The organism is Pseudonocardia sp. GCM10023141, assembly GCF_042653605.1.
The window spans coordinates 1-40682 of record NZ_JBHSIR010000005.1 but is presented as its reverse complement, the minus strand read 5'-3'; the positions used below and the strand labels follow the sequence as shown (position 1 = coordinate 40682).

General features: G+C 73.4%; 38 protein-coding genes and 2 tRNA genes. 14 read left to right on the top strand and 26 right to left on the bottom strand.

The window, feature by feature from the left end; translation table 11 throughout:
• Positions 1-179: 179 nt before the first annotated feature.
• The 5 genes from ACFPFQ_RS00875 to ACFPFQ_RS00855 all read right to left on the bottom strand — a co-directional run bounded on the left by ACFPFQ_RS00875 (position 180) and on the right by ACFPFQ_RS00855 (position 5159).
• A complete protein-coding gene (locus ACFPFQ_RS00875) occupies positions 180-1415 on the bottom strand; it encodes an MFS transporter (protein WP_379613663.1) in 1236 nt (411 codons plus the stop codon).
• Between the two features lie 216 nt (positions 1416-1631).
• Positions 1632-2393, bottom strand: coding sequence for an SDR family NAD(P)-dependent oxidoreductase (locus tag ACFPFQ_RS00870; RefSeq protein ID WP_379613661.1), 762 nt, complete (start codon positions 2391-2393; stop codon positions 1632-1634).
• A 37-nt stretch (positions 2394-2430) separates the two neighbouring features.
• Positions 2431-3009, bottom strand: coding sequence for a TetR/AcrR family transcriptional regulator (locus ACFPFQ_RS00865; protein ID WP_379613659.1), 579 nt, complete (start codon positions 3007-3009; stop codon positions 2431-2433).
• 242 nt (positions 3010-3251) lie between these two features.
• A complete protein-coding gene (locus tag ACFPFQ_RS00860; RefSeq protein ID WP_379613657.1) occupies positions 3252-4955 on the bottom strand; it encodes a response regulator in 1704 nt (567 codons plus the stop codon).
• A gap of 39 nt (positions 4956-4994) precedes the next feature.
• Positions 4995-5159 carry a hypothetical protein gene (locus ACFPFQ_RS00855; protein ID WP_379613655.1) on the bottom strand — a complete coding sequence of 55 codons (165 nt, stop codon included), beginning with the start codon at positions 5157-5159 and terminating at the stop codon, positions 4995-4997.
• Positions 5160-5332: 173 nt separating this feature from the next.
• On the opposite strand from ACFPFQ_RS00855, the gene ACFPFQ_RS00850 reads away from it, so the two are divergent.
• Positions 5333-6571: an acyl-CoA dehydrogenase family protein gene (locus ACFPFQ_RS00850; protein WP_379613653.1), complete on the top strand. Its 1239-nt coding sequence runs from the start codon at positions 5333-5335 to the stop codon at positions 6569-6571.
• A gap of 461 nt (positions 6572-7032) precedes the next feature.
• Here ACFPFQ_RS00850 and ACFPFQ_RS00845 read toward each other — a convergent pair.
• The 5 genes from ACFPFQ_RS00845 to ACFPFQ_RS00825 all read right to left on the bottom strand — a co-directional run bounded on the left by ACFPFQ_RS00845 (position 7033) and on the right by ACFPFQ_RS00825 (position 11141).
• Positions 7033-7105 (bottom strand) — tRNA-Ala (locus ACFPFQ_RS00845).
• A 40-nt stretch (positions 7106-7145) separates the two neighbouring features.
• Positions 7146-8147, bottom strand: coding sequence for a gephyrin-like molybdotransferase receptor GlpR (gene glpR, locus ACFPFQ_RS00840; RefSeq protein WP_379613651.1), 1002 nt, complete (start codon positions 8145-8147; stop codon positions 7146-7148).
• Positions 8148-8331: 184 nt separating this feature from the next.
• Positions 8332-8997 carry a GNAT family N-acetyltransferase gene (locus ACFPFQ_RS00835; RefSeq protein ID WP_379613649.1) on the bottom strand — a complete coding sequence of 222 codons (666 nt, stop codon included), beginning with the start codon at positions 8995-8997 and terminating at the stop codon, positions 8332-8334.
• A gap of 8 nt (positions 8998-9005) precedes the next feature.
• Positions 9006-10229, bottom strand: a complete 1224-nt coding sequence (glp, locus tag ACFPFQ_RS00830) for a gephyrin-like molybdotransferase Glp (RefSeq protein WP_379613647.1) — start codon at positions 10227-10229, stop codon at positions 9006-9008.
• 6 nt (positions 10230-10235) lie between these two features.
• Positions 10236-11141, bottom strand: coding sequence for a UTP--glucose-1-phosphate uridylyltransferase (locus tag ACFPFQ_RS00825; RefSeq protein ID WP_379613645.1), 906 nt, complete (start codon positions 11139-11141; stop codon positions 10236-10238).
• Between the two features lie 34 nt (positions 11142-11175).
• On the opposite strand from ACFPFQ_RS00825, the gene ACFPFQ_RS00820 reads away from it, so the two are divergent.
• From ACFPFQ_RS00820 to ACFPFQ_RS00810, 3 genes are all read left to right on the top strand, one after another.
• Positions 11176-11793, top strand: a complete 618-nt coding sequence (locus ACFPFQ_RS00820; RefSeq protein WP_379613643.1) for a 5-formyltetrahydrofolate cyclo-ligase — start codon at positions 11176-11178, stop codon at positions 11791-11793.
• 73 nt (positions 11794-11866) lie between these two features.
• The gene (locus ACFPFQ_RS00815; RefSeq protein ID WP_379613641.1) at positions 11867-12238 is read left to right on the top strand and encodes an FmdB family zinc ribbon protein; all 372 of its coding nucleotides are present in this window, start codon (positions 11867-11869) and stop codon (positions 12236-12238) included.
• Between the two features lie 105 nt (positions 12239-12343).
• Positions 12344-12982, top strand: coding sequence for an SAF domain-containing protein (locus ACFPFQ_RS00810; RefSeq protein WP_379613639.1), 639 nt, complete (start codon positions 12344-12346; stop codon positions 12980-12982).
• Positions 12983-12992: 10 nt separating this feature from the next.
• Here the strand turns inward: ACFPFQ_RS00810 and ACFPFQ_RS00805 are convergent, their stop codons facing one another.
• Positions 12993-13157, bottom strand: a complete 165-nt coding sequence (locus ACFPFQ_RS00805; protein ID WP_379613637.1) for a hypothetical protein — start codon at positions 13155-13157, stop codon at positions 12993-12995.
• Between the two features lie 34 nt (positions 13158-13191).
• Between ACFPFQ_RS00805 and ACFPFQ_RS00800 the strand changes: the two genes are divergently transcribed.
• Entirely contained in the window at positions 13192-13620 is a 429-nt protein-coding gene (locus ACFPFQ_RS00800) for an Rv0909 family putative TA system antitoxin (protein ID WP_379613635.1), read from the top strand.
• Positions 13621-13695: 75 nt separating this feature from the next.
• Here the strand turns inward: ACFPFQ_RS00800 and ACFPFQ_RS00795 are convergent, their stop codons facing one another.
• Positions 13696-14190 (bottom strand): MogA/MoaB family molybdenum cofactor biosynthesis protein, encoded by a 495-nt coding sequence (locus ACFPFQ_RS00795; protein ID WP_379613667.1) that lies wholly within the window; start codon positions 14188-14190, stop codon positions 13696-13698.
• Positions 14191-14315: 125 nt separating this feature from the next.
• On the opposite strand from ACFPFQ_RS00795, the gene ACFPFQ_RS00790 reads away from it, so the two are divergent.
• Positions 14316-15404 (top strand): NAD-dependent epimerase/dehydratase family protein, encoded by a 1089-nt coding sequence (locus tag ACFPFQ_RS00790; RefSeq protein ID WP_379613633.1) that lies wholly within the window; start codon positions 14316-14318, stop codon positions 15402-15404.
• A gap of 24 nt (positions 15405-15428) precedes the next feature.
• Here the strand turns inward: ACFPFQ_RS00790 and ACFPFQ_RS00785 are convergent, their stop codons facing one another.
• Positions 15429-16445 (bottom strand): sensor histidine kinase, encoded by a 1017-nt coding sequence (locus ACFPFQ_RS00785; RefSeq protein WP_379613631.1) that lies wholly within the window; start codon positions 16443-16445, stop codon positions 15429-15431.
• Positions 16442-17149: a response regulator transcription factor gene (locus tag ACFPFQ_RS00780; protein ID WP_379613629.1), complete on the bottom strand. Its 708-nt coding sequence runs from the start codon at positions 17147-17149 to the stop codon at positions 16442-16444. Before ACFPFQ_RS00780 ends, ACFPFQ_RS00785 begins: the two co-directional genes overlap by 4 nt.
• A gap of 145 nt (positions 17150-17294) precedes the next feature.
• Here ACFPFQ_RS00780 and ACFPFQ_RS00775 point away from each other — a divergent pair, with 145 nt between their 5' ends.
• From ACFPFQ_RS00775 to ACFPFQ_RS00765, 3 genes are read left to right on the top strand one after another with little or no spacing between them, the layout of a single operon-like run.
• Positions 17295-17942, top strand: coding sequence for a glycosyltransferase family 2 protein (locus ACFPFQ_RS00775; RefSeq protein WP_379613627.1), 648 nt, complete (start codon positions 17295-17297; stop codon positions 17940-17942).
• Positions 17939-18631, top strand: coding sequence for a TIGR04282 family arsenosugar biosynthesis glycosyltransferase (locus ACFPFQ_RS00770; protein ID WP_379613625.1), 693 nt, complete (start codon positions 17939-17941; stop codon positions 18629-18631). Before ACFPFQ_RS00775 ends, ACFPFQ_RS00770 begins: the two co-directional genes overlap by 4 nt.
• Entirely contained in the window at positions 18628-19263 is a 636-nt protein-coding gene (locus ACFPFQ_RS00765; RefSeq protein WP_379613623.1) for a methyltransferase domain-containing protein, read from the top strand. The genes ACFPFQ_RS00770 and ACFPFQ_RS00765 overlap by 4 nt, the downstream gene beginning before the upstream one ends.
• A 322-nt stretch (positions 19264-19585) precedes the next feature.
• Here ACFPFQ_RS00765 and ACFPFQ_RS00760 read toward each other — a convergent pair whose 3' ends face one another.
• From ACFPFQ_RS00760 to ACFPFQ_RS00745, 4 genes are all read right to left on the bottom strand, one after another.
• Entirely contained in the window at positions 19586-21046 is a 1461-nt protein-coding gene (locus ACFPFQ_RS00760; protein ID WP_379613621.1) for a trypsin-like peptidase domain-containing protein, read from the bottom strand.
• 84 nt (positions 21047-21130) lie between these two features.
• Positions 21131-22582, bottom strand: coding sequence for a sensor histidine kinase (locus ACFPFQ_RS00755; RefSeq protein WP_379613617.1), 1452 nt, complete (start codon positions 22580-22582; stop codon positions 21131-21133).
• Positions 22579-23280, bottom strand: coding sequence for a response regulator transcription factor (locus tag ACFPFQ_RS00750; protein WP_379613615.1), 702 nt, complete (start codon positions 23278-23280; stop codon positions 22579-22581). The genes ACFPFQ_RS00755 and ACFPFQ_RS00750 overlap by 4 nt, the downstream gene beginning before the upstream one ends.
• 56 nt (positions 23281-23336) lie before the next feature.
• Positions 23337-24218 carry an NAD(P)-dependent oxidoreductase gene (locus ACFPFQ_RS00745; RefSeq protein ID WP_379613613.1) on the bottom strand — a complete coding sequence of 294 codons (882 nt, stop codon included), beginning with the start codon at positions 24216-24218 and terminating at the stop codon, positions 23337-23339.
• 12 nt (positions 24219-24230) lie between these two features.
• On the opposite strand from ACFPFQ_RS00745, the gene ACFPFQ_RS00740 reads away from it, so the two are divergent.
• Positions 24231-25340: a class I SAM-dependent methyltransferase gene (locus ACFPFQ_RS00740; protein WP_379613611.1), complete on the top strand. Its 1110-nt coding sequence runs from the start codon at positions 24231-24233 to the stop codon at positions 25338-25340.
• A gap of 40 nt (positions 25341-25380) precedes the next feature.
• On the opposite strand, the gene ACFPFQ_RS00735 is transcribed toward ACFPFQ_RS00740, so the two are convergent.
• A complete protein-coding gene (locus ACFPFQ_RS00735) occupies positions 25381-25968 on the bottom strand; it encodes a helix-turn-helix domain-containing protein (RefSeq protein WP_379613609.1) in 588 nt (195 codons plus the stop codon).
• 64 nt (positions 25969-26032) lie between these two features.
• Here ACFPFQ_RS00735 and ACFPFQ_RS00730 point away from each other — a divergent pair, with 64 nt between their 5' ends.
• The gene (locus ACFPFQ_RS00730; RefSeq protein ID WP_379613607.1) at positions 26033-27028 is read left to right on the top strand and encodes an NAD(P)/FAD-dependent oxidoreductase; all 996 of its coding nucleotides are present in this window, start codon (positions 26033-26035) and stop codon (positions 27026-27028) included.
• A 9-nt stretch (positions 27029-27037) separates the two neighbouring features.
• On the opposite strand, the gene ACFPFQ_RS00725 is transcribed toward ACFPFQ_RS00730, so the two are convergent.
• The 3 genes from ACFPFQ_RS00725 to ACFPFQ_RS00715 all read right to left on the bottom strand — a co-directional run bounded on the left by ACFPFQ_RS00725 (position 27038) and on the right by ACFPFQ_RS00715 (position 28945).
• Entirely contained in the window at positions 27038-27511 is a 474-nt protein-coding gene (locus tag ACFPFQ_RS00725; RefSeq protein WP_379613605.1) for a YdeI/OmpD-associated family protein, read from the bottom strand.
• A 1-nt stretch (position 27512) separates the two neighbouring features.
• On the bottom strand, positions 27513-28028 hold the full coding sequence (locus ACFPFQ_RS00720) for a signal peptidase II (protein WP_379613603.1): 516 nt from the start codon (positions 28026-28028) through the stop codon (positions 27513-27515).
• Positions 28029-28444: 416 nt separating this feature from the next.
• Complete coding sequence (locus tag ACFPFQ_RS00715; protein ID WP_379613601.1) at positions 28445-28945, bottom strand: DinB family protein; 501 nt, start codon at positions 28943-28945, stop codon at positions 28445-28447.
• Positions 28946-29146: 201 nt separating this feature from the next.
• Here ACFPFQ_RS00715 and ACFPFQ_RS00710 point away from each other — a divergent pair.
• Positions 29147-29222, top strand: a tRNA-Arg gene (locus ACFPFQ_RS00710).
• A gap of 223 nt (positions 29223-29445) precedes the next feature.
• On the opposite strand, the gene ACFPFQ_RS00705 is transcribed toward ACFPFQ_RS00710, so the two are convergent.
• The 3 genes from ACFPFQ_RS00705 to ACFPFQ_RS00695 form a co-directional block, all read right to left on the bottom strand.
• Positions 29446-29865, bottom strand: a complete 420-nt coding sequence (locus tag ACFPFQ_RS00705) for an alpha/beta fold hydrolase (RefSeq protein ID WP_379613599.1) — start codon at positions 29863-29865, stop codon at positions 29446-29448.
• A gap of 289 nt (positions 29866-30154) precedes the next feature.
• Positions 30155-30520: a hypothetical protein gene (locus ACFPFQ_RS00700; RefSeq protein ID WP_379613597.1), complete on the bottom strand. Its 366-nt coding sequence runs from the start codon at positions 30518-30520 to the stop codon at positions 30155-30157.
• A 217-nt stretch (positions 30521-30737) separates the two neighbouring features.
• Positions 30738-31364 carry a dihydrofolate reductase family protein gene (locus tag ACFPFQ_RS00695; protein WP_379613595.1) on the bottom strand — a complete coding sequence of 209 codons (627 nt, stop codon included), beginning with the start codon at positions 31362-31364 and terminating at the stop codon, positions 30738-30740.
• A gap of 370 nt (positions 31365-31734) precedes the next feature.
• Between ACFPFQ_RS00695 and ACFPFQ_RS00690 the strand changes: the two genes are divergently transcribed.
• Together ACFPFQ_RS00690 and ACFPFQ_RS00685 are read left to right on the top strand one after the other, a co-directional pair.
• Positions 31735-33372, top strand: a complete 1638-nt coding sequence (locus tag ACFPFQ_RS00690) for an ABC transporter ATP-binding protein (protein ID WP_379613593.1) — start codon at positions 31735-31737, stop codon at positions 33370-33372.
• Positions 33373-33443: 71 nt separating this feature from the next.
• Positions 33444-35141: an ABC transporter ATP-binding protein gene (locus tag ACFPFQ_RS00685; protein WP_379613665.1), complete on the top strand. Its 1698-nt coding sequence runs from the start codon at positions 33444-33446 to the stop codon at positions 35139-35141.
• Between the two features lie 90 nt (positions 35142-35231).
• Here the strand turns inward: ACFPFQ_RS00685 and ACFPFQ_RS00680 are convergent, their stop codons facing one another.
• A complete protein-coding gene (locus ACFPFQ_RS00680; RefSeq protein WP_379613591.1) occupies positions 35232-40646 on the bottom strand; it encodes an amino acid adenylation domain-containing protein in 5415 nt (1804 codons plus the stop codon).
• Between the last annotated feature and the right edge of the window lie 36 nt (positions 40647-40682).

The following is a 40682-nucleotide window of genomic DNA, read 5'->3' as shown; positions in this document are numbered from 1 at the left end:
CGCAGCAACTGACATACCTCATTCTCGCGCACCACCAACCGTAAACAGAGTTACGACACGCGACACTAGGAGTGCCTACGGTCGCCAAGGCTCTCGCGTTGCAGGAAAGCCACTTTCCTGCCATCTCCTTGCGGGAAAGTGGCTTTCCTGCAATCGGGGTGGGGGTGGCCGCGGCCGGCTCAGCGAACCGACTTGATCCGGTAGACGAGCACGGCGCCGACGGCACCGAACGCTGCCGCCACCGCGTACAGCGTCGGGTACCCGCCCAGGTTCGTCACGATGGGCGCGGCGATCACGGGCGCGATGACCTGCGGCAGCGAGCCGGCGATGTTGAGCACGCCCAGGTCCTTCCCGCGGTCGGCCGAGGCCGGGAGCAACTGCGTGAGCAGGGCGAAGTCGACGGCGGTGTAGCCCCCGAAGCCGATGCCGAGCACGATCGCGGCGAGGATCGCGCCCGGCCACGTCGTCCAGACGGCGAGCAGCAGCATGGCGGCCGCCATCGTCAACCCGGCCCCGCAGACGAAGACGCGACGCTTGCCGATGCGGTCCGACCAGATCCCCGAGATCGCCACCGACCCGAACGTCGCGACGATGTTGATGCCCGTGAGGATCAGGACGCCCGCGGCGGGGTCGGCGAGACCCACCGAGTCCTTGAGGAAGAAGAACAGGTACAGCAGCGCCACCGAGTTGGCGAGGTTCATGAGGAACCGGGTGAGCCAGCCCCAGCCGAAGTCGGGGTGGCGGCGGGGGTTGACCCACAGCACCCCGCGCACCGCCGCCCACGTCAACGCGGGACGGTCGTGGCGAGCGAGGATCCGGTCCCCCCGCTGGAACAGGAACGGGACCGCCGTGATCACCAGGCAGCCACCGCAGACGAGGTAGCCGACGACGGTGTCGCCGCTGACCGTCGCGATGACGGTGCCGGTGGCGATGCCGACGATCTGGGCGAGCCCGAAGAACCCCGCCGCCGTGCCGCGCTGCTTCGCGGGCACCTGATCGGGCACCACCGCGCTCAGCGCCGAGTAGGAGCCGTTGACCATCGTCTGGACGGCGCACCAGCCGATCACCACCATCACGATGGTGCTCGCCGACGACAGCAGGACGATCGCGAGGAAGCCGCCGGCCGTGCCGACCAGTATCCATGGCCGTCTGCGCCCGAACCGCGACGTGGTGCGGTCCGACAACGCCCCGAAAAGCGGGTTCGCCACCAGCGCGAACGCCGCACCGCAGCCGAGTACCAGCGCGAGCGAGGCCTCCTTGGTGTCGGGTGCCAGCGCCTCGATCTGTCGCGGCAGCAGGATCTGCAGCGGCCCGAACAGCGCGATGAACACGCCGATCCAGGCAGCCGAGTAGGAGAGGACCCAGCGGGGGCGGACGTTGACCGTCGGTTCCGCGAGCGCGCTGCCGCCCGTCATCCGTCGCCGCCGGGAAGGGGCTCAGCGAGCCCCGGCATCCACGCCACCATGCATGACCCTTCCGGCCTCAACCACTGCGCCCACCACGATGTCGAACTCGCCGGGCCGCGGTCAATCGACGGGGCCGCCGGCGCCCATCGGACTGCAGCATGGTGGCTTTCCCAGCGTTGGGTCGCAGGATGGCCACCATGCTGCGATCGGGGCGGGGCTCCCCGCTCAGGCCGTGACCCCGCCGTCGAGCACCAGGTCGTGTCCCACGGCGAAGGTCGACTCCCCCGAGGCCAGCCAGAGCACCCCGGCCGCCACCTCCGCGGTGGATCCGACGCGCCCGAGCGGCACCAGCCCGGCCAGCCGCGTGTCGCGGTCGGCGGCGGTCTCCCCCGGTCGCATCGACAACGGGGTGTCGGTGGCACCGGGGCTCACCGCGTTGATGCGGATGCCGTCGGCGATGTGGTCGCGCGCCGCTGCCCGCGTCAGCGCGCTGACCGCGGCCTTGGTGGCTGCGTAGGCCGCCATGCCGGGGCGCCTGCCGTGCCAGCCGATGTTGGACGCGACGTTGACGATCGCCCCGCCGCCGTGCGCCCGCATGTGCGCGATCTCGTGCTTCATGGCCAGCCAGGTGCCGGTCAGGTTGGTGGCCACCGCGGCGTCCCAGTCTGGCTCGGGGATGTCGGCCGTGGCCGCGGGCCGGGTGAACACGCCCGCGTTGTTCACCGCCACGTGCAGGCCGCCGTGGGTCTCGACGCAGGCCCGCACCATGGCCGCAGCGTCGGACGACACGGCGACGTCGGCCACGACGTGGCTCCCCTTCCCGCCCGCCGCCTCCACCTGCGCCACCGTCTCGACCAGCCCGGCGGCGCCCCGGCCCGCCACCACGACCGTGGCCCCCTCGGCCGCGAACGCGAGCGCGATGGCCCGGCCGATGCCGGATCCCCCGCCCGTCACCAGCGCGACCGCGCCGTCAAACCGTGCCGCCATGACTCTCCTATTCAAAACCGATCGTTCTTGATATCGCTCAGCCGAGCAGCGTCAGCACCTGCGACGTCGCGTCGCGGAGCCGGTCGGGCGACGACGATCCCTTGCCCAGTACCTGCAGGCCCTGCAACGTGGCGAGCAGGAGCCGGGCCAACGCTCGCGGATCCCGCTCCGGCGCCAGCTCACCCGCAGCCCTGGCTCGCGACAGCGCCAGCGTGAAGGCCACCTCGAGGGTGTCCCAGCTGGCCGCCACCCGCTGCGCCACCTGCGGATCGGACGGCAGTTCGACCGCGGAGTTGACGACGAAGCAGCCCCGCCGCACGTCGCCGACCAGTATCTCCTCGACGTAGCGATGGATCAGGTCACGCAGCGCGGGCAGTGCGGGCCCCGGCCGCGAGAGATCCTCGACGACCCGGGCGTCCGTGACGCGCACATACCGGTCCAGCGCGGCGAGGTAGAGCTCGTGCTTGGAGCCGAACGTGGCGTAGAGGCTCGCCTTGCCGACGCCGAGGCGCTCGACGAGATCGCTGACCGCCGTGGCCTCGTAGCCCCGTTCCCAGAACAGGTCGAGCGCGGCCTGCAGGGCGGCATCGACGTCGAACTCCTTGACCCTGGCCATGGCTGAACCGTAGCTCTAGCTAGAACGATCGGTCAAATATTACGCGGAGCTACGCAGATCTGCGTAGCGGGGTGCCGCCGCGCGTCGGACGACCGGGAGGTAAGGGCGCCGCAGCCTGGAACGGTGCAGACGAGGAGCTCCCGCGACCTCCTGTCCGGACCCCGCGGGGTCACCCTGCTCGGACTCGCCGTCGGCGCCATCGGGATCGGCATCCTGTGGGCGTCGGGTGTCGTGTTCCCCTTCTACCCGCCGCCCGGCATCGTGATCCTGCTGGTCGGCATGCTGTTCGTCGGCCTCGCGCCCTGGCGGTGGGCCCCGGCGATCGGCGTGCTGCTCGGGCTGTTCGTCATCGTTGGCTTCCTGATCTCCCCCGACGGCATGCCCAACCTGACCGGTGCCCACGGGGTGGGCGTGTCGATCGGTTCGGTGATCCAGCTGCTCGGCGGGCTCACCGCGCTCGTCGCGGGCGCGCTCGCGGTCAGGACGGCCACCACGACCAGCTGGGCCCGGGTGTGCGCGTGCACCTTGCCCATCGCCCTGCTGACGTGGGTCCGGACCGTGTCCGGGCTGAGGAACAGCTCCCGCGCGATCTCACCGTCGGAACGCCCGGTGCTCACCCAGGCGACGACCTCCCGCTCCCGGTCGGTGAGGTCGTCGAGGCCGTCCACCGGAGCCGGGTCGGCCGCTGCCTGGCGGGCGAACAGCGACACCACGCGCCGCGTGACCGACGGTGACAACAGCGCCTCGCCCGCCGCCACCACCCGGATCGCCCGCACCAGCTCCTCGGGCGCTGTGTCCTTCAGGATGAGCCCGGCGGCACCGGCCTGGAGCGCCTCGAAGATGTACTGGTCGATCTCGAACGTCGTCACCACGACGACGTGCACATCGGCCGGCGCGGGCTCGGCCGCGATGCCCCGCAGCACCTCCAGTCCGTCCATCCCGGGCATCCGGATGTCGAGGAGCAGGACGTCGGGCCGCTCGCGGTGCACCAGCTCGAGCGCCGCACGTCCGCTGCTCGCCTCGCCGACCACGCACATGTCGGCCTCGCGCTCGACGAGGACGCGCAGGCCCATGCGCACGAGCTCGTGGTCGTCCGCCAGCGCCACCCTGATCATCGGCCGGCCGCCGGCAGGCGAGCGGTCACGGCTGAACCCGCCGCCCGGGCGCGGTCCTGCCGCGAAGCGACCCCCGACGGCCTCGACGCGCGTCCGCATCCCGGTCAGCCCGCGCCCGGCCACCGCACCGTCGGCGCCGACCCCGCGGTCGTCCACCTGCACCAGCAACCGGCCGTCCCCCCGCCCGATCCGCACCTCGGCCCGCGTCGGCCCGGCATGGCGCAGCACGTTGGTCAGCGACTCCTGCACCACCCGGAAGGCAACCACATCGACGTCCGGGGCGACGGGCACCTCCGGGTGCGCCACGGTGAGATCCACGGGCAGCCCGCCCGCCCGAACCCGGTCGACGAGCTCCTCGACGTCGACCAGGCCGGCGGGCCGGCGGGCCGGGGTGGATCGTGTCCAGCATGGCGCGCAACGACGCGAGCGAGGCCGCACTGGTGGTCCGGATCGCCTCGAGCGACGTGCGGGCCTGCTCGGGCCGCTCGTCGAAGAGCAGCAGCGCGCCCCGGCCTGCATCGCGACCACGGCGAACCCGTGCCCGGCGACGTCGTGCACCTCACCGGCGATCGCCATCCGCTCCTCGAGCGCCACCCGTGCCACCAGCTCGCGACGCGCCCGGTCGCGGCCCGCGATCATGACGTGCACGAGCGCGCCGAGCACCCACGGCAGGACGATCCAGCCGGTCCAGGCCAGCGTCAGCACCGCCGGAGCGTCCACCTCGTGCACCAGCCGGACCGCCACCGTCGCCGCAGCCGCGGCGATCCCGCAGGCGATGGCCGAGATCCGCAGGCCACGCCTGCGGGCCACCTCGAAGATCGCGATGACCATGCACAGCTGCACCGGCCCGTACGGGTAGCCGAGCAGCAGCTAGGCGCTGACCACGGCCATCGTGGCGGCCAACGCCCACACCGGCGCGATCCGGCGTGGCACGAGCGTGGCCGCGGCGGCGGCGACCACCAGCGCGACGGCCCACGCGTCGAGCGGGCGGGCGCGGTCGCCCTGCAACGCGGCCGCGGCAACCGTTCCCAGCACGAGGCAGACCGCGAATCCGGCGGCGAGGCCGAGATCCTTCGATGCCGGGCGGGCGAGCTGCAGCCGACAGCATCGCGCGTGGGATCCCGGGCATCGATCAACGGTCCCTCGATGGACATACAGGCAGACCTGTCCGTATGTTGGCGGGGCCCGCACGTCGAAGGGAACGTCTGATGATCGAGTGGTCCGAGACCGACATCATGGTCCGCGACGCGATCCGCAACTTCGTCGACAAGGAGATCCGGCCGCACCTCGACGAGCTGGAGTCGGGCGCGCTGCCGCCCTACGACATCATCCGGAAGCTGTTCGCGGCGTTCGGGATCGACGAGATGCGGCGCGCGTCCACCGCGAAGATGCTGGAGAAGCAGCGCGCGCGGGAGGCAGGCGAGGCGCCGGAGTCGAGCGGCAAGGCCGCGGGCGGCACCGAGAGCTCCATGATGGCGCTGGTTATCAGCGAGCTGTCGGGCGTCAGCCTGGGGCTCGTCACGGCGCTCGGCGTCAGCATCGGCCTGACCGCGGCCACGATCACGTCGAAGGGCACGCTGGCGCAGAAGCAGCGGTGGCTGCCGGAGCTGGTCACGTTCGAGAAGGTCGGGGCGTGGGCGATCACGGAGCCCGACTCGGGGTCCGACGCGTTCGGCGGCATGAAGTCCTACGTCCGGCGCGACGGCGACGACTACGTCCTCAACGGGCAGAAGACGTTCATCACCAACGGCCCGCACGCCGATGTCGTCGTTGTGTTCGCGAAGCTCGACGACGGTGGTGCGGGCGACCGGCGCGACCGCCAGGTGCTGACGTTCGTGCTGGACAAGGGGATGCCCGGCTTCACGCAGGGCAAGGCGTTCAAGAAGATGGGCCTGATGTCGTCGCCGACGGGCGAGCTGTTCTTCGACAACGTCCGGCTGGGTCGGGATCGACTGCTGGGCGAGCAGGAGCCGTCGACGGACACGGGTGACAGCAAGGACGAGGTGCGGTCCGGGTTCGTCACCGAACGCGTCGGGATCGCGTCGATGGCGCTGGGGATCATCAACGAGTGCCGTCGGTTGTGCATCGACTACGCCAACACGCGCACCATGTGGGGCCAGGAGATCGGCCGCTTCCAGCTCGTCCAGCTGAAGCTGGCGAAGATGGAGATCGCGCGGATCAACGTGCAGAACATGGTGTTCTCGGTGATCGAGAAGCAGCGGGCGGGCAAGGCGATCTCGCTCGCCGAGGCGTCGGCGATGAAGCTGTACGCGTCGGAGGCGGCCACCGACGTCGCGATGGAGGCGGTGCAGCTCTTCGGCGGGAACGGCTACATGGCCGAGTACCGGGTGGAGCAGCTGGCCAGGGATGCGAAGTCGCTGATGATCTACGCCGGAAGCAACGAGATCCAGGTGACGCACATCGCGAAGGGCCTACTCGGCCGGTAGCGCGGCCACCCCCGTCCCAACTCGCGGTGCACTTCGTCCCGACTCGCGGGTCGATCCACCCCAACTCGCGGGCCCCTCCGCCGCAACTCGCGGGTCGATCCACCCCAACTCGCGGGCCCCTCCGTCGCAACTCGCGGCGCAGTCCACCCCAACTCGCGGGCCCCTCCGCCGCAACTCGCGCCAAGGCGAGCGAAGCGAAGCCGACGGCCCGTGCTGGATCAGCAAAATCAGCGTGTCAGAACAGCCAAATCACCCGATGCGAGCGCAGCGAGCGAGCCGCGGCCCCGATGCGAGCGCAGCGAGCGAGCCCCCGCGGGACAAGGGGCGAGCGAAGCGATGCCCCGAACGGGGGGTCCCGGGGGGCGGAGCCCCTCCGGGCTGGGGGTCTGGGGGCTCGGCCCCCAGAGAACACGCGGAACGCAAACGGCCCGCGCCCTCTGCGGGCACGGGCCACCGATGCGTGGAGCTGAGGGGAATCGAACCCCTGACCTACTCGATGCGAACGAGTCGCGCTACCAACTGCGCCACAGCCCCGATGCCGCTCCTGCGAGCGACTGGATGACCTTATCAGGGGTCATTCGCCTGCTGCACGGCGGTAGTCGGGTCGGGTGGGGCCGTCGAGTTCGTGCAGGTCGGGGTCTTCGTCGTCGGCCTGGACGAGTGCTGTTCCGGCAGGCAGGGGCGGTGTGGGGGCGGGTTGGAGGCGTGGGAGGGCGCGTTCGGCTTCGGGGTCGACGACGTCGGGTGGGAGCCGGCGGGGGCTCAGTGCACCGATGGGTTCGCCGGTGCCGGGGATGCGGTCGGGGTCGACCTCGTCCTCGTCGTCCCAGTCCTCGACGGCGTCCATCTCGGCCGTTTCGGCGGGGTCGCCGGGGTCTGCGGAGTCGGTGGGGCGGGCGGCGTCGCGGCCGCGGCGGGCCCAGGAGTCGAGTTCGGGGTCTTCGGCTGCGGGCTTGCGGCGGGTGCCTGCCATTCGGGCGGCGCGGCGTTCGCGGATGGCCTCTTCCATGCGGACCTGGCGGCGCAGGTAGATGAGGTAGCCGACGAGTGCGATGTCGATGGCGCCGTGGAGGGCCCACAGCATGGGGCCGACGACGAGGGCGGCCACGGCGGTGGCGACGGCGGCGATGAGCATGACGACGACGACGCGTTGCCGGAAGCCGTAGCGGGCGCGGGCGGCGAGTTCGGCTGCTGCGGGGTCGAAGCCGCCGCGGCCGGGCCGGAAGCGCGGTGCCGGGCGTTCCCAGCGGCGCTCGTCGTCGCTGTCACCGGTCGGGTCGTCGGGGTCGTGGGTCTCGTCCGGTTCGGCCGCGTCCGTGTCGGCCGTTTCCGACCGGGGGTTCGTGTCGTCGTCCGTTCGGTCGTGGTCGGCCCACTCCGCGACCTCGCGCGGCTGGTCCACCTCGTCCATTCCGTCCACCTCCAGTGTCTGGCGCCGGCGCGGTCGTTCGAGCACGCGTCCGGAGAGGGCGGCCGTGGTGGGCCGCGCCACCTCCTGGCGGTGCCGTGCGACCGCGGGGACGAGGATGAGCAGCCAGATGACGACCAGTCCCGCAAAGATCATCGAACTGGGCACAGCTGCTTCCTCCCCCCACGGCGCAGTCCGAGCGCGCCGCGGTCTCCCCAGTCCGAGATCGCGCCCGAGCCTCCACGGTAGTGAGCACGCGTGGATGATCACGGCAGCGACGCGCCGTGTCCGCCAGGTTCACCCCTGTGCCAACAGCGACCAGTGGGACGGATGAGGCTCCGGAGGGTGACGGCTAGGGCCGGCTGGCGCGACCCTCAGCGATCAGCCGGCCGCTGAGGCCGCCAGCTGGGACGTCCTCGATGGTCAGGGCGTAGCAGAGATGGTCTCGCCACGCTCCGTCGACGTCCAGGTAGCGCCGGAACAATCCCTCCTGGCGGAAGCCGAGCTTCTCCAGCACGCGCAGGCTCCGCGCGTTCTCGGGCCGGACCGTGGCCTCGAGCCGGTGCAGGCGCACCGGGCCGAAGCAGTGGTCCGCCACGATCGCGACGGCCGCGGTGATCACGCCACCGCCGCCCACCTGCGCGTCCACCCAGTAGCCGACGTAGGCCGACAGCAGCGGTTCGCGCACGATGTTGCCGACCATGACGTGGCCGACGAAGCGACCGTCGAGCGTGACGGCGAAGGGCAGCGCGACCCCGCGGCGGCCCGCGGCGCGCAGCTGCAGCCACCGGCCCGGCCACTCGGCTGCGGCGTTGCGCTGCGCCCAGCTCCCCGGCATGGTCGGCTCCCACGGGGCGAGGTTGCGCTCGTCCCTGGTCCGGACGGCCGACCAGGCGGCACCGTCGCGCAGCCGCACGGGGCGCACGTCGACGAGCCCGCCGGGCACCACGAGCGACCCCGGCCGGGCCGGCCAGCCGGGGTGTCGCCCGGATCCCCTGTCCGGCAACGCGTGTGCCACGCCGCTGCTCAGGGCGCGGGGAGGAACGCGACAGTGACGGTCTCGTCGACCGTGGCCTCGGTGACGTCCTCGGGCACGATGATCAGCCCGTTGGCGTCGACGATGGACGTGAGCAGGTGGGTGCCGGAGGTGCCGAGCGGCTGCACCAGGTACTCGCGGGTGGACTGCTCGCGCAGCAACCTGCCGCGCAGGTGGCCGCGGCGGCCTGCCACCGACGTGATCGGCGAGGTGAGCCGCGCCGACATCGTGCGACGGTAGGGGTCGCTGCGGCCCTGCGCGACGCGCAGCAGCGGGCGCACCAGCACCTCGAACAGCAGCAGCGCGGTGGCCGGGTGCGACGGGAACAGGAAGGTGGGCACACCGTCCTCGCCAAGCCGCCCGAACCCCTGGGTGGAGCCCGGGTGCATCGCGACGCGGGTGGTGTCGAGATCACCGAGACCCGAGAGCGCCGCTTGGATCTCGGCGCCGGCGCGGCCCCCGACGGACCCGCACACGACGATGACGTCGCTGAACGGCAGCCGGTCCTGCATCGCCGCGCCGATCTCGCGCGCGTCACCGCGCACCAGCCCGGCACGCGACGTCTCGGCGCCCGCCTCGCGGGCCGCGGCGGTGAGGGCGTGCGAGCAGACGTCGGCCACCTGGCCTGCGCCGGGGGTGCGGGCGAGATCCACGAGCTCGTCGCCGACCGAGATCACCGACACGCGCGGCTTCGGGTGCACGAGCACCTTGTCGCGACCGGCCGCGGCGAGCATGCCGACCTGCGCGGCGCCGAGCACCGTGTCACGCCGGACCGCGACGTCACCGGGCTGCACGTCCTCGCCGACCCGGCGCACGTAGGCGGCCGACGGGACGCCGGCATGGATGGATATCCGAGCGGCGCCCGCGTCGGTCTGGCCGACCGGGACGACCGCGTCGGCCAGCGTGGGCAGTGGTGCACCGGCGGCCACCCGGACGGCCTGGCCGGGCTGCAGCCGCAGCGGCTGGCGGGACCCGGCCGGGATCTCGCCGACCACCGGGATGGACACCGGCTCGTCGGCCGTGGCGCCGTGGACGTCGACGCTGCGCACCGCGTAGCCGTCGATCGCGGCCATGTCGAAGCCCGGCAGCGGGCGCGAGGTGACCACTTCCTCGGCGCACCGCAGCCCGCACGCCTCCGCGATCGCCACCCGCACCGGTGCGGGGCGGATCGCCGACCCCAGCACCCGCTGGAGCTGCTCGTCGAACGAGCGCATCGGTCCTCAGCCGTCCAGCCGGGCGATCAGCCACTCGCGCAGGGACGGCCCGTATTCGGGGTCCTGCAGCGCGAAGTCGACGAACGCGCGGACGTAGCTGCCGGGGTTGCCGAGGTCGTGGCGCCCGCCGTGGTGCACGACGACGTGCACCGGGTGGCCCTCCTCGATCAGCAGGGCGACGGCGTCGGTGAGCTGCAGCTCGCCGCCTGCGCCGGGGGTGATCCGGTCGAGCGCGTCGAAGATCGCGACGTCGAGCAGGTAGCGCCCGGCAGCGGCGAAGGTGGACGGCGCCTCGGCGGCCGGCGGCTTCTCCACCATGCCGTGCACGCGCTTGACGTCGGGGTCGTCGGTGTCGGAGACGTCGAAGACGCCGTACGCCGAGATCTCCTCGCGCGGGATGTCGAACGCGCAGAGCACGCTGCCGCCGAACTGCTCGCGCACGGCGGCCATGCGGCTGAGCACGCCGGTGGCCTGCCCGTCCTCCGGCAGCACGATGTCGTCGGGCAGCAGCACGGCGAAGGCGCCCTCGTCCGCCCCGATGGCGTCGCGCGCGCAACCGACGGCGTGCCCGAGCCCCTTGGGCTCGTACTGCGTGACGGTGCTGACGGCGATCAGGTCGTGGGCGCGGCGCACCTTCGCGACGAGCTTGTCCTTGCCGCGCTCGGCGAGCGTCTTCTCCAGCTCGGAGGAGTCGGCGAAGTGCGCGGCGACCGCGTCCTTGCCGGGAGAGGTGACGATCAGCATGCGTTCGGCACCCGCCGCGGCCGCCTCGGCCGCCACGAGCTCGATGCCCGGCGTGTCGACGACGGGCAGCAGCTCCTTCGGCACGGTCTTGGTGGTCGGCAGGAACCGGGTACCCAGTCCGGCCGCCGGCACCACGGCTGTCCGGAAAGGCGACGTCACACCAGTCATGTCACGACCCTATCGGCGGGACTAGCGTGCAGCGGTGACGGCACGCTCCTCTCCGGACGGTGTGACCATTCGGGCACGCAAGGACGAATGGCGCCGACGGCTCGTGGCGGCCCGCCGGGCGCTGCCGCCGCAGGTCCACGCGGCCAGGGCACGGGCGCTGACCGCGGGTGCCGTGGAGCTCGCCGCCACGGTCGACGGGCCGGTGTGCGCCTACCTGCCGATCGGCACCGAACCAGGATCCCCTGCTTTGGTCGAGGTACTGCGCGCCGCCGGGCACGAGGTGGTGCTGCCGGTGGTGCCGCAGCTGCCGGGACCGCTGGACTGGGCGCGGTTCGAAGGGGTCGACGCGCTGGTGGCGGGCCCGTTACGGCTGCGCCAGCCCGCCGGTGCCCGGTTGGGCCCGGCCATGATCGAACGCGCGGGGTTGGTGCTGGTGCCGGCGCTGGCGGCCGACCGCGGCGGTGCCCGGTTGGGCCGCGGCGGCGGCTTCTACGATCGGACGCTGCCCCTCGCTGCACCCGCAACGCCGCTGGTGGTGCTCCTGAACGACGACGAGCTGGTCAGCGAGCTCCCGGCCGAACCGCACGACCACCGGGTGAGCGCCGCGCTGCTCGCCGATGCGGGCTTCACCACGCTCGGGAACAGAACCTGATCGGGTCGGGTTATGCTGGCACTCAGTGCGTCCGAGTGCCAGCTCGTTGACGTGTCAGTTCCCGGAGGGACACGTGCCGACCTACCAGTACGCCTGCACCGCCTGCGACCACCGGTTCGACGCGGTGCAGTCCTTCTCGGACGCATCGCTCACCGTGTGCCCGGTGTGTTCAGGCCCGCTCCGCAAGGTGTTCTCGTCGGTCGGGATCGTCTTCAAGGGCAGCGGCTTCTACCGCACCGACAGCCGCGCGGGCGCCGTCCCCAGCGGTGAGACCAAGTCCGAGGTCAAGGCCGAGGGCAAGTCGGATGGGGGCAAGTCCGAGTCGGGCAAGTCCGAGTCGAGCAAGTCCGAGTCGAAGTCCGACTCCTCCTCGTCGTCATCGGCGAAGAAGGAGAGCTCGTCCACGAGTTCCGCCAAGTCCGCTCCCGCAGCCGCCGCTTCCTGAGGTCGCTCGCCGCGGTCGCGGCGAGTTGTCCACATCGCGGTCCGGTTGTCCACAGGTCAGCGGATCGGCCCCGGAACGGCGGACACACGGCCTAGCGTCGATCCCGTGACCGCCACCGACCCGTCCCCGCGCGCCCGCCTCGCCGGGCTGTTGCGCGGCACGGGCTGGCGACGCACCGTGTTGCTGCGCCGCATCGCCGCGGGTGCGTTGGCCGCGCTCGCGCTGGTACTGGCCCTGTTGCCCCGCTCCGGCACCGCGGGTGCGCCGGTGCTCGTCGCCGCAGTCGAGCTGCCGGCGGGCGTCGCGCTGCGCGATGCCGATCTCGCGGTGCGCACCTGGCCCGCCGAGCTCGTGCCCGCCGGGGCGCTGCGCGCGGTCGACGCGGCCGCCGGCCGGGTGCTGATCGGCGCCGCACACGCCGGCGAGCCGCTCACCGACCTGCGCTTCCTCGACGCGGGCCCGGCCGCCGCGGGCGGGCCCGATGGCGCCGCCGTGCCGATCCGGCTCGCCGACGCCGGGGTGGCGGCGCTGCTGCGACCGGGCAGCCGGGTCGACGTCGTCACGGTCGGTGGCAGGGCAGGCGAAGCAGCGGTGCTCGCCGCCGACGCCACCGTGCTGGCGGTGATGGCCGAGGACAAGGGCACGCGCGGCAGGCTCGTGATGGTCGGGATGCCCAGGGCACTCGCCGGCCGGGTGGCAGCTGCGGCACTGGCCGAGCAGGTCGGCATCACCCTGCGGTCCTGACCTCGGCCGATCAGTCGCGCTCCACGTGGTGGGGCGGCCGGTCGGCCAGCAGCTCCTCGTCGCCCGTGCCCGGCGGGCGCGGGTCGTCGTCCTGCTCGTCACGGGTGGTGCTCGGCAGCACGTCGCCGAACACCTCTTCCAGGCGTCTGCGCACCCGATCCGGCAATTCGTTCACCCCACCATCCTGCACCGGTGCCACGATGTGCCGTATGGCATTCACCGACAAGGCCAAGGACATCACCGACACCGCACTCGAGAAGGCGTCCGAGTTCGCCGAGAAGGCGGGTGAGAAGGCCGCCGAGCTCGCCGACATCGCGCGCGAGCGCGCGCCCGGCTACATCGACAAGGCCACGGAGCTCGCCGGCAAGGCCGTCGAGGCGGCGGCGGCAGGCGTCGACAAGGCGACGGGCGGCAAGTACCACGAACAGATCGACTCGGCGGCCGGCAAGGTCAGCGAGACGATCGACAAGGCCAGGGCGGCGGCGAACCCGGAGGCTGCCAGAACAGAGGCGGCCAAGGCAGAGGCGGCCAAGCCGGAGGCAGCGACGCCTGCCGACCCGACCCCGCCGGCAGCCCCGACACCACCCGCGGCCCCGACACCTCCGGCGGCACCGAAGCCCGACGAGCCCACCGGCTGATCCGCACACAACTCCGCGGCACGGCACACACCGTAGAAGCTGTGTGCGGTGCCCGGGCGGTGTGTGCCAGCGCGTTTACGGGGCGTCGAGGCCCGAGAGCTCCGCGATCACGTGCGCCACGAGCGGGGTGAGGGTGGCCATGCCGTCGCGCACCGCGGCGCGCGACGGCGCCAGGTTCACCACGAGCGTGCTGCCCGACACCCCGACGAGGCCGCGGGACAGTCCCGCGTCCACCGCGCCCGCGGCGAGGCCGGAGGCGCGGATGGCCTCGGCGATGCCGGGGATGGGGCGGTCGAGCACACCGGCCGTGGCGTCGGCGGTGACGTCGCGCGGCGAGACGCCGGTGCCACCGACGGTGACCACGAGGTCGACACCCCCGATCACGGCGGTGTTGAGCGCGTTGCGGATGGCCACCGGGTCGCCCGGCACGACCACGACCGCGTCGACGACGAGCCGGGCCTCCTCGAGGAGCTCCGTGACCAGCGGGCCGATCGAATCGTCCCGCTCACCGTGGCTGACCCGGTCGTCAACGACCACCACGAGTGCCCGACCGATCTGCGGTGGCGCCATTTCCATGCGCTCACCGTAGCGATGTGTCCGTCCTGGCTCGCGGCCGCGTCCCGCTGGCGTGACGATCCCTTACCGCGCTGTGACGTCGGGGCCGATGCGCGGGCTCCGCGCCTAGGGTCGATGCGGTGCGCATCCTGATCACCGGCGGCGCGGGCTTCATCGGCTCGCACATCGCCGACCTGCTCGCGGCCGACGGCCACGAGGTCGTCGTGCTCGACGCCCTGCTCCCCCAGGCGCACGGCCGGGCCGGGGCGCCGTCGTGGACCCGCGACCACGAGTTCGTCGAGGGCGACGTGCGCGACGCGGAGGTACTGGGCCGCCTGCTGCCCGGCGTCGACGCGGTCTGTCACCAGGCGGCGATGGTCGGGCATGGTGTCGACCCGTCGGACGCGCCGCTCTACGCCTCCCACAACGACTACGGCACCGCCGTGCTACTGGCCGCGATGCACGCCGCGGGGATCGGACGGTTGGTGCTCGCCGGTTCGATGGTCGTGTACGGCGAGGGCCACTACGCCTGCCCGGAGCACGGCGACGTGCGGCCGGGCGCGCGGCGCGGCACCGACGTCGATGCGGGCCGGTTCGAGCCGCCGTGTCCACAGTGCGGACGCCCGCTCGAGCCCGGGCTGGTGGGTGAGGATGCCGTGCTGGACCCGCGTTCCACTTACGCGGCCACGAAGCTCGCGCAGGAGCACCTGGCCGCGGCGTGGGCCCGGCAGACGGGTGGCTCGGCCTGGTCGCTGCGCTACCACAACGTCTACGGCCCGCGGATGCCCCGCGACACGCCCTACGCCGGGGTGGCGTCGATCTTCCGGTCGGCGCTGGAGCGCGGCGAGGCCCCGCGGGTGCTGGAGGACGGCCGGCAGCGTCGCGACTTCGTGCACGTCACCGACGTGGCGCTGGCGAACGCGCTGGCGCTCGCACGCCCTGCCGCACCCGGCACGCTGACGCCGGTGAACGTCTGCTCCGGCGAGCCGCACACGATCGGCGACCTGGCCCGCGAGCTGGCGGCGGCGATGGCGGGTCCGGAGCCCGTGGTGGTGGGCGGCGCCCGCCCCGCCGACGTCCGCCACGTCGTGGCGGACCCGGCCCGCGCCCGCGAGCTGCTGGGCTTCCACGCACAGGTCCACTTCGCCGACGGCGTGAAGGCGTTCGCCACCGACCCCCTCCGGGACCCCGTCGAGAACGACGTTGCCATGATCAAAAAGCCCTTTTGATCATGGCAACGTCGTTCTCGACGGTCAGGTGGCCGCGGCGAGCGGGAGCCGGACCTCGAAGCGGCACCCCGGGCCGTGGTTGACCGCACTGATGTCGCCATCGTGCGCCTCCACCAGGCCGCGGGCGATCGCCAGGCCCAGCCCGCCGCCGGACTGCTCGTCGGGGGTGCGGGCCTTCGCCCCCCGGAACGCGACGTCGAAGACCCGGTCCAGATCGTCGACGGGGATGCCGCCGCACGCGTCGTCGACGCGCAGCCAGGCGTGGGTGTCGGTGACGCCGGCCGCCACCACGACCGCGCCGTCGGGCGGGGTGTGGCGGATGGCGTTGGACAGCAGATTGCGCACCACGCGCGCGAGCTCGGGGTCGCTGCCCCGCACCACCGGCCACTCGGCCTGCTCCTCGGCCCGCACCTCGACGCCCTTGCGCGCCGCCGCGACGCCGACCACCGCCACCGCCTCGGACACCACCTCGTGCAGCGGCACCGCCGAGAGCGTCAGCCGCAGCGCGCCGGACGTGATGCGCGAGAGCTGGAACAGGTCGTCGACCATCCCGGACAGGCGCTCGGTCTCCCCACCGATCCGCATCGCGTAGTCGGCCACCTCGGCCGGCTCGCTGACGACGCCGTCGGCCAGCGCCTCGCTCATCGCCCGGATCCCGGCCAGCGGGGTACGCAGGTCGTGGCTGATCCACGCCACCAGCTCGCGGCGGGACTGCTCGGCGGCCCGCTCGGCGTCGCGCGCCTCGTGCAGCCACATGACGTCACGGGAGATGCCCCGGCCCAGCACCATCGCGGCCGGCACCGTCACCGCGGCCACGACCGCGCAGACGACCGCGGCGTCGGCGAGCTGCGGGGTGTACATGAAGCCGTTGACGCCGAGCACGCCGACGAGCGCCGCGGCCACGGGGATCAGCACCAGCGCGGTGACGGCGGCGGTGATCGAGCGGCGGCGCGCCCGGTGCAGCACCAGCGCGCCGATCAGCGCGACCGGCACCGAGAACAGCAGCGCGACCGGGACGACGCGCAGCAGCTGCTCGATCACGGCGACGCCATCCCGTCGTAGCGGTAGCCGACCCCCCAGACGGTGGCGATGCGCGTGGGCTTCGTCGGGTCGCTCTCGATCTTCTCCCGCAACCGTCGCACGTGGACAGTGACGGTGGACTGGTCGCCGAAGTCCCAGCCCCACACCCGTTCGAGCAGCTCGGCGCGCGTGAACACCTGTCCGGGCCGCCGGACGAGGAACGCCAGCAGGTCGAACTCGCGCACGGTGAGCGCCAGCTCCTCCCCGCGCAGCGAGGACCGCCGGCCCGGGATGTCGACGCGCAGGTCGCCGTCGAGGATCGGCTCGATGCCCGACTCCCTGGCAGGCAGCTCCCGCGAGCGCCGCAGCACCGACGCCACCCGCAGCACCAGCTCGCGCGGGCTGAACGGCTTCGTGACGTAGTCGTCGGCGCCGAGCTCGAGCCCGAGCACCCGGTCCTCCTCCTCACCGAGCGCGGTGAGCATCACGATCGGCACCCCGACGGAGCTGCGGCGCAGCCGGCGGCAGACCTCCAGGCCCCCCAGCCGGGGCAGCATCAGGTCGAGCACCACCACGTCGGGCATCCGGTCGGCCACCGAACGCAGCGCCTGCTCGCCGTCACCCGCGACGTCGACGCGGTACCCGGCCCGGTCGAGGTAGCGCGTGACCACCTCGCGGACCGTCACGTCGTCGTCGACCACGAGCGCGAGTGGTCGATCGCTCATCGTTGCGCCTGCATGGCGTCCACGGTAGCGCCGCATCGCCGCAGGTGCGGGCATGTCACCGGACCGTAAGCGGCGTCGCGGACGTCATCGATCGGTAAGCCGTTTCGCCCGATGGTGCCCGGCCGCGACGCCTAGTTTCCGGGACATGCAGGGCCTGATCGACGTCATCCTCCCGTGCCTCGACGAGGCGCAAGCACTCCCCGGGGTGCTCCGCGCACTCCCCGACGGCTTCCGCGCGCTCGTGGTCGACAACGGCTCGTCCGACGGCACGCCGCGCGTCGCCGCCGACCTCGGTGCGCGCGTGCTGCACGAGCCGCGCCGGGGCTACGGCGCCGCGGTGCACACCGGGCTCGCGGGCGCCACCTCCGACATCGTCGCGTTCCTCGATGCCGACGGATCGCTGGACCCGGCGGCGTTGCCGGCGATGGTCGCGCTGCTCGACGGCGCCGATCTCGTCGCGGGTCGCCGGCAGCCGCAGGGACGTGGGGCGTGGCCGTGGCACGCCCGCGCCGGCAACGTCGCGATCGCCACGCTGCTGCGCCGCCGCGGCGTGCCGGTGCACGACATCGCGCCGATCCGGGTGGCCCGCCGCCGGGCCCTGCTCGACCTCGGCGTCGCCGACCGCGCGTTCGGCTACCCGCTGGAGCTGCTGGTCCGCGCCGGCGCCGCCGGGTGGCGGATCACCGAGGTGGACGTCGCGTACCGGCCGCGCACCGGCGGCCGCTCCAAGGTCTCCGGTTCGGTGCGGGGCACCCTGCGCGCCGCACGCGACATGGCCGGGGTGCTCCGGTGAGCGGGCTCGCCGTGCTCGTGCTCGCCAAGTCGCCGGAGCCCGGTCGCGTCAAGACCCGGCTGTGCCCGCCGCTGACGCCCGCGCAGGCCGCCGAGCTCGCCGCCGCCGCGCTCCTCGACAGCATCGACGCCGCCCGCGCGGTGCCGGGCGCCCGGACCGTGGTGGTGCTGACCGGTCTGCTGGAGCGCGCCGCCCGCGCGGCCGAGATCCGGGAAGCCCTCCGCGGCGTGGTCGTCGTGCCCCAGCGCGGCGACGGCCTGGGCGCGCGGATCGCGGCCGCCCACCGCGACGGCGGAGCGGGCCTGCGCACGCTGCAGATCGGCATGGACACCCCCCAGGTCGACGCCGCGCTGCTCGGCGAGGCCGATCACGCGCTGCTGACCCCCGGGGTCGACGCCGTGCTCGGACCGGCAGCAGACGGCGGCTGGTGGGCGCTGGGCCTGCGCCGGCCGTCCGACGCGCGGCTGGTGGCGACGGTGCCGACCTCGCGCGACGACACCGGCGCCCGCACGCTGCACGCCTTGCGGCAGGGCGGGTTGCGCGTCGCGCTGCTGCCCGAACTCTCCGATGTGGACACCGTGGGCGACGCCGTCGCCGTGGCGGCGCGGGCTCCCGGCACCCGCTTCGCCGCCGCGGTGCGGGCACTGCCGGCCGGCGCGCTGCGGCAGGCCGCGGGGCAGCGCGTATGACGGCGATGCTGGCGGGCGACACCACCGCGTTCGGACCCGCCCTGCTGGGACTGCGCACCGAGCTCGTGCGCAGCGACGGCGCCGTTGCACCGCTGCACGTCGACCGGTGGCGCGGCGCCGCCGCAGGCGAGGACCACTGGCTGCTCGGACGGTGCGAGGGACCCACGATCGACCTCGGGTGCGGCCCCGGGCGGCTGCTGCAGGCGCTGGCCGCGCGCGGGGTCTCGGGGCTCGGCGTCGACACCGCACCGGAGGCGATCCGGCAGTGCCGTGACCGCGGCGTCGACGCCGTGCTGGCCGACGTCTTCGCCCCGCTGCCCGGCGAGGGCTCGTGGTCACACGTGCTGCTCGCCGACGGCAACCTCGGGATCGGCGGCGACCCCGTCGCGCTGCTGGACCGCGCCGCGCGGCTGCTCGCGCCGTCGGGCTCGGTGCTCGTGGAGCTCGACGCCGTGGAGCCCGGACTGTGGTGCGGGCAGGCCCGGGTGCGCAGCGCGCGGTCGGTCGGCCGCCCGTTCCCGTGGGCGGCCGCGGGCACCGCGGCGCTGCCGCGGCTGGCGGCGGCGGCCGGGCTGCGGGAACGCAGGGTCTACCGGGGTCGCCGCCGCTTCGCGGAACTGGTGGCCTGCTGACCCGGAGGTCGATCGCGCCGGCGCCGAGAGGGGGTTCCGGCGCCGGCGCGTACTCGGTCCCGATGGCGGGGTACCGCAACGGGAACCGTGGGAGTACGGAAGCATCCGCAGCGGCGCACGTCAACACTGAGCGACCGTTCGGTGACAGCCAGGTCGTGTTCACAAAGGGATGATCGATGGCCTTCGTGATCCAGATCGTTTCTGCCAAGGCGCCGCCGCGAGCCGTCGTACGCAAGCTTCGCATCGGCGCAGCCAGGGACGATCTGGGCGCGAAGGGCGCGATCAGGACTTTGTAAACGCGGCCTTGGCCAGGTGCGGCCGATCAGCCGGGTGCGGTGGCCAACGTGGCGGTGACGGTGCGGTCGGCGAGCTGTACCTCCACCACCTCGCCGGGCGCGCGCGAGCCCACGGCCGCCTGCAGATCGGTGCCCGTGCTGATGCGCTGCGGCCCGAACCGCAGCACGGTGTCGCCCGCGTGGATGCCGGCGAGCTCGGCCGAGCCACCCGGGACGATGCTGCGCACGAGCGCACCGCCGCGCTTCGGGTCGTCACCCACGCTGACGCCGAGCACCGCCCTCGACGCCTTGCCGGTGCGTTCGAGCTCGGACGCCACCCGCTGGGCCTGGTTGATCGGGATGGAGAACCCGACACCGATCGAGCCGCCCTGCGCACCGGTGGTGGCGATGGCCGAGTTGATGCCGACGACGCGGCCCAGCATGTCGACCAGCGGGCCGCCGGAGTTGCCCGGGTTGATCGCGGCGTCGGTCTGCAGGGCGTTGAGCACGGTCGGTGCGGCCGCCCCGGTGTCCTCGCCGATGCTGACCGCGCGATCGCGGGCACTGATGATGCCCGTGGTGACGGTGCCCCCGAGCCCCAACGGTGACCCGAACGCGACGACCTGCTGCCCGACGCGCACCGAGTCCGAGTTGCCGAGCTCGATCGGGGTCAGCCCGGACACGCCCTGGGCGCGCAGCACCGCGACGTCGGAGCTGGGGTCCCGGCCGATGATCGTGGCGTTGGCGGTGGCCCCGTTCTGGAACACGACGGTGACGCTGCCGCCCTGCGCGGCCGCCGCGACGACGTGGTTGTTGGTGAGCAGCAGCCCGTCGGCGCTGAGGACCATGCCCGAACCCTCACCGGCGCTGGTGGGCGACTGCACCCGCAGCTGCACCACACTGGGCAGCACGCGGTCGGCGACAGCCTCGACCGGACCGGCGGGGGCGCCGTCGGCGGGCGGCAGCGGGGCGTCGAGGACGCCCGCCGAGCCGCCGCTGCGCGCGGCGAGCGTGGCGCCGACGAGCTGGGGCATGACGACGCCGCCGACGGCACCACCGAGAACGGCCGCGACCAGCGCGATCCCGATCACCCCGACCCGGCCGACCCCCGGCCGCACGGGCCGTCCGCGGTACGGCGGGAAGCCGAGCGGGTCGGTGGGGTGGTCGTCGCGAACCGGTGGGGTTGCGGCCGGTGCGGGGGCGACCGCCGCCGGTTGCGGTACCGGTTCGGCCGCAGGCGAGACCTCCGGCGCGCCCGGCTCGTCCCCCGCATCCGGCGAGGTCACAGCATCCGGCGAGGTCACGGCATCCGGCGAGGTCACGGCATCCGGCGAGGTCACGGCATCCGGCGAGGTCACGGCTTCGGCGACGGTTGCATCCGGCTCCGGAGCGGCGACCGGCGGCGCCCACGGGCTGCGTTCGACCTGCGGCGGGATCGCCGCCGCGGTCGAGCCGTCGCCTCCCGGCGCCGTCGGGGTCACCCCGGAGGCGGAGGAGTCGTTCGCCATGCCATCACCGCGTTCGAGGAGTTCGGGAGGTCGCACTCACCTAAGCACGCCCCGGCGAAGGCCCGTGCGGCGCCGCCCGATCGGTCAGTGCCGGGGCGCGCGGCCGGGCAGCCGCATGACCAGGTGCGCGCCACCCTCGGGCGCCCGCCCGGCCCAGACCGCTCCGCCGTGGCGCACCGCCACCTGCCGGACGATGGCGAGGCCCAGACCGGAGCCGGGCATCGCCCGTGAGGTGTCGGCGCGGTAGAACCGGTCGAACACGTGCGGCAGGTCCTGCTCGTTGATGCCGGGCCCGCTGTCGGCCACCTCGATCACGACCGACCACTCGTCGAGCTGGCGCATCTGCACGCGCACCGTGCCGCCCGCGGGGCTCCACTTCGCGGCGTTGTCGAGCAGGTTCAGCACGGCCCGCTCCAGCGCGGTGGCGTCACCGAACAGCGTCCACGGCACGAGCGACGGCGCGAAGACGACGTCGCCGGCGCGGCGGCGGGCCCGGCCCAGCGCCCGCAGCAGCACGTCGGTGAGCTCCACCGGCTCGTGGACGACCAGCGGCGCGTCGTCGCGGGCCAGCTCGACGAGGTCGCCCACCAGGTTGGACAGCTCGGCCACCTGGGCCTGGACGTCCTCGAGGATCTCGGCCCGGTCGCCGTCGGGCAGCGTGGGCGCACCGGGCTTGCTGGCCGCAGCGAGCAGTTCGAGGTTGGTGCGCATCGACGTCAGGGGCGTGCGGAGCTCGTGGCCGGCGTCGGCGACGAGCCGGCGTTGCTGTTCCTGCGACGCGGCGAGCCCGCCGAGCATGTCGTTGAAGCTGCGGGTGAGGCGGGCCAGCTCGTCGGTGCCGTCGACGGGGATCGGCTGCAGGTCACCGGTGGCGGCGACACGCTCGGTGGCGGCCGTCAGCCGGTCGACCGGGCGCAGGCCGGCCCGCGCCACGGCGACACCCGCGAACGCGGCGAGCAGCACCCCGATGCCACCGACGATCGGCAGCGCCACACCGAGCTTGGTGAGCACCTCCTGGGTGGGTTCGAGGTGCTGGGCGATCACCAGCGCCTGGGCCTGCCCGGCCGGCACCGCGACCACCCGGAAGGACTCCCCGTCCAGGTCCGCCGAGCGGACCGAGGAGGGTTCGTCGCCGCGGGCAACGGCGAGCTCCGGATCCCCGAGCGGCGGCTTCGACCCCTCCGAGGTGATCCCGCTGCCGTTGGCCTGCAACAGCGCGATCCGGATGTCGCCGGCACCGAGCAGCTGGGGCGGGATCCGGGCGAGCTCGCGCGGGTCCACCGCGCTCTGCGCGGCGGCGGTGGCACGTTCCAGCAGGCTCGTGTCGAGCGTCTGCAGGATGTTGACGCGCACCGTGACGAACGCGGCCACCGACACCAGTACGACCGCGACCGCGGCCACGAGCGCCGCGAGGATCCCGATCCGGGCCCGCAGCGAGAACTGGTCGAGCACCTCGATGCGGGGCGTCGAGCCGTCCGGCCGCCGGGAGGGGCCGGTGGCGGAGCGACGGATCCTGACGGTGGGGTCGTTGCTCACGGCGGGGTGTCGCGCAGGACGTAACCGACGCCACGCACGGTGTGGATCAGGCGCAGCTCACCCTCGGCCTCGGTCTTGCGCCGCAGGTAGCCGATGTACACCTCGAGGGCGTTGCCGGTGGTCGGGAAGTCGTAGCCCCACACCTGCTCGAGGATCTGCGCCCGGGTGAGCACCCGGCGCGGGTTGGTGAGCAGCAGCTCGAGCAGGGCGAACTCGGTGCGGGTGAGGCTGATCGCCCGCTCGCCGCGGCGGACGTCGCGGGTGTCGGGATCCAGCGACAGGTCGGCGAACTCCAGCGGCTTGCTGTAGCCCGCGGCCGCGGCGGCGATCTCGTCGGGGGTGCGGCGGCGCAGCAGCGCGCGCAGCCGGGCCAGCAGCTCTTCCAGCGCGAACGGCTTGGGCAGGTAGTCGTCGGCACCCGCGTCGAGGCCCGCGACCCGGTCGGACACGGCGTCGCGCGCGGTGAGCACGAGTATCGGCAGGTCGTCGCCGCTGCTGCGCAGCCTGCGGCACACCTCGAGGCCGTCCAGGCGGGGCATCATCACGTCGAGCACCACCGCGTCGGGGCGATGGCCCGCGATGGCGTCGAGACCGGCCTGGCCGTCGCCGGCGAGTTCGACCTGGTAGCCGTTGAACGCGAGTGATCGGCGCAGCGACTCCCGCACGGAACGGTCGTCGTCGACCACAAGGATGCGCATGGGACCAGTGTGGACGCCCGGTCTGAGATCCTCCTGAGAGCCTCCTGTGTCGCTCCCTACTCCTTCGCGTGATCGAAGCTGGCGAGGTAGGTGGCCGCCATGTCGTACTCACCGTGCCCGGCAGCTGCGGCCCGGTGGTTGCGTGCAGCGGCAGCGGCGGCGACGTCCAGGAGCACCCCGCTCGCCTTCCCCGCCGCCACGATGAGGTCACCGTCCTTGGCCGCGTTGCTCACCGAGAAGTTCGGAGTCCAGTCCTCCGCGAGCATGGCGGCCGCCTTGACCTGCAGGTATCCCGAGTCGAGCGGGCCGCCCGCCACGGCGTCGAGGAACGCCTTCGGATCGACGCCGAGGCCCTTGGCGAGCGCCAGCGCCTCCGCGCCGCCCGCCGTCAACGCCAGTACCCAGCTGTTCATCACCAGCTTCAACCGGCTCGCCGCCAGCCCGTCGGCGCTCTCGGCGACCCAGTTGGTGGCGCGCCCGACGGCGTCGAAGACGGGCTGCGCCACCGCGAGTGCAGCGGGCGTGCCTGCGGCGAGCACGAGCAGCTGGCCCGACTCGGCGGGCTGGCGCGTGCCGGAGACGGGCGCATCGATGAACTGCAGGCCGTGCTGCGCCGCGAGCGCGAGCAGGTCGCCCTGGTCGATGCCGGCGGTGGTCATCTGAGCCCACACCTGACCGGCGGCCAGGCCGTCGGCCGCCTGTGCCATCACGTCCGCGACGTGGGTGCCGTCACCGAGCATGGTGACCACGACGTCGGCGCCGCGCACGGCATCGGCCGGATCGGCGGCGAGCACGGCTCCGGCAGCGGCCAGCGGCCGGGCCTTGTCCGCGGATCGGTTCCAGACCCGCAGCGGCAGCCCGGCCGCGAGGATGTTGTGGCCCATGCCGGTACCCATGATCCCGGTTCCCAGCAGCGCGACGGTCGGCTTCTCAGTCATGATCTGAAGCCTATGGACACCGAACGCACCCGCGCACTCGGCAGCCGCCTGCTCACCATGGTCACCGGTCACGTCATGACGATGCTGGTGAACGTCGGCCACACCACCGGCCTGTTCGAGGCGGCGCTGCGCGGCCCCGCCACCAGCGCCGGGCTCGCGCAGCGGGCCGGGCTCGACGAGCGCTACGTGCGCGAGTGGCTCGGCGCGATGGTCACCGGCGAGATCCTCGACTTCGACGCCGCCACCGGGCTGTTCACGCTGCCGCCCGAGCACGCACCGCTGTTGACCGGCGCTACCGCGGCGAACATCGGTCCGACGACCGGCATGCTCCGCATGCTCGCCGGGCTGCTGCCCGAGGTCGAGCGGTGCTTCACGGCCGGCGGCGGCGTGCCGTACGCGGCCTACGCCGCGGTGGCGGGCGAGGGACTCGGAGCGACGTGGCGCCACATCTACGACGAGCAGCTGATCGACGGCTTCCTGGGCCGGGTGCCCGGGCTGCACGACACGCTGCAAGCCGGCGCCCGCGTGCTCGACCTCGGCTGCGGCACCGGCCACGCGATCAACCTGATGGCGCAGGCCTTCCCGGCGTCGGAGTTCGTCGGGCTCGACATCGCCACGGAGGCGATCGCACTCGGCGAGGCGGAACGGGCCGCCATGGCGCTCCCGAACGCCCGGTTCGTCGTCGGGGACGCCGCCGAGCTCGCGGCCGACCCACCGTTCGATGTGATCACGACGTTCGACGCCGTGCACGACCAGCGCTCCCCCGCCGCCGTGCTGGAACGGGTGCGCGGCGCGCTGGCACCCGACGGCGTGTTCGTCATGGTGGACGCGAAGTTCTCGAGCAGGCTCGAGAACAACATCGGCAACCCCCACGCACCGCTCTGCTACGGCATCAGCCTGCTGTTCTGCCTGCCCACCTCGCTGGCCGACGGCGAGGGCGCCGGGCTGGGCGCCATGTGGGGCCAGGAGCTGGCCTGCGAGATGCTCGCCGCCGCCGGGTTCGACGACGTGCAGGTGATCGACTCGCCGCGCGCCCAGAACTGCACCTACATCTGCCGGGCGGCCGAGCTCGGGGCGTCAGCAGGCTCGGGACGTCAGCAGGGTGGCCCTCCAGACGTCTGACGTCAGGAAGGCCACCTTGCTGACGTGCGGATGCCGTCGATCACCCGGCCTTCCGCGGCGGCGCCGCTCGCACGTGCATCCGCTCGCCCTGCCTGCCGAACAAGCTGAGCACCTCGACCGGGCCGTCGCCGGCGTTGCCGAACCAGTGCGGCAGCCGCGTGTCGAACTCGGCGGCCTCCCCCGCACGCATCACGATGTCGTGCTCGGCGAGCATCAGCCGCAGCCGCCCGCTCAGGACGTAGAGCCACTCGTAGCCCTCGTGGGTGCGCAGCTCCGGCTCGGTCTTGGCACCCGCCGGGATCGTCATCTTGAACGCCGCCACCGGCCCCGGCTGCCCGGTGAGCGGCGCGAAGGTGACCCCGCCGTGCACCGTCGGCCGCAGCCGCACCCGCGGATCGCCGACGGGCGGGGCACCCACCAGCTCGTCGAGTGGCACCTGGTGCGCCCGCGCGATGGGCAGCAGCAGCTCGAGGCTGGGACGGCGTTGTCCTGATTCGAGCCGCGACAGCGTGCTCACCGAGATGCCGGTGGCCTCCGCGAGCGCCGCCAACGTGACGCCCCGCTGCTTGCGGATGCGGCGCAGCCGCGGCGGCACGGCGGTGAGGACGTCCTCGAGATCATCTGCCATCTCTCTATTGCAGTTCCGGCAAGTTCATTTGTCAAACACGTCGCCACGGACGCACGGTGGGGACATGACGAACATCTACGACGCACTGGTGGTCGGCGGCGGCGCGGCCGGGTTGAGCGCGGCGCTGGTGCTGGCCAGGGCCCGGCGCACCGTGCTGGTGGTGGACGCCGGGAGACCGCGCAACGCGCCGGCCGAGCACCTGCACGGCTTCCTGTCGCGCGACGGCGTCGCACCTGCGGACCTGCTCGCGTTCGGGCAGGCGGAGGTCGCCGGCTATGGCGGGGAGATCCGCACCGGCACCGTCACGCGGATCGAGCACGGCTTCGACGGCTTCCGGGCGCAGCTCGGCTCCAGCGGGCCGGTGTACGCGCGCGCCGTCCTGCTCGCCGGTGGGGGCAGCGACGAGCTGCCCGCGATCACCGGGCTGCGCGAGCATTGGGGCCGCGGCGTCGCGCACTGCCCGTACTGCCACGGGTACGAGGTCCGCGACCAGCCGATCGGCGTGATCGCGACCGGGCCGTGGGCGGTGCACCAGGCGCTGCTGCTGCGGCAGTGGTCCGGCGACGTCATGCTGTTCACCCACCGGCACCCGGATCTCGACGACGCCGACTGGGCCCGTCTCGGGGCCCGCGGCATCAGCGTCGTCGACGGTGTTGTCGACGAGGTGCTCGCCGCCGACGACCACGTCACCGGCGTGCGACTGGAGTCGGGCCGGGAGTTCGCGCGCACCGCGCTGTTCGTCGGGCCGTACTTCCGGGCGACGGTCCCGGCCGGTCTCGACCTGGAGACGGCGTCGACCGAGGCGGCGTCCTTCGTGGTCAGCGACGCCACCGGGCGCACCGGCGTGGCAGGTGTGTGGGCGGCGGGCAACGTCACCGATCCGATGGCCCAGGTGATCATCGCGGCGGCGGCGGGTTCGCGGGCGGGCGCCGACATCAACGGGTTCCTCATGGAGGCCGACATCGAACTGGCCCAGGAGCTGGCCCGACCCTTCTCCGGCCGCGCCGAGGCCGCGAACTGCGAACGCGTGCTCGGCGATCGCCGGCACGGTCTCGGGTGAGCCCCCCGTTCAGGGCTTGGGTCGCTCCTTGATCCCCTCGGCCAGCCAGCCGACGACCAGTGCGATCCGCTCGGCCCGCAGTTCCGGCTTGCGGGTGGTCGCGTCGATCCAGCGCAGGTAGCCGCGCCGGTAGAACTGGGCGAGCGCGTCGAAGAACGCGCCTGCCTGCGGATTCGCATCCAGCGCCGCGGCGAGATCGGGCGCGAGGTCGCCGCGTTGCGGGCCCTCCGGAGCGAGCTCGACGTCGGCGGCCTTGCCGATCGCGAGGCCGCAGTCGCGCTGCCAGGCAGGTCCGAGCACGAGCCAGTGCCGGCCGTCGACCTGCTCGATCACGGCGCGGATCCGGTGGCCGTCCACCGTGCCGTGCACGTGGTGGAGGGATTTGGTGCCCCACACGGCGTCCGGGTCGAACGGGACCGGTACCACCACCCGACCCCGGCGGCCCGCTTCCGGCGTGGTGGTGAACCGCTGCGGCTCGCTCACATCACGCCTCTGCGGTGGGGTGCGGCGGGGCCTGCTGCGCGCGGGGAAACAGCGCCGACGCGATCACCAGCACCACCCCGACCGTGATCATGCTGTCCGGGAGGTTGAACGTGGCGAACCAGCCGGTGTGGAAGTAGTCGGCGACGGCGCCGTCCACGAAGCGGCTGAGCAGGTTCGTGATCGCACCGGCGAGTATCCCGGCGAGCCCGGCCACCCCGACCCACGACATCGTCGGGGCCGAGACCCACGCGTAGCCGGCGAGTACGACCGTGACCACGGCGGTGATAGCGAGCACGACGCCGTCGGGGAGCCCGGCGCCGATGCTGAACGCCACCCCCGAGTTGTAGCCCAGCCGCAACTGCAGCAGCCCGAGGTCGACGATCCGGCCGTCCGCGAGCAGGTCGACGACCAGCAGCTTGACGATCCAGGCGATCGCGATCAGCACCACGACCAGCCCGACGAGCACGCCGCGCCGCCGCGCCGGTCGGCGTCCGGCCTGGGTCTCCACGGGATCCATGCACGTCAGCATGCCGCCACCACCGGTTGCCCGCGTGCTCCGGGTCGGGTGTCGGCGGCGGCGAGTGCCTCGACCGGGCGCTCCGCCTCAGCCACCGACGACGTCGTAGACGAGATGCGTCGCCCGCGGGGACACGGTGACCTCCCGCTGGACCAGCCGCGTCGGCCCGACGAGGTCGAACAGCCGCGTGCCGCCACCCGTCACCAGCGGTGAGAGATGGATGCGGAGCTCGGGGCTCCTCGAGCACCCACGCGTGGATCGGCTCGCCGCCGACACCGAGGCCGTGCTCCAGGTCCACGCCGGGCGCGGTGACGTAGCCGTCCAGCGACATGGAGATGTCGGCAATCACCTTGGTCATGGTGTCTCCTCCGGGTCCGGTGACCGGTAGACCCACCACGTGCGCAGAGATCAGTGGTTCACGCCCCGGCCGCCAGTATCTGCTCACGCAGGATGTCGGCGTGCCCGCTGTGCTGGGCGAACTCCCGCAGGCACTGCAGGTAGATCCAGCGCAGCGTCATCGGACCCGCCCGGTGGCCGGACACCACGTCGTCCAGCGCCAGCCGCGCCGCGGCCCGCCGCGACCCCGCGCACGCCTCCCGATGGGCGCCGCTCACCGACGCGATCGTGTCCTCCTCGGCGAGCAGGAAGGAGTCGTCGACCGATTCGGGCAACCCGAGCGCGGTGCGCGGGGTGCCGGTGACGGCCTCCTCGAACCACACCCGCTCCACGAACGTGAGGTGCTTGACCAGCCCCAGCAGCGTGGTGCGCGACGGCACCAGACGTCGACGTGCCTGCTCCTCGGTGAGCCCGGTGAGCAACTCGCCCACCAGCCGGCGGTACTCCTCGAGGAACGCCTCGAGCTGCGCGCGCTCGTCGCTGGTCCGAACGGCGAACGGCCCGGTACGGGGAACGGCCATGCTCCCGACCTTAGATCCACTCACGTCATCCGGTCGTGGCGGCCGCGTCAAGGGCGTCGCTGGACGGGACACCCGCCCGCACCGCAGATCGCAGGGGCGGCGAGGGCGCGTACTGCGCGAAACCGTCCCAGAGAACCGGACCCGCGGCGAGGACGGCCCGAGGTCGACCACCCCCGCCACGCAGCTAGGATCTACTCGCAGGCCCTCGTAGCTCAGGGGATAGAGCATCGGTTTCCTAAACCGTGTGTCGCAGGTTCGAATCCTGCCGGGGGCACCAGGTCAGAGCGTTGACCAGCAAGGCTTCGTGTTCTCCAGCGGGCCGGGACAGTAGTACGCCCACCAAAGCCCGACACCGTGACCGGCACTTCTCAGCGACAGAGCTCATCTCGGCGGGTATGGATGCCCGCACCCACGCCGGTCGGCTCGGACACAGCGGTGGAGGAACGACGACCCTATGGGCCTGCGGCGCATGGTGCCAGCGGCAGATCCGCGAGATGCTCTTACGGGGCGGCTGGCACCCACGAGTCGGCATGCCTACCCGCGAGGTATGGGGCCTCAGCCGGTCTCGCGTCCTGTCGGTCCAGCCATTCCAGGATCGCGCGATTCGTCTCTTCCGGCCTCTCCTGCTGGATCCGGTGGCCGCTGTCGAGGTGGATCTCTTCGACGTTGGGCACGAACGCTGCGAGGTTCTCGGCCTGCGCCACGGCGTCTCGGTCGCCGTAGACCATGAGGGCCGGCTGGTGGATGATCGGGTCGACGTCGGCGAGCAGGTGCCAGTCGCGGTCGAAGTTCCGGTACCAGTTGATGCCGGTGGTGAACCCGGACTTCTCGAAGGCGGAGACGTAGACGGCCAGGTCGCTGTCGCTCAGCAGGGGCTCTGCGGCGGCAGTCTCCGCTCGGGCGAGATCGATCATCACCATCCCTGGCTGCGGCTCCTTGCGCGCTCGTTCTTGCGGTACAGGTTGCGGAGGAACTGTGCCGGGTTCTCGTCGAGCACGGCGTCGGCGACGCCGGGCTGCCGGTTGAAGTGGACGAAGTAGTAGTCGCTGCCGAGCAGGGTTGGGGGCGATGACGCGGTAGCCCGCGGCGACGAGGGCGGGCACCTGATGACGCCAGGTGAAGGCGAGATCCGGCCAGCCGTGGCAGAGCACGACGGGGTTCCCGGCGTTCCGCCGGCGTGACGGGCTGTACTGCTGGTCAACGGCGCATTCAGAGACTCACGTGCCAGCGCGTCTCGGCCCCGAGCGCGACACGATCCAGGACGGTGCCCTGCCGGGTGATCGAGACCTCGACCGTCTGACCGGATTCGTTGTCGACGAGCGTTGCACCGCCAAGACCGGACTGGCGGTTCAGCGACACGTCGAGAAGCCCGTCGGACCGTGGAATGATCGTGATCACGTCGTTGCGTAGATCCGCCACGTCCATCGGGCCCTGGTTTCCGATGGTCAGAACGTAGGGCGGCGGCGGTGTCGTGGTGGCACCGGTCGGTGTCGCGGCCGCAGCGATGCCGGCACCGGTACCGCACAGCGCCGTGGTGGCCAGCAGAACGCTCACTGCCTTCATCGCGATGAACATCAGGGTCTCCCAGGAGTCGAGGCGCCGGGTTGCGCCATGGTGGAACGCCTGGTGATCAGCCTGCTCCCGGGCCTCCCGGCGAGACCTCGGCCGGCCGACGGATCCGGCGGAGGAACCGCACCTCCCCCGATCGGTGGACACCACCAGGTCCCGGACACCCGACTGATCCGCTGCGGCTCGTGGGGTTCCGACCGAACGATCGCCTGAGCGGGCGCGGTCAGGAACTCCGGCCCGGGTGCTGACGACGAACGCGGTACTGCAGGTGCAGGACTCGCTCGCCCTGGACGACCACATGGGGGTCCTCCAGGAGGTACTGCCCGTCGATGCTGCCGAAGAACCGCTTGCCCGACCCGAACACGACCGGCACCACGTCCATCGCCACCTCGTCAACGAGGCCGGCCGCGAGGATCTGGCCGCCGACCTCACCGGCGTTCACCGCGACCGTGCGGTCCCCCGCGAGCTCCTGGGCCTTGTCGATCGCCGCCACCACACCGTCGACGAAGTGGTAGGACGCCTCGGGATGCCACCCCTCCGGCTTGGGCCGGTGCGACACCACGACCACGTGATCACCTGAAGGCGGACGCCCCTCCCAGCCGTTGACCAGGTCGAACAGCCGGCGGCCCATCATGATCACACCGATCCCGGCCCAGATCGGCCGCATGTGCGCCGCAGACACCCGCGAGACCCGGATACCGTTCCCGGACCCGGAGTGGTCGAACCCCTCGTCCTCGGCGAGCGGGGTGTCTCCGTTGAACAACCACTCGTGCAGCGGCCCGACGGTGTCGTTCTCGTCGGCGATGTACCCATCCACCGACGCCACGCTGTGCAAGATCACCGTACCCACAGGTCCTCCTCGCATCATGCCGACCGCGGTCGGCGACCCCTCGCCACCGTGGTCGTCCACGCCGGCTGGCCCGTGACCCTGCCCGAACCCTGCGCCGCGGTCCTCATCGATTCTGGTGAGATGTGAGTCCGGCGTAGGCAGGTCAGCGAACTGCGCCGCGCCTTCCACGACCGCAGACTCTGAACGGGCACTCGCCGAGCCCCACAGCGCGGACAGCCCGGGTCGCATCGAACAGGGCCGGCATGAAGCACGCTGTCGCCGGCTTCGGCACGGAGCCGCGCTCGGCCTCCTTGCTCAGGTTAGCCAAACCTTGGATGATCCGGCGGTGAAGTCGAGTGGCGACCTGGTTCTGCGTACGACGCTCCATCGGGTGAAGCGCCACCTGGTGGCGGCATCGGTCCTGTCCACCGGCCATCAGTCGGGCGAGGCGATGGTCCCGGTGCTGATCGGGATCGTGATCGACCGTGGCGTCGCGACCGGGGACGTCGGCGGGCTGGTCTTCTGGATAGCGGTGCTCGTCCTCACGTTCATCGGCCTGTCGCTGTGCTTCCGGTTCGGATCGCGGCAGTCGTTGCTGGCCGCCACCGGCGCCGAGGCCGACCTGCGGATGCGTCTCGCCGGCCGCATCCTCGATCCCGGCGGTGGCGCGGAGTCCGGGCGCCTGCCGGGGGCGATGGTCAGCGTCGCGACGGCCGACGTGCGGCGGGTCGTCGGCGTCCCGTTCATGGTCCCGTCCGGTATCGCCGCGGTGGTCGGGGTCACCGTGGCCGGGATCGCGCTGCTGACGATGTCGGTGCCGCTGGGGTTGCTGGTGCTGCTCGGCACCCCGCCGCTGCTGGTGCTGGTGCAGCTGTTCAGCGGTCCGCTGGAGCGGCGCAGCGAGGCGCAGCTGGAGGAGATGGCCCGGGCGTCGGGGGTCGCGGTCGACCTCGTGACCGGCGTGCGGGTGCTCAAGGGCATCGGCGCCGAAGAGCACGCGCTGGCCCGCTACCGGCGGGTGAGCCGGGGTTCCTTGCGGGCCGCGCTCGGGACCGCGAGCGCCCAGGGCGGGCAGGAGGGCGGCGTGCTGGCACTCAACGGCCTGTTCCTCGCGCTGGTCGCGCTCGTCGGCGGCCTGCTCGCGGTGCAGGGCTCGATCTCGGTCGGCGGGCTCGTCGCGGCCGTCGGACTCGCCCAGTTCCTGACCGGACCGATGCAGGTCGTCGGCGGTTTCGCCGCGGTCGTGGCGATCGGTCGCGCGTCAGCCGGGCGGATCGCAGGCGTTCTCGACGCGCCGGCGGCGGTCCGGTCCGGGACGACGGAGCTGCCCTCCCCGGTGCGCGGCGAGCTGCGACTCGACGACGTCGCCGACGAGCCGGACGCCCCGCGGGGCATCGACCTGGTCGCCGGACCGGGCGAGGTGCTCGGCGTGGTCGCCGACCCACCGGCCGCGGCAGCGCTGCTGAGCTGGCTGGGCCGCGAGCGCAGCCCCGGTCGCGGCCGGCTGCTGCTCGACGGCATCGACGCCGATGACGTCGAGCTCGACGAGTTCCGGCGCGCCGTGCTCGTCTCCACCCACGACGCGCACCTGTTCACCGGCAGCCTCCGCGACAACCTGACCGCGGTGGCCGTCGGCGACCCGGCCGGGGCGATCGCGGCCGCGGCGGCCGATCAGGTGGCGGCGGTGCTGCCCGCCGGTCAGGACACGGCCGTCGCCGAGCGCGGCTCGTCGCTCTCGGGCGGTCAGCGCCAGCGGGTGGCGCTGGGCCGCGCGCTGGCCGCGGACGCCCCCGTGCTGGTCCTGCACGACCCCACGACCGCCGTCGATGCCGTGACCGAGGCCCGCATCGCCGACGGGCTGCGCGCCCTGCGGGCCGGTCGCACGACGCTGCTGCTCACCACCAGCCCCGCGCTGCTGGCGGTCGCCGACCGGGTGGTGGTGCTGCGCGACGGGGTGGTCGATGCGCTCGGCAGCCACGTGGAGTTGCTGCGCGACGACGCCGACTACCGGGCGACGGTGCTGTCGTGACGACGCCCGACGCGGAGGGCAACCTGCTCCCGGTCGCCTCCGCCGCGCGGGTGCGCCGCTCGCTGGCCGACATGTTGCGCCCGCATCGCGCGCTGGCCGTCGTCGCGGTCGTGACGCTCGCGGCCGCGGCCGCGGTGAGCCTGCTCGCGGCCCCGCTGCTGGGCAACGTCGTGGACATCGCGGTGCGGGCCCAGGCCGGCACGCCCGGCGGCTCGGTACTGACGCCGGTGCTGCAGCTGGTCGGGGTGGCGATCGTGCAGGGTGTGCTCGCGATGGCCGGGTTCGTGCTCGTCGCACGCCTCGGTGAGCAGATGCTGGCGACGTTGCGCGAGGACTTCGTCGACCACGCGCTGCGGCTGCCGCTCGCCCGCATCGAGCAGGGCGGCACCGGCGACCTCACCTCCCGCGTCACCGAGGACGTCTCGGTGATCAGCGACGCAGTCCGCTCGGCGTTCCCGGACTTCGCGCGCTCGGCACTGATCATCGTCCTGACGTTGCTCGGGCTGACCGCGCTCGACTGGCGGTTCGGCGTCGCGGCGCTGCTGGCCGTCCCCGTGCAGGCCGCGACGGCGCGCTGGTACCTGGGCAGTTCCGGGCCGATCTACGCCGAGGATCGCGTCGTCACCGGCGCGGAGCAGCAGCAGCTGCTCGACAGCGTCGGCGGGGCCCGCACCGTGCGGGCGTTCCGGCTGGCGCCGGTGCACCTCGGCCTGATCCGCGCGCGGGTCAACGCCTCCATCGACATCGCGCTGCGGCTGCAGCGGCTGCACACCGGGTTCTTCGGACGCCTGAACATCGCGGAGGTGTTCGGCCTCTCCGCGGTGCTGGTCGTGGGGTTCCTGCTGGTCCGCTCCGGCGTCGCGACGATCGGTGAGGCGAGCGCGGCCGCGCTGTACTTCGCCAACCTGTTCGGGCCGATCAACTCCGCGCTGTTCCTTCTGGACAAGGTGCAGTCGGCGACGGCGGGCATGGCGCGGCTCATCGGCGTGGTGGACATCGAACCCGCGCCGGAACCCCTCGCCCCGGTCCGGGCCGTCGACGGTGCGGTGAAGGCCGTCGCGGTCGGGCACTCCTACGTGGACGGTCACGACGTCCTGCGCGGCATCGATCTCGACGTCGCGCACGGCGCGCACATCGCGCTGGTCGGGGAGAGCGGAGCGGGCAAGACCACGCTGGCCTCGATCCTCGCCGGGGTCCGGCCGCCGACCCGCGGGGTGGTGCACATCGGGGGCGTCCGGCTGGCCGATCAGGGCCAGGCACTGCTGCGCAGCACGATCGCGCTCGTGACGCAGGAGGTGCACATCTTCGCGGGCCCGCTCGCCGACGACCTGCGGCTGGCCCGGCCCGATGCCACCGAGGAGCAGATGCGCTCGGCGCTGGAGACCGTCGATGCGCTCGAGTGGGTCGAGCTGCTGCCCGCGGGCATCGAGACGGTCGTCGGCGACGGCGGCCACGAGCTGAGCGTCGTGCAGGCCCAGCAGCTCGCGCTCGCCCGGCTGGTGCTCGCCGATCCGCCGGTCGCGATCCTCGACGAGGCGACGGCGGAGGCGGGCAGCGCGGGTGCCCGCCGGCTGGAGGCGGCGGCGCGGGCCGCGCTGCGCGGCCGCACCGGGATCGTGATCGCGCACCGGCTCACCCAGGCGGCGACCGCGGACGCCGTGGTGGTGCTGCACGACGGCCGCGTCGTCGAGCAGGGCACGCACGGCGAGCTGCTGGCCGCCGGTGGCTACTACGCCCGCCTGTGGGCGGCGTGGACCGCTTCGTCCTAAGCACTTCCCCGGACTGCGCATACCGTCACCCGTCCTCGCACACCGCCGAACGTGTGTGAGGACGGGCGACGGTGTGCGACGTCGGCGTGGTCAGTTGCTCTCGGCCAGTGCTGCTCGGATCAGCGGGCCGGTGGTGCGCAGGGTCTCCTCGGTCATCAGGCCCAGGTGGGTGGCGGCGACGTCGTGGGCGCGTACCTCGCCCGTGATCAGCGGCGCCCACTCCTGCGCCGTGCGCGCCATGTCCTGCTCGCCCTCGGTCGCGGCGAGGAACAGCACGTCGGTCTCGACGTGCGGGTGCGGGCCGCCGAGCGGGAGCTCCCCCAGCGTGCGCAGGCGTTCGACCAGCGCCGCGAGCTGGTCGCGGTCCAGCCCGTGCAGGACGCTCCCGGGTGCCGCCGCGATCGCGACGGCGTCGTCGAGGGTGGGGGTCTCGCCGAACGCGTCGAGATCGTGCCCGGTGAACGCGAGCAGCCCGAACACCGCGTCGGACTCGGTCACCACCTCGTCGGTGCCGGCGGGCTCGACCGGCAGCGGATACCCGTCGATCAGGACGATGACCGGCACCCGCGCCCCCTGCTCCGTCAGCCTCGCCGCCACCAGGTGCGCGAGCGTCGCCCCGAACGACCAGCCGAGCAGCCGGTAGGGCCCCTCCGGTTGCACGCGGCGGATCTGCTCGGCGTGCTGTTCGGCGATCTCCCACGCCGTGGCGCCCCCCGCGCCGCCGCCGAGCGCGACCGGGTCCTGCAGCGCGTACACGGGCATGCCGTCGGGAAGGTGCGGCAGCAGGCGCGCGTAGGTCCAGCCGAACCCGACCGCCGGTGGCAGGCAGAAGACCCCGGGTGTCGTACCCCGGCGCAGGGTGAGGACGGGCTGCAGCGCCTGCGGCGTGCCCGCGGTCAGCCGCTCGGCCAGCGCCCGCGGTGTCGGGTGCTCGAACAGCAGCTTGGCCGAGACGGCCGTGGCCCGGCCGAGCGCGGTGTTGAGCCGGGCCGCCAACCGGACGGCCAGCAGCGAGTGGCCACCGAGCTCGAAGAACGAGTCGTCGGCGCCGACCAGCTCGCGGTCGAGCACGGCGGCGAACACCGTGCAGAGCAGCCGCTCGGTCGCGTTCGCGGGCTCGGCACCCCCCACCGACGCCGCGCCGGGATCGGGCAGCGCCCGCCGGTCGAGCTTGCCGTTGGGCGTCGTCGGGAACTCCGCGAGCACGACCACAGCCGACGGCACCAGCTGCGCGGGCAGGGTGGCGGCCACGTGCGCGCGCACGTCCTCCCCGAGCGGCGACGCGCCGTCGCGGGCCACGACGTAGGCGTGCAGGCGCTGCCCGTCCACGACCACGACGGCCCGCGCGACGTCCGGGTGACGCAGCAGCGCGACCTCGATCTCGCCGAGCTCGATGCGGAAGCCGCGGACCTTCACCTGCTCGTCAACGCGCCCGACGAACTCGAGCTCGCCCGCGGAGCCCCACCGGACGAGGTCGCCGGTGCGGTAGAGCCGCTCCCCCGGCTCGCCGAACGGGCTGGCGACGAACCGGCCCGCCGACAGCCCGGCCCGGCCGTGGTAGCCGCGGGCGACCTGCGACCCGGCCAGGTAGAGCTCCCCGATCGCCCCCGGCGGCGCCAGTCGCAGCGCGGAGTCGAGCACGTGCACCTGGGTACCGGCGCCCGGACGTCCGATCGGTACCGTGCCCCGGTCGCCGCCCTGGACCCGGTGCACGGTGGCGTAGACGGTGTCCTCGGTGGGGCCGTACACGTTGAACACCTCGCGGTGGGCGAGCGCGTCGGCCAGCGAACGCGGCAGCGCCTCCCCGCACAGGACGACCGTCGGTGGCAGCAGCTCGGGATCGCTGGAGGCCACCAGCGCATCGACGGCGGACGGGACGCCGGACAGCAGGGTCGCGTCGCCGTCACCGAACGCGGACGCGGCGTGCAGGACGTCCGGCACGACGGCGATCGCTCCGCCCGAGCACAGCGGGGCGAACAGCTCGAACACCGAGACGTCGAAGTTCAGCGACGTGGAGAAGATCGTGCGCCGCAGCCGCTCGGCGCCGAGCTCCGCGAGCGTCCACCGGACCAGTTCGACCACCCCGCGCTGCGGGACCGGCACGCCCTTGGGCACCCCGGTGGAGCCGGAGGTGTAGATGACGTAGGCCGGGTTGTCGGGGCCGAGGTCGCGGACCCGGTCGGCGTCGGTGAGCGCGGAGCCGTCGAGCCCCGCGAGCGCGGCGACCGTGGCGGGGTCGTCGAGCACGATGTGGCGCGTGGTCCCGGGCAGCCCGGCGCCGACCCCACCGGCGGTCACGACCACGGACGGGCGGGCGTCACGGAGCATGAACGCGATCCGTTCCGCCGGGTAGGCGGGGTCGATCGGCAGGTACGCCGCACCGCTGGCGAGCACGCCGAGCACGGCGACGACGAGATCCGCGGTGCGGGGCATGGCTAGACCGACGGTGTCCTCGGCCCCGACCCCGGCGGCGGCGAGGTGCCGGGCCAGCCGGTGGGCGGCGGCCACGAGCTCGGAGTAGGTGAGCGTGCGTTCCCCGTCGACGACGGCGACGGCGTGCGGGGTCCGGGCCGCCTGCGCCGCGAGCAGCGCCGGCAGCGTGTCGGGGACCGCGGCGGTGCGGACACCCGCCTGCGCCGCGAGCGCGCGGTGCTCGTCCGGGTCGAGCAGGTCGAGCGCCGCGACGGTGCCGTCCGGTGTGGTGAGCGCGTCCAGCGCCCGGCCGAGCCTGCGCAGCAGCCCCGACGCGACGTCGGCGTCGACGGTGTCGCGCCGGTACACGATCTCCAGCCGCAGGCCGTCGTCCGCGGGCGTCACGAGCAGCGTCAACGGGTAGTGCGTGGCGTCGCGGATGTCCACGGCCGTCGTGATCAGGCCGCCCGCCTCCTGCGCGCGGGTCACGCCGTCGCCGTCGATCGGGTAGGACTCGAAGATCAGCAGCGAGTCGAAGAGCTCGACGTGCTCGGTGCGCGCCGTGATCTCGGTCAGGCCGAGGTGCTGGTGGTCGAGCAGCGCGGCCTGCTCGGCCTGGACGCGGTGCAGGAGCTCGCGCAGCGTCGTGTCGGCGCGGGCGCGCACCCGCACCGGGACCGTGTTGATGAACAGCCCGACCATGTCCTCCGCGCCGGTGAGCGCGGGTGGGCGGCCCGACACGGTCGTCCCGAACGCCACGTCGTCGCGGCCGGTGTGCACGCCGAGCACGAGCCCGAACGCCGCCTGCACCACCGTGTTGAGCGTGACGCTCTCGGCGCGCGCCAGCGCGATGACCCGAGCGGTGAACGCGGCGGACAGGTCCTCGCTGATCGTCTCGGAGTCGGCGGAACCGGTGCCGGGGACGGCCAGCAACGTCGGCCGGTCGAAGCCGTCGAGCGCCTCGGCCCAGGCCTGGTGCGTGCGGTCCGGGTCGAGGGCCGCGAGCCGGGCGAGGTGGTCGCGGAACGGCCGCGGCGGCGCGCCCGCGGTGCCCGCGTAGAGGTCGAACAGGTCGCGGACGACGATCGGGAGCGACCAGCCGTCGAGCAGGATGTGGTGGTTGGTGAGCACCAGCCGGTGCCGGTCGGGCCCGAGCACCATCAGCGTGAAGCGCACGAGCGGCGCCGTGGCCATGTCGAAGGGCCGCGCGAGGTCGCGCACGACCTGTTCCTCGGCCTCGTCGTCGAGCCGTGCCGGGTCCGTGTCGCGCAGGTCGACGACGACGAACTCGGGCCGCACGCCCTCCTCGATCACCTGCACCGGGATGCCGTCGCGGCCGTGCACGAACGCCGCGCCGAGGTTGGGGTAGCGGCGCAGCAGCGCGTCCGCGGCCCCGCGCATGCGGGCGGCGTCGATCGGTCCGTCGATGTCGAGCACGGCCTGCGCGAGGTAGACGTCGGCGCCGGTGCCGCCGCCGTCGAAGGTGGCGTGGAAGAACAGCCCCTCCTGCAGCGGCGAGAGCGGCCAGACGTCGACGAGCCGCGGGCGGTCGCGTTCCCACACCTCCAGCTGGGCCTGCGTGACCGGCGCGAGGACGTCCGACGGGGTCAGGCCGCCGGGCCCGGGCACCCGGGCGAGCGCGGTGAGCGCCGCCAGCCAGCGGTCGGCGAGTGCCCGCACCTCGTCGGCGGTGAGCACCCCACCGGCGAACGCCCACGAGGCACGCAGCACCGGCCCGTCGGTGCCGCTCTCGACGATCGCGTTGACGTCGAGAGCCGCGGAGACGGGCATGTCGTCGTCGACGGCGCCGCCGAGGGCCCCGAACTCGTCGGCCGGGCTCCAGCCCGGCCGCGCGACCGCCCCCGCCGACCGCTGCGGCGCCTCGGCGGTGTCGAAGCGGCCGAGGTAGTTGAACCGGATCTGCGGCCGGAACGGCAACGGCGGGTCGAGCAGGCCGAAGCCGATGCCGCGGTCGGGCAGCGCGCGCAGCTGCTCCTTCACCCGCTTGACGGCGGCGGCCGCGGCGGGGCCGCCCGTCGCGGCGTCGGTGACGTCGATGCCGGTGAGGTCGATGCGGGCGGGGTAGACGGTGGTGAACCAGCCGACGGTGCGGGAGAGCTCCGCCCCGGCGACGGCGTCCTCCTCGCGGCCGTGCCCCTCCAGCCCGACGAGCACCGACGGCGCCCCGGCCCCCGCCCGGTGCCCGGCGACGGCGATGCCGAGCGCGGTGAGCAGCACGTCCTCGACGCCGGCGCGGAACGCCGCGGGGATCCGGGTGAGGACGGCCTCGGTGACGTCGCTCGGCACCACGACCTCGACCTCGTCGGCCGTGCCGACGACATCGCGGGCGGTGTCGAGGGGCCGGGAGCCCAGTACCGGGTCGATCCCGTCGAGCACCTGCTCCCAGACGCCGCGCTCGGACTCGCGGTCGGCTGCGGCGAGCCCGAGCGCCCAGCCGCGGAACGACGTGCCGACCGGCTCCAGCACCGGCTCGGTGCCGGCGCGGGCCTGCTCACCGGCCGAGATCAGATCGGGGACGAGGATCCGCCACGACACGCCGTCGACGACGAGGTGGTGGGCGAGCACGAGCAGCCGTCCGCCCGCGCTGCCGCCGTCGAACCAGACGGCCTGCACGACGACGCCGGCGGCCGGGTCGAGCCGGTCGGCGGCGGCGTCGAACGCCGTGCCGACGACGTCGCGGAACGCGTCGGAATCCCACTCGCCCGCGACCCCGAGACCGGCATCGACCCGGTGCAGCACGGCATCCGGGTCGACGGTGCCGACGGGGGTGGTGGTGAGCACCCACTCGTCGCCGGAGCGCTGGAGCCGGGCGCGCAGGATGTCGTGGCGGTCGAGGACCGCGCGCAGTGCCGTCGCGACGTGCTGTGGCGTCGTCCCCGACGGCGTCGCGAGGAACACGGCCTGGGAGAACCGCTGGAACGAGCCGCCGCGGGTGACCATCCGCCGGATGATCGGGGTGATCGGGATCCGGCCGGTGCCGGACGCGTCGACGTCGGTGCCGCGGGCCGGTGCATCGTCGGGCCGGTCGGCGAGCGCACGGGCGAGCCCGGCGATGGTCTTGTGCTCGAACACGTCACGCGGCGACAGCGCCAACCCCGCCGCCCGCGC

What these genes read in the sequence shown, in the direction of transcription:
- ACFPFQ_RS00715 (WP_379613601.1), bottom strand. Translation starts at nt 28,945, where the DNA reads ATGGCCGTTCCCCGTACCGGGCCGTTCGCCGTTCGGACCAGCGACGAG.
- ACFPFQ_RS00795 (WP_379613667.1), bottom strand. Translation starts at nt 14,190, where the DNA reads ATGGCGCCACCGCAGATCGGTCGGGCACTCGTGGTGGTCGTTGACGAC.
- glp (WP_379613647.1), bottom strand. Translation starts at nt 10,229, where the DNA reads ATGCGCTCGTTCGACGAGCAGCTCCAGCGGGTGCTGGGGTCGGCGATC.
- ACFPFQ_RS00860 (WP_379613657.1), bottom strand. Translation starts at nt 4,955, where the DNA reads ATGGTCATCGCGATCTTCGAGGTGGCCCGCAGGCGTGGCCTGCGGATC.
- ACFPFQ_RS00780 (WP_379613629.1), bottom strand. Translation starts at nt 17,149, where the DNA reads ATGAGCGATCGACCACTCGCGCTCGTGGTCGACGACGACGTGACGGTC.
- ACFPFQ_RS00685 (WP_379613665.1), top strand. Translation starts at nt 33,444, where the DNA reads ATGTTGCGCCCGCATCGCGCGCTGGCCGTCGTCGCGGTCGTGACGCTC.
- ACFPFQ_RS00745 (WP_379613613.1), bottom strand. Translation starts at nt 24,218, where the DNA reads ATGACTGAGAAGCCGACCGTCGCGCTGCTGGGAACCGGGATCATGGGT.
- ACFPFQ_RS00730 (WP_379613607.1), top strand. Translation starts at nt 26,033, where the DNA reads ATGACGAACATCTACGACGCACTGGTGGTCGGCGGCGGCGCGGCCGGG.
- ACFPFQ_RS00775 (WP_379613627.1), top strand. Translation starts at nt 17,295, where the DNA reads ATGCAGGGCCTGATCGACGTCATCCTCCCGTGCCTCGACGAGGCGCAA.
- ACFPFQ_RS00705 (WP_379613599.1), bottom strand. Translation starts at nt 29,865, where the DNA reads ATGGTGATGATCGATCTCGCCCGAGCGGAGACTGCCGCCGCAGAGCCC.
- ACFPFQ_RS00720 (WP_379613603.1), bottom strand. Translation starts at nt 28,028, where the DNA reads ATGGATCCCGTGGAGACCCAGGCCGGACGCCGACCGGCGCGGCGGCGC.
- ACFPFQ_RS00865 (WP_379613659.1), bottom strand. Translation starts at nt 3,009, where the DNA reads ATGGCCAGGGTCAAGGAGTTCGACGTCGATGCCGCCCTGCAGGCCGCG.
- ACFPFQ_RS00825 (WP_379613645.1), bottom strand. Translation starts at nt 11,141, where the DNA reads ATGACTGGTGTGACGTCGCCTTTCCGGACAGCCGTGGTGCCGGCGGCC.
- ACFPFQ_RS00850 (WP_379613653.1), top strand. Translation starts at nt 5,333, where the DNA reads ATGATCGAGTGGTCCGAGACCGACATCATGGTCCGCGACGCGATCCGC.
- ACFPFQ_RS00740 (WP_379613611.1), top strand. Translation starts at nt 24,231, where the DNA reads ATGGACACCGAACGCACCCGCGCACTCGGCAGCCGCCTGCTCACCATG.
- ACFPFQ_RS00870 (WP_379613661.1), bottom strand. Translation starts at nt 2,393, where the DNA reads ATGGCGGCACGGTTTGACGGCGCGGTCGCGCTGGTGACGGGCGGGGGA.
- ACFPFQ_RS00800 (WP_379613635.1), top strand. Translation starts at nt 13,192, where the DNA reads ATGGCATTCACCGACAAGGCCAAGGACATCACCGACACCGCACTCGAG.
- ACFPFQ_RS00700 (WP_379613597.1), bottom strand. Translation starts at nt 30,520, where the DNA reads ATGTTCATCGCGATGAAGGCAGTGAGCGTTCTGCTGGCCACCACGGCG.
- ACFPFQ_RS00760 (WP_379613621.1), bottom strand. Translation starts at nt 21,046, where the DNA reads ATGGCGAACGACTCCTCCGCCTCCGGGGTGACCCCGACGGCGCCGGGA.
- ACFPFQ_RS00735 (WP_379613609.1), bottom strand. Translation starts at nt 25,968, where the DNA reads ATGGCAGATGATCTCGAGGACGTCCTCACCGCCGTGCCGCCGCGGCTG.
- ACFPFQ_RS00875 (WP_379613663.1), bottom strand. Translation starts at nt 1,415, where the DNA reads ATGACGGGCGGCAGCGCGCTCGCGGAACCGACGGTCAACGTCCGCCCC.
- ACFPFQ_RS00765 (WP_379613623.1), top strand. Translation starts at nt 18,628, where the DNA reads ATGACGGCGATGCTGGCGGGCGACACCACCGCGTTCGGACCCGCCCTG.
- ACFPFQ_RS00750 (WP_379613615.1), bottom strand. Translation starts at nt 23,280, where the DNA reads ATGCGCATCCTTGTGGTCGACGACGACCGTTCCGTGCGGGAGTCGCTG.